The sequence below is a fragment of the Streptomyces sp. NPDC054834 genome, assembly GCF_053611185.1.
This window is the reverse complement of the sequence record NZ_JBSGZV010000005.1, coordinates 223,434-280,839: the sequence shown is the minus strand read 5'-3', so window position 1 is coordinate 280,839 and position 57,406 is coordinate 223,434. Positions and strand designations below refer to the sequence as shown.

Below are 57,406 nucleotides of genomic sequence, written 5' to 3'. Positions count from 1 at the left end.
ACTTGCAGTAGTTGCCGTAGTAGCCGTCGTCGATGATCACGTAGTGGCCGGTGTTCTTGCCGACGATGCTGTCGGCGTGGACGCCGTGCTTGCCCTGGTACCAGGCCACCCAGTCGGCGGTGCTCGTGCCGAACGCCGCGTCCTCGGCGAGCGGGCCGCTGCTCTTGCCGTAGTACGTCTTGTAGTAGTTGTTCACGGCGTGCTGGACGCACCAGACGCCGTGGCCGGTGTCTCCCTTGCCGATGGTGCTGGGCGGAGTGGCCGCCATGGCGGCCGGGGCGAGCAGGGAGCCCACGCCGAGGGCAGCGGTTGCAGCGAGCAGGCCGGCCCGCACGCCGACAGCCTTGATACGCATGTCATTTCCCTTCCTGAATGGTTGGGGCGGCGCGGGGTGGACCGCACCGCCCGGCTTGCATCACCGACTGTGCTGGACACCCCCGATCCCCCGACAGCGACCGCGGCCGACTGAGGCGTTCGTGGGACGTCCCATGCTCTGACCTGCTGGGATGTCGCTGGATACGAGGTGACGCCGGGACGCCCGCGGGCCGGGGCGGTGGCAAGAAGGTTGTCCGAAAGGCGCATGGCGGCGCGCGCGTCAAGAACCGCGGACCTTGCAGTGGCGTATAACACCACTCAGGGGGCGCCTGCACGAAGCCTCCGACGACTGAACGCATGGGGTGGAACGTGTCGCGTTGGAAGGCGTTACCGGATTCCCTTGACGACCGGGTGCAACAGTTGGTCGTCCAACTTCGGCGACTGAAGGACCGCAGCGGATTGAGCCTGTCGTCGATGGCGTCCAAGACCGGCTACAGCCGCTCCTCCTGGGAGCGCTACCTCAACGGAAAGGCACTGGTGCCGCGACAGGCCGTGGAGGAACTGGCGCGGGTGAGCGGCGTGGAGACGACACGGCTCCTGGTGCTCCATGAGCTTGCTGAAGAGGCGTGGCGGACGGAAGACGGAGCGACCGAAGCGGCGGACACCCCGACGCGGAGCGGTGCACGCCGGGCAGCGCTGATCGGTGTCCTCACGACTGCGCTGCTCGGCGTACTGGTCGTCGGCCTGCTGGTTGCGGTGCCTTGGAGAGACCACGAGAACAGCCGAAAGGACACGGCGGCCACGGCCCATGGGGCCTTCGCCTACAAGCCGGGAAGAACCTACCCCTGCGCGGTGAAGCGGAAGAACGGACAGCTGTACGCGGGGTACAGCACCACCCGCACCGCTGTGCTGAGCCAGCCGGGATGGGACGTCGTAGAGGCCCAGTGCTTGCTGCGTCACCTGGGTCTCGACCCAGGTGGCGTGGACGGCGTCTACGGGGAGATGACGACGCGGGCCGTCAAGCGGCTGCAGGAGAAAGCCGGGCTGGCGACGGACGGCCTGGTGGGTCCGCAGACCTGGAAGGTGCTTCGGCGATGAAGGGCGTCGCGTGCGACAACGCAGCGTTCGCATGTGCACGGCTTGCTCAGGAGTTGCGCCGGCTGAGAGCGAGTACGGGCCTGAGCATGGCCGCGTTGGCCAAGGAAACCGCGTACAGCAAGTCCTCCTGGGAGCGCTATCTCAATGGCCGGCAGCTCGCTCCGCGCCAGGCCGTCGAGTCGCTGTGCGCGATGGCGGGGGAGCCGCCCGAGCGCCTGGTGGCGCTGTGGGAACTGGCCGATCTGGAGTGGAGCGGGCGGGCCCGGAAGGCAGCGCGACCCGTAGCCGAAGGAGCGGTGGCGCAGCCCGACAGGGACCAGCTGGGTGAGGGCGATTTGCCCGCTGATCGTGCCGGACAGAGTCCGGACGGTGCCGTGCGCATCAAGCTGCGCATGTGGGCCGTCGTCGCTGCCGTTTGCGCGGTCGGCCTGGCGACGGCAGTTTGGGTGGCCGCGCCCTCCACCACCGGGGCCAGGGGGTCCGCAGGGCGGGTCTCACACCCCGCGGCACCCACTCCTGGATGTCGTGCACAGACGTGCACGGGCAAAAGCCCAGAGCTGATGGGCTGTGGCATGCCCGGGCGAGTTCGGACACTCGGCCCGCAGCGCAGCACCTCCACCGGTGCACGGTTCGAAATCAGGTACAGCGCGGACTGCAGCGCCGCATGGGCGCGGATGTGGCGCTCACACGCCGGTGACGCCTTGGAGGTGTCGGTCCGGAGCAGCTCGCCACAACGGGCCGAGGTCGCCGACAAATACGACGCGGAGAGCTTCCTCTTCACCCCCATGATCGGCGGCAGAGATCTCACCGGCCTCCGCGTGTGCTTCGAACCGGCGGACAACAGGCGCGAGGAGTGCTTCCGGCGCTGACCGACTGGAATCACCCGCTCCCGCCGGTACGCGGGAAGTCGGCCGACGCGAAGTGGTCGACCCGACCGCCGAGATGATCGCCGACCGCCTCACCGACGCAGCCGGACACCAAGGCGCCTTCGCTGGTCGGTGAGTGCGGCCCCTCATGGGCCGTCCCCTGATCTGCCGTTGCTCGCCTTTCGTCCGTGTCAGCCCCTCTGTTCCACCCGCACCCAGTCCACCTCCGCCTGCACTCCCCCGCCCGCGATCCGGTCCACGCTCGACTGCGGCAGGCCCCAGTAGGGGGTGGTGGCCTTGTTCCAGCCGGCCGGGTAGGCGCCGCCGAGGGCGAGGTTGAGGATCACGTACTGGTTGTGGTCGTAGACCCACTGGCCCCGCGTCGACTCCAGCACGTTGCGGGTCGTCTCCTGGACCAGGCGGTCGTCGACGTAGAAGCGCATCGCCGTCGGGGTCCATTCGACGGCGTAGGTGTGCCACTGGTCGGCGGTGCCGCCGCTGGGGTAGGTCTGGCGGGCGCCTATGTTGCCGTCGGCGGAGTAGCCGGGGCCGTGCAGGGCCGAGCTGGTCCAGTCGGGGTAGCCGATGTTCTCCATGATGTCGGTCTCGCCGGAGGCCGGCCAGGAGACGGAGGGGTCGTCGACGTTGCTGCCCAGCAGCCAGAAGGCGGGCCAGAAGCCGTCGCCCACGGGGAGTTTCATGCGGGCGCTGACCTTGCCGTACGTGAAGTCGAAGTGGGTGCTGGTGTCGATGCGGCCGGAGGTGAAGTCGTAGGTGCCGCCGCCCGCCTGGGTGCAGCCCTTGCAGTACTTCGCCTTAAGGATCAGGTTGCCGTTCTGCGTGCTGATGTTGTCCGGGGAGTCGACGTACGCCTGGGACTCGCCGTTGACCGGGCCCATCTCCGGTCCGGTGCGTACGACCCGCCACTTGGAGCGGTCGAGGCCCGTGCCGGTGAAGTCGTCGAAGAACGTGGTGCGGTAGGTGCCGGTCTGGTCGGCGGGCAGGGACGGGTAGGCGGCGGCCGCGGTGCCGCCGGTGCCCCAGACCTGGAACTCGTAGAGGGAGTAGCCGAACTGGGCGGTGGCGGGCGCCGGGTTGTAGAAGGAGCGGCGTTCCTTGCCCAGCATGCGGACGTAGCGGCCCGTCGCGGGGGTGGGCAGCTTGACCGTGTCGTGCAGGCCGGCCGCGTCGGAAGGGGACTTCACGTTCGCCCGGCGGGCGGCGATATCGGCGGCCGGCGGCTCGTAGACGGTGCGCCAGGTGCGGTTGTCGTCGGAGACCTGGAGGAGGTAGTCGACCGCGTACGCCGACTCCCAGTACAGATCCACCGTGTCGATCGTCGACTGTATACCGAGATCGACCGACACCCACCGGTCCGTGTTCCAGTCGCTGGACCAGCGGCTCGTGTCGCCCTTCAGGTCGGCCGGCCAGCCGCCGTCCGTCAGGGACGCCGGTGAGTGGCCCGCGTCCTGGTAGAAGTTCGAGTACGCCGGGTGGTTCAGGGCCAGGTTGGCGCGGGTCGTCGACGCGGGGGCCGGTTCGCCGCCGTAGACCTTGAAGCTCCACAGGGAGTAGCCGTAGGGCGTGGCCCTCTCCAGGCCGCGCAGGCGGATGTAGCGGCCGGTGACCTCCTGGGGGTAGGTGTGGGCCGTGACCGAGCCGCCCGTGCCGGAGGTCTCCGTGTAGAAGGGGGTCCAGTCCGTGCCGTTCTTCGAGACCTCCAGGACGTAGCGCTTGCCGTAGGCGGCCTCCCAGTCCAGGGTGACGTGGTCCACGCGGATCGTGGTGCCGAGGTCGACGCGGATCCAGGCGTCGTCGGCGAAGTTGCTGGACCAGCGGGTGGAGCCGTTGCCGTCGAAGGCGAGGCCCGGGGCGGCGCCGGCGTTCTCGCTGCCGGAGGCGGTGACGGCGGCCGGGTTCACGGCGTAGGCGGCGGCCGCGCGGTCGGTGTCCCAGCTGACGGCGGCCGCGGAGGCAGGGGCGGCGGCGGAGGCGGGGGTGGCCAGGAGCGGGCCGGAGGCCAGCAGGGCCGCGACGGACAGGGCGGCGAGCAGGGTGCGCGGGATTCGGGATGGCATGCGGCTCTCCTCGGAGGATGAGTGCTGACGCGTGCATGACAGTTCTGCGGGGAGTGGTGCCCCTTGCGTGTGAGCGGACCGGTGGGCGCGGGCTCCCGCACCCGCACCCACCGGTCGTCCAGGCCGGGCTCAGGCGGCCCGGCGTGCCTGGCCGCGGTGGACGCGGACGATGTCCGCGTACCGGTGGCCGGAACCCTTGATGGTGCGTACCTGGGTGCGGTAGTCGACGTGGACGAGGCCGAAACGCTTGTCGTAGCCGTACGCCCACTCGAAGTTGTCCAGCAGCGACCAGGCGAAGTAGCCGGCCAGCGGGGCACCCTTGCGGGCCGCGGAGGCGCAGGCGGCCAGGTGCCGCTCCAGGTAGTCCTGGCGCTCGGGGTCGTCGACGGTGCCGTCGGGGCGGACCAGGTCCGGGAAGGACGAGCCGTTCTCGGTGACGTAGATCTTCCGCGCGCCGTACTCCTCGGTGAGACGCAGCAGCAGTGTCTCGATGCCGCTCGCGTCGATCTCCCAGTCCATGCCGGTGCGCGGGACGTCCGGGCGGCGTACGGAGCGGACGCGCGGGGCGGGGCCGTCGGGGTCGTCGGCGACGTACGCCGGGAAGTAGTAGTTCAGGCCCAGCCAGTCCAGCGGGGCGGCGATGGTCTCCGAGTCGCCCGGTTTCTCGGGGAGTTCGACGCCGTACGTCTCGACCATGTCGGCCGGGAAGCCGCGGCCGTGCACCGGGTCCAGCCACCAGCGGTTGACGTGCCCGTCGTGGCGGCGGGCGGCCGCGACGTCCTCGGGACGGTCGGTGGCGGGGTGCACGGTGGAGAGGTTGTTGACGATGCCGATCCGCGCGTCGGGGGCGGCGGCGCGGATCGCCTGCGTGGCGAGGCCGTGGCCGAGGAGCAGGTGGTAGGAGGCGCGTACGGCGGCGGTCAGGTCGGTCAGGCCGGGCGCCATCGTGCCCTCGAGGTGGCCGATCCAGGCCGAGCAGGACGGTTCGTTGAGCGTGGCCCAGTGCTTGACGCGGTCGCCGAGGCGGGCGGCGACGACCGAGGCGTACTCGGCGAACAGGGAGGCGGTCTCCCGCTCCGGCCAGCCGCCGCGGTCCTGGAGCACCTGCGGCAGGTCCCAGTGGTAGAGGGTCACGGACGGGGTGATGCCCGCCTGAAGCAGCGCGTCCACCAACTCGTCGTAGAAGGCCAGCCCCTTGGCGTTCACGGGACCGTCGCCGCCGGGCCGGACGCGTGGCCAGGCCACGGACAACCGGTAGGCGTTGGTGCCGAGTTGCCGCATCAGGCCGATGTCCTCGCGCCAGCGGTGGTAGTGGTCGCAGGCGACGTCGCCGTTGTCGTCGTTCGCGATCTTCCCTGGGGTGTGGGAGAAGGTGTCCCAGATCGAGGGCGCCCGGCCGTCCTCGGCGACGGCTCCCTCGATCTGGTACGCCGCTGTGGCCGTGCCCCACAGGAAGTCGTGCGGGAGTGCGGCGAGGTCGATGCGTACGGACACTGAAGTCCCTTCGGAATTCATGGTGTTGGTCACTTGACGGCGCCCGCCGTCAGTCCGGCGACGAGGTAGCGCTGAAGCAGCAGGAAGCCCGCGACCACGGGCACGCTGACGACGAGCGAGGCGGCCATGATCTGGTTCCAGTAGACGTTGTTGAGCGTGGAGTAGCCCTGGAGGCCGACGGCCAGGGTGCGCGTGGTGTCGTTGGTCATCACCGACGCGAAGAGCACCTCTCCCCAGGCGGTCATGAACGCGTAGACGGCGACCGCGACGATGCCCGGGACCGCGGCCGGCACGACGATCCTCAGCAGCGCGCCGAGCGGCCCGCAGCCGTCCACCAGCGCCGCCTCGTCCAGGTCGCGCGGCACCGAGTCGAAGTACCCGATCAGCATCCAGATCGAGAACGGCAGGGAGAAGGTGAGATACGTGAGGATCAGCCCGCCGCGTGAGCCGAACAGGGCGATGCCGGTGGCGTTGCCGATGTTGACGTAGAGCAGGAACAGCGGGAGGAGGAAGAGGATGCCGGGGAGCATCTGCGTCGAGAGCACGGTGACCGTGAAGACGCGCTTGCCCCGGAATTCGTATCGGCTTACGGCGTAGGCGGCGAACACCGCGACGACCACCGAGCAGACGGTCGCCGCGCCCGCCACGATCAGCGAGTTCACGAAGTACCTGGCGAGCGGCACCGTCGACCAGATGTCGATGTACGGGCGGACGGTCAGGCCGCTGGGCAGCCAGCGGAACTTGCCCGTGACGTCCGCGAGGGGCTTCAGCGAGCTGGAGACCATCACGTACACGGGGAGCAGTACGAAGCCGGTGAGCAGGGTGAGGAAGATCCGCCGGGACCACAGGAACGAACGGGGCGGCGCCATGGGCGAGTCAGACATCGGCGGCCCTCCGTCCGCGCGAGGTGAGCAGCAGGTACACACCCGTCACGACCAGCAGGAACAGCAGCAGCAGCACGGACATGGCCGAGCCGGTGCCGAAGTTCCAGGTGACGAAGGAGGCTTGGTAGATGTGCACCGAGATCAGGTCCGCGGCCTCGGGGGCGGCCTCGCCGAACAGGACGTACGGCGTGTTGAAGTCGTTGAACGTCCACAGGAACAGCACCAGGACCAGCACCTGGTTGACCGGGCGCAGCGACGGCAGGGTGATGCGGCGGATCTGCTGCCACATCCCGGCGCCGTCCAGTGCTGCGGCCTCGTACAGCTCGTGTGGGATGTTCTGGAGTCCGGCCATGACGATGAGGAAGGCGAACGGCCAGCCCTTCCACACGTGCACGATCAGCAGGGCGTAGAAGCTGTTGTCGCCGATCAGCCAGAAGGACGGCTTGCCGGTGAGGTGCAGCTGGTCGTGCAGGACGTGGTTCACCAGGCCGTTGTCGTGCTGGAACATGAACACCCAGGTGATGACGGCCGCGTAGACGGGCAGCGCGTACGGCACCAGGAACAGGGCGCGCAGCAGGCCGCGGCCGCGGAAGGTGTCCTGCATGAAGATCGCGGCGGTCGTGCCGATCAGCCAGCACAGGGCCACCGACAGCAGGGTGAAGCCGACGGTGACGAAGAACGAGTGCAGCAGTGCCTCGCCGACGGGGGCGTCGAAGTCCACCGAGACGCGGTAGTTGCCGAAGCCGGACCAGGGGGCGGTGCCCCAGTCGCGGATGTAGAACTGCGTCAGTTCCTTGAAGCTCATCACGATGCCGATGACCATCGGCACCAGGTGGACGAGGAGTTCGAGGAGCAGGGCGGGCAGGAGCAGCAGGTACGGCAGTCCGATGCGGCGGATCCGCCCGGTGCGGCGGCGGGGTTCGCCTGCCGCCGCACCGGGCGAGTTGTCCCCGTGCACCGTCTCCCGGAGGGCGGTGGTGGTCATCGTGCTCACTTCGCGGGCATCTGCTGCTGGGCCTTGGCGAGCTGGGCCTTCACCGAGTCGGCGGTGACCGCGTGTGCGGCGGCCGCGTCGGCGAAGAGTTCCTTCACGGCCGTACCGACCGCCGTCTCGAACTGCGACTCGTTCGCGACCTGCGGCAGCGCGACGGCGCTCTTGGCCAGGGTGTCCTTCAGGACGGCGTTGGACGGGGTGGTGAACGCGGCGTCGGACTGGGCGGACTTGACCGGCGGGATGGTGCTGTAGGCCGTGTTGAGGATCTTCTGCTCGGCATCACCGGTCATGAACTTCACGAACTTCGTGGCACCGTCGAGGTTGTGGGTGTTCTTGAAGACGGCCAGGTTGATGCCCGCGACCATCGAGTTGACCTGGGCGCCGGAGCCGGGGGTGCCGGACTGGACCGGCACCGGCGCGATGCCGTACTGGTCCTCGCTCATGCCCTGCGACTTGAGGTTGGAGGACGCGGACTGCCACAGCAGCATCGCCTGCTTGCCCTTGGCGAAGTCGCTCACGGACTGGTTCTGCGCGTACTCGGCGTCGCCGGTGGGGATGACCTTGTCCTTCGCCATGAGGCCGACGTACTGCTGGACCGCGGCGACCACGCCGTCGTTGGTGAAGTCGGGCTTGCCGTCGGCGGTGAAGAAGTCGGCGCCGTGCTGCTTGGCGAAGACGAAGACGTGGTGGATGTTCTCCGCGAGGTTCGCGCCCTCGGCGCCGAGGGCCGACTTGCCCTTCGCCTGGATCTTCTTGCCGTCGGCGACGAGCTCGGCCCAGGTGGCCGGGGGCTTGGCTATGCCGGCGTCGGCGAAGATCTTCTTGTTGTAGTAGAGCGCGTACGCCATCGAGTACAGCGGCACCGCGGCCGGGTCCTTGCCGGCGGCGCCGGTCGAGCCGAGAGCCGAGTCGACGAAGCGGTCCTTGCCGCCGATCTTGCCGAAGTTCTTCGCGTCCCAGGGCAGCAGCGCACCGGTGGCCTGCAAGGAGGCGCTCCAGGTGTTGCCGATGTTCAGGACGTCGGGGCCCTGACCGGAGGTGGTCGCGGTGAGGATCCGGTTGAGCAGGTCGGACCAGGGAACGACCTCCAGCTTCACCTTGATCCCGGTCTGCTTCTCGAACTTGTCGAGTTCGGGCTGGAGGACCTTCTTGTCCACCGCGATGCTGGCGCCCTGGTTGGACGCCCAGTACGTCAGCGTCTTCGGCGAGTCGTTGGACCCGCCGCCCGTCGACGAACCACCTCCGCAGGCCGTGGCGGCCAGGGCCAGAGACAGGGTGACGGCCCCTACGGCCGCGACTCGGATTCTGCGCATGGCTCCCGGTGTCCCTTCAGGGATTGCAATCATGACTTAATTTAGGACGTGAGTTAAACCCTCGGAGATGCGCTCGTCAAGAGGTGCGGCAACCCTTGTGGAACTCCGGTCCCGCCTCTTGACGCGCCCGTTCGGGTAGTTGAAGCATTCACCGGCAAGAGAGCGCTCCCAAACCCCACCTCGTTCACTTCCTGAACAGGAGCCGCCCCATGCCCCTGCCCGCCATCGGCCGCAGAGCCGTCCTGGCCGCCGCGGCCGCCTCAGCCCCGGCCGCCGTGCTCGGCCTGTCCGCCCCAGCATCCGCCGCCCCGCCGGTCGGGAAGACCCCGGCCGGCACGACCCCGGCCGGCACGACCCCGGCCGGGAAGAGGCCGTCCCTGCTGCCCGGCGGCGGCGACCTCGGCCCGAACGTCCTCGTGTTCGAACCGTCGACGCCGAACATCCAGGCACGGCTTGACGAGGTCTTCCGGCAGCAGGAGTCGGCCCAGTTCGGCACCGGCCGGTACGCCCTGCTGTTCAAGCCCGGCACCTACCAGGGCCTCAACGCCCAACTTGGCTTCTACACCTCCATCGCGGGCCTCGGCCTCTCCCCCGACGACACGACCATCAACGGCGACGTGACGGTCGACGCGGGCTGGTTCAACGGCAACGCGACGCAGAACTTCTGGCGTTCGGCGGAGAACCTCGCCCTGGTCCCGGCGAACGGCACCAACCGGTGGGCGGTCGCGCAGGCGGCGCCCTTCAGGCGCATGCACGTGCGCGGCGGCCTCAACCTCTCACCCACCGGCTACGGCTGGGCGAGCGGCGGCTACATCGCGGACAGCCGCATCGACGGCCAGGTCGGACCGTACTCGCAGCAGCAGTGGTACACCCGCGACAGTGCGATCGGCAGCTGGCTCAACGGCGTCTGGAACATGGTCTTCTCGGGCGTCGAGGGCGCGCCCGCCCAGAGCTTCCCGAACCCGCCGTACACCACGCTCGACACCACCCCGGTCTCCCGGGAGAAGCCCTTCCTGTACGTCAGCGGCAGCGAGTTCCGCGTCTTCCTGCCCGAGAAACGCACCAACGCCCGCGGGGTCACCTGGGGCAACGGCACCCCCCGCGGCACGTCCCTGCCGCTGTCGCAGTTCTACGTCGCCAAACCCGGCGTCACCGCCGCGACCCTCAACCAGGCCCTCACACAAGGGCTTCACCTGCTGCTGACACCGGGGATCTACCACCTCGACCAGCCGATCCAGGTGAACCGCGCGGGCACCGTCGTCCTGGGCCTCGGTTACGCGACCCTGGTCCCCGACAACGGCGTCACGGCCCTGAAGACGGCCGACGTCGACGGCATACGCCTGGCCGGATTCCTCATCGACGCCGGGCCGGTAAACTCCGCCACCCTGCTGGAAGTCGGCCCGGGCGGCGCCACCCGGGACCACTCGGCCAACCCGACCACCGTCCAGGACGTGTTCGTCCGCATCGGCGGCGCGGGCGCCGGCCGGGCCACCACCAGCATGGTGATCAACAGCCGCCACACCATCGTCGACCACACCTGGGTCTGGCGTGCCGACCACGGCACCGGCGTCGGCTGGGAGACCAACCGCGCCGACTACGGGGTGGTCGTGGGCGGCGACGACGTGCTGTGCACGGGCCTGTTCGTCGAGCACTTCAACAAGTACGACGTCCAGTGGAACGGCCAGCGGGGCCGCACGATCTTCTTCCAGAACGAGAAGGCGTACGACGCCCCGAACCAGGCCGCGATCCAGAACGGCTCCGTGAAGGGCTACGCCGCCTACAAGGTCGGCGACGCCGTCACCACGCACGAGGGCTGGGGCCTGGGCAGCTACTGCTACTACAACGTCGACCCGGCCATCGTGCAGCACAGCGGCTTCGCCGCGCCGAACCGGCCCGGGGTGCGCTTCCACGACCTGCTCGTCGTCTCGCTCGGCGGCAACGGCCAGTACGAGCACGTGATCAACGACACTGGATCGCCGACGCAGGGCACATCGACGACGCCGTCCACCGTGGTGTCGTACCCCTGACGGGTCGCGACGGCGGCCCCGGCGGGTCGTGACGGTGGCCTCGGCGGGTCGCGACGGTGGCCCCGGCGGGTCGCGACGGTGGCCCCGGCGGGTCGCGACGGTGGCCCCGGCGGGTCGCGCCACGCCTTTCGGGGGACGTGACGCGGCCCGCCGGCGAGGCCGACAGGGCCGGCAGACGGCGGCAGGGGGCGGCAGGGCAAGGGACCGTCCTGCTACCGCGCCGGAGCCGCCGCCACAGTCGCGGCCGCGTCCGCCGCCGGGGCCGGCGCGTAACCGGTGGGCCTGGCCGTGAAGGTGCCCCGGCCCTGCGTCCGGCTGCGCAACCGGGTTGCGTAGCCGAACAGTTCGGCCAGCGGCACGGTGGCGGTGAGCACCGCGGCACCGCCGCGCGACTCGGAACCCGTGACCCGGCCGCGCCGCGCCGCCAGGTCGCCGAGCACACCGCCGACAGCGGCCTCGGGCACGGTGACCGTGACCTCGGCGACCGGCTCCAGCAGCACCATCGCGCACGCCCGCAGCGCGGCGCGCAGCCCGAGCCGGCCCGCCGTGCGGAACGCCGTCTCCGAGGAGTCCTTCACATGCGTCGCCCCGTCGGTCAGCGTCACCCTGAGCCCGGTCACCGGGTGACCGCCGAGGGGTCCCTCGGTCAGGGCGTCCCGGCAGCCGGCCTCCACCGCACGCACGTACTCCTGCGGCACCCGGCCGCCGACCACGGCCGACCGGAACTCGAAACCGCTGCCCCCGGGTTCGGCCGCGAATGGCTCCACGTCCAGGACGACATGGGCGAACTGCCCTGCCCCGCCGTCCTGTTTGACGTGCCTGAACACCAGCTGCGACACCCCGCGGACCACAGTCTCCCGATACGTCACCCTCGGACGGCCGACGGTGACGTCCGGCCCTGAATCGCGGCGTATCTTCTCCACCGCGACCTCCAGGTGCAGTTCGCCCATGCCCGACAGCACCGTCTGGCCGGTCTCGGGATCCGTCCGCACCACCAGCGACGGGTCCTCCTCGGCCAGCCGCGCCAGCGCCGACGCCAGCCGGCCGGTGTCGCAGCCGCGACGGGCCTCGACCGCCACCGACACCACCGGGTCGGCGACCGACGGCGGCTCAAGGACGAGCGGAGCCGCCGGATCGCACAAGGTGGAACCGGCCCGGGCGGACTTCAGCCCCACCACGGCGACGATGTCCCCGGCGACCGCCCGGTCCAGCTGGGCGTGCCGGTCGGCCGTCACCCGCAGGATCCGCGCGACCCGCTCGGTGCGCCGCGTGCCCGGGTCCCACACGGTGCCTCCCTTCTCGATCGTGCCCGAATAGACACGGACATACGTCAGCCGGCCGGTGGCGGTCGCGTTCACCTTGAACGCCAGCGCGGCGAACGGCGCCCCCGCGTCGGCGGGGCGAAGCTGCTCGGCGCCGTCGTGCGTCCCGCGTACGGGTGGGACGTCGAGCGGGGACGGCAGGTAGGCCACCACCGCGTCGAGGAGCGGCTCGGTACCGCGGTTGCGGTAGGCCGAGCCGCAGAGAACGACGAGGCCGTCTCCGGTGCGGGTCAGGTCGCGCAGGGCGGTGATGAGGGTGGGCGTGGATACTGCGGGCGGAGGTGTGCATACGATCGGCGGCGCAGTGGATGCAATCGGCACGGATGCCGTCGACATGTCGACGGTCGGCTGCATACAGAATTCCTCCATCGCCGCTGGATGCAGTTCGGCCACGGCCTCCTCCAGCGCCCGGCGCCGCCACCACGTCTCCTCCCGCAGCGCCTCGGGCACCGGCCGCTCCTCGACCGTCTCAGCGCCGTCGGCCCAGACCAGCGCACGCATGTGCACCAGGTCGACCACCCCGGTGAACGCGTCCTCCGCCCCGATCGGCAGCTGCACGACGAGAGGTGCCGGGTGCAGACGTTCCCGGATCGACGCCACGGCGGCGTCGAGATCGGCGCCCGCCCGGTCCATCTTGTTGACGAACGCGATACGCGGTACACCGTGCCGGTCGGCCTGTCGCCACACGGACTCGCTCTGCGGCTCGACCCCCGCGACGGCGTCGAACACCGCGACCGCGCCGTCGAGCACGCGCAGCGAGCGCTCGACGTCGTCGGCGAAGTCGACATGGCCCGGCGTGTCGATCAGGTTGATGCGGTGGCCGTCCCAGGCACAGCTCACCGCGGCGGCGAAGATGGTGATGCCGCGGTCGCGTTCCTGAGGGTCGAAGTCGGTGACGGTCGTGCCGTCATGGACCTCGCCGCGCCGGTGCGTGATGCCGGTCGCATACAGGATCCGTTCGGTGACGGTGGTCTTGCCGGCGTCGACGTGGGCGAGGATGCCCAGATTGCGGACGGCGGCCGACGGAGTGGTGGAGTACGGACGGGGTGCGGTGCGCATGGCCCGATGCCTTTCGCATGGATGCGGAATGGGCGGCGCGATTCCCGGGCAGACAAAAGCCGATCGACCGTCAACAGGGGGTCGTCGGTGGGCACCGAAGCGACGGATGTGGCATGCGAATGCGGAATACGTCAGCGGTGTGCCGCGGGGTTCCGGTGCCGGCCGCGCTGCGGGCACCGGGCGGACGAGGACACGAGGATCACCTCGTACCGGGAACGGGGAACGGCGACGGCGGCGTGGTCACACACGGCGCGGCTCCCCTCACTCGTCGGCTGGTCACGATCGGCGCACCGTGCTGTGGTGGCGGCGCGCGACGCATCGTGAGTGTAGGGAGGACGGCCGCCCCGGAGCACGGCATTTTTTTCGGCGCCCGGTATTGCCGAAGCTCCCGAACAGGCGGAGAAAACACGGAGATTCCCGTTCGGCACCGTTTCTCCGCGCTCTTCCGGGAATTCGTTCCACCGGCCCGACATTTTCCGGACATTTGCCCGACGGGCATCGGCCAACTTCGGGGCGGCGGCGACGCGTTGTCACGCCGGGACCGGCATCCCGGGGGCTGCACACAGCGAGGGCTCCTCCGTACCAGCGCTTGTCCGAAAATCGATGGTCCCGTGTCGCTGACAGAACACCGGTGGACGGTGACCGGAGCACCGGCCCGCCGATCGGAATGGCGGTGATCACACCCCTGGCACACGGCAGTTGCGCCGCAGCAGCCCGCGGACGGGCGGCCGGGACGGCCGTCGAAGCCCGGCATTCCGGGGTACCGGAACGCCGAGTGCCCATTTCCCCCCGGTACCGGACATGGCCGAGAAGCCGGGATACAGGTGTCCGGACCGGGGCTCCTTCGCAACCGCCCGGGCGGTGTCCCGGGGATGGCCGGTGGACGCCCTCCCGCTCCTGGAGCAGACCTAATCTGTTCCGCAGCAGCCTTGAAGTGATCACGGCAAGCAGATGGATGGGACTCGATTGGACACGCACAAAACGCGGAAGACGAGGTTCGCCACACTGCGCCGCGGTCTGCTGATCCCGGCCCCCGCTCTGGTACTGATCGCGGGAACGCTCTTCTCACGCGTGGGCGACTCCCTCGCCTCCCTCGGTATGGTGCTGGACGCGGCGGACCACGGCATCCGCTGGGGCGTCACCGAGGTCTTCCTCGCGGAACTGATCCCCACCGTCCTGGCCGCTCCCCTCGTCGGGGCACTGGTGGACCGGCTCAGCGCCCGGTCGGTGTGCCTGTCGGCGCTGGCTGTCCAGGCGCTGTCCCTGGGTGCCGCCGCCGCAGTGGACGGTTTCCACGTGCGGGTGGGGCTGATCGCGCTGTCGGGGCTGGCCGGTGTGGCGTCGGTGACGGCCGGCTTCAAGATGCTGCCGGTGGTCGCTGGTGGCGAGCACACCGGACGGGCCAACAGCCTGCTCACCGCGGGGCTGTCGACGGCCGGGCTGATCGGACCGCCGCTGGCCGGCTTCCTGCACTCCGGGCGGGGCACCGCGTTCCTCCTCGGCGCCGACGCCGTGTCGTTCCTCGTACTCGCCGGGTGCACAGCGCTGGCCGTCCCGCGCCGTACGGACGTGGCGGTCGGACGCCGGCCGTCCGCGAAGCTCTCGGACGGCTACCACGCCCTGCGCGAGGCCCCGGTGGTGGGCATGCTGCTGCCCACGCTCGCCGCGGCGATGCTGGCCACCAGCGTCGAGGGTGTCGCCGGCGTCTTCTATCTGCGGGACGTGGCCGACGGCAACGAAATCCTCTTCGGGTTCTTCCTGGCCACCTGGGCGCTGGGCAGCATTCCGGGTGCACTGCTGGCCGGCCGCGCGGGCTGGTCGGCGCGGCACTCCGCGCTGATCCTCGGCGGAGTGCTCGGCATCTCCGTCGCACTGCTGTCCGCCGGGCTGCTGCCGGTGGCCGCGGTGATCTTCCCGCTGTTCCTGCTGGGCGGGTTCGGCAATGGTGTATGCAATGTCGGTCTACGAAATGCCGTACACAGTCAGGTGCCGGCAGAGGTACACGGCAGCGCGTGGGCCTGCTACCAGGCACTGTCGCGGATCTGCATCGGCCTGGGCTTCGTCCTGGGCACTCCGAACGCCCTCGTCTCCAGCCGCGGCCAGGTGATCGTCTCCGGTGCCGTCCCGCTGGCCTTCTCCCTGTGGGCGCTGATCGGCCTGGGCCGCCGGGGGCAGTCGTTCCTCGGGGAGTCCCCGGCCGGGATGGGCAAGGTCTCGGGCTGAGCCGCCCCGAGCCGAGGGACCGGGCCTGCCGGCAGACGCGGGACGCGGACAACGCGGTAGCGGAAAGGGTGCCGACCGTCGAACCGGTCGGCACCCTTTCCGAGAAGAGAAGTGTCCGAGGGGGGACTTGAACCCCCACGCCCGATAAAGGGCACTAGCACCTCAAGCTAGCGCGTCTGCCATTCCGCCACCCGGACCAGGTGTCTGCCGCCTTGCCCGGGGGTCTTCCCCGCGGCGACATGGACAACAATACCAAGGTTTCGGAGTGCGTTTCACCTGCATATCCGCCGTGTGGGCGGGACCACGGGAGCCGATGCCCCCACGGCCCCGCACCCTCACAACGGGTGAACACCGTCTCACTCTCCGGTGGCGCAAGGTGTCCCGCGGCTGTTCGTCACGGCCGGAGCGGAGTCACGGCAGGAGCGGAGTCACGGCAGGAGCTGGTAGTCCGGGAAGTTCCCGGGCAGCCGTTCCCCGGCCGGGCCCTGCGTGACCGCGCGCACCAGGAGCTCTCCGCCGACGAAGGCGCCGCGCCAGGACGCGCCGAACCCGCCGAAGAGCTCGTCGCGGTCACCGCGCGAGCGCGGCTTGCCGTGGCCGACCTTGAACGCCCGGATCTGCGGTGCCAGCCGGTCGTAGGTCGCGCGGTCGTCCGTGGCGAGCGTGGCCACCAGGGCGCCGTTGGAGGCGTTCATCGCGGCCAGCAGTTCGGCCTCCGTGTCGACCAGGACGATGGTGTCGACCGGGCCGAACGGCTCAGCGTGGTGCAGCGGGGACGACGGCGGCGGGTTGAGCAGGGTGACCGGCTGTACGTACGCGGAGGTGTCCTGGCCCGGAAGGAGGCGGGCGTCGGCGAGCCTGCCCCGGTGCAGCGGGACGGCGCCGCGGTCGACGGCCTCGCTGACCTGGTCCGTGAGCTCCTTGGCCTTGGCAGCGTTGATCACGGGGCCGAAGTCCAGTTCGGGCAGGGCGTCGTCCGGGTTCTCGACGGCCAGCGGGTGGCCGACCTTGATCGTACGGACCGCCGGGAGATAGGCGGCGAGGAACTCGTCGAACAGCGCGCGCTGGACGACGAAGCGCGGGTAGGCGGTGCAGCGCTGCTTGCCGTAGTCGAAGAGTTTGGGGACGACCGCGGTGAGCGCGTCCCAGTCGGAGAAGTTCCAGATGCCCCAGGTGTTGAGTCCTTCCTGTTCGAGGACGTGCCGCTTGCCGAGGTCGGCGACGGCCGTGGCCACTGCGGCGCCGGTGTCGCGCCCGCCGACGAAGGAGATGCAGCCGATCTCGGGCGCCCGCACCAGCGCCTGGGACAGCTCTCCGCCGCTGCCGCTGACGAGGGTGACGGGAATGCCCTCGCGCGCGGCCAGTGCCGAGGCCAGGGTGAGGCAGGCGACACCGCCGTCGGTGGGAGTCTTGGCGATGACCGCGTTGCCCGCCAGGGCCTGGACCAGCATGGCGTGAACAAGCACGCTCATCGGATAGTTCCAGCTGGCGATGTTGGACACGGGGCCGTCCAGCGGGGTGCGGCCGTCGACCATCGGCTCGATGCCGTCGACGTACCAGCGCACGCCGTCGATCGCCCGGTCGACGTCCGCCCGCGCCAGCCGCCAGGGCTTGCCGATCTCCCAGACGAGCAGCAGGGCGAGCAGGTCACGGTGCTCGGTCAGCGCGTCCAGGGTGGCCGCGATCCGGGCCCGGCGTTCGGCGAGGGGAACGTGCCGCCAGGCGCGGTGCTGGTCGAGTGAGGCGCGTACGGCCTGGTGTGCGGTGTCCCGGTCGAGGCGCGGCGCGCCGGCGATCGGGCTGCCGTCGACCGGCGTGGTCGCGGGCAGCGGCCGCCCGTCCGGCTGCCAGGCGCCGCCGAAGAGGTTGAGGACACGGTCGTCACGGAAGGCCTCGGGAGCGACGGAGAGGCTTCGCTGCCAGGCGTCGTTCCAGGACGTGCCCGGTTTCAGGATGAGGGGGCGGTTCGTGGTCGGGGTGGATGCCATGGGTAGCTCCGCTCTCGGTGCAGGCTCGGGGCGGGGTGTGGCCAGGGTCGTCCTCGGCGCCTGAGCCCGCTTCGACGCGGACTCGGGCCGGGGTGTCCTACGTCGTCGGGCGCGGGCCCGTGGCCGTGGCCGTGGCCGGACGGCAGGCGGGGCCGCGCCCCGCTCCAACGCAGCCTTGACACGGGGTGGTTGGCCCGCATCGCGGCATCCGGCGATGCGGGCCGGCCCACGTCGTCCCTCTACGATCGGCTCACCGATCACCGGAGGGGGAACACCGAATGGACACCGCGACGGAGGAGACAGGGCGCCGGGTCACCACGCTGGAACTCTTCTTCGACCTGGTCTTCGTCTTCACGCTCACCCAGCTGACGGTGCTGCTCGCCGCCGACCTGTCGTTCGCGACAGCGGGCCGCGTGGCGCTGATCTTCGTGGTGCTGTACTGGATGTACGCCGCCTACGCCTACCTCACCAACCAGGTACCGCTCGACCGCCCGTCCCGGCGTCTGCTGCTGATGCTCGGCATGGCCGCGTTCCTGGTGTGCGCGCTGGCGATCCCGCGGGTCTTCGACGACACCGGCGTCGTGTTCGGGCTCGGCTTCCTCCTCGTCGTGATCGTGCACACGGCGCTGTACACGCGCAGCCACGGCTGGGACTCGATCTGGTACGGCGTGCCGAACGCGCTGGCCGCCCTCTCGGTCACCGCCGCCGGCCTGGTCGACGGCCTCCCGGCGGACGGCCTGTGGATGCTGGCGCTGTCGCTCCAGTTCGTGACGCCGTTCGTGGCCGAGCACGGCCCCGGCCGCCGGGACGGGCGTACGGCCGCGACCCTGCGGGTCCAGCTCGGCACACTGGACCCGGCGCACTTCGTGGAGCGGCACGGACTGCTGCTGATCGTCGCGTTCGGCGAGTCGGTGATCTCCATCGGCGCCGGCATCGGTGAACTGCCTCTCACACCCGGTCTGTTCGGCGGTGCGTTCCTGGCGCTCGCGCTCGCCGTCGCCCTGTGGTGGACGTACTTCATGCGCGACGAGGAGGGCGCCGAGGCCGCGTTCCGGGCGACGCCGCCGCCGTACCGCTGGCGGCTGGCGATGAACGCCTACTACTACGCCTTCCTGCCGATGCTGCTGGGCATCGCGTACCTCGCCGCCGGGGTGAAGAAGACGCTCGGGCATCTCACCGAGGAGCTCGCCACCGGCCCGGCGCTGGCGCTGGCCGGCGGGGTCGCGCTGTTCCTCGTCGGTGATGTGGCGTTCAGAAGGGCGATGCGGCTGCTTCCGGTGCGGCACCGCGCGGTCGCCGCACCGGTCGCGCTCGCCGCCGCGTTCCTCGGCGTCCGGTGGTCCGCGGCCGTCGAACTCGTCGCCCTCGTCACGGTGTTGGTGGCGATGCTGGCGATGGAGGCCCGTTGGTGTACCGCCGAGAGGCGTGGCCTGGACATGGCACGCGCCTGAGGCCCCGGCCTCCGCCTCCGTCAGGACTTGTCGCGCGCGTGGTACGACCGCCGGGTGTGTTCGGTGTGCTCGCGCATCAGCTGGGCGGCGCGCTCCTCGTCGTGGCCGGTGATGGCGGCGACCAGATGCTGGTGCTCCTCCCAGGACTGCTTGCCACGGGAACGGGCCACCGGCGTGTAGAACCAGCGCACCCGGCGCTCGACCTGCCGGCCCAGCTCGGCGAGGACCGCGTTGCCCGACAAATCCATGATCTTCGCGTGGAAAGCGGTGTTCAGCGCCACGGCGGTGGCGATGTCGTCAGGGTGGTTGGCGACGGCCGACATTCCCCGGATCAGCAGTTCCTCCAGGGCGTCGATGCCGTCGTCGTCCGCGTGCACGGCGGCGAGCCGGGCCGCCTCGGCCTCCATGAGCGTCCGGACCGTCAGGAGCTGGTCGGCCTCCTCCTCGGTCGGCTCGTGCACGAACGCGCCCTGGGCGGGCCGCAGATCGACCCAGCCCTCGGTGTTCAGCCGTTGCAGCGCCTCGCGCACCGGCTGCCGGGACACCCCGAGGTGCCCGGCGAGTTCGCTCTCGACGAGGTGCTGGCCGGGCTGCAGCGCGCGGGTGGTGATGAGTTCGAGCAGCGCCTCGTAGACGCGGTCGCGCAGTGGGCCGGGCCGTTCGAGTTTGGGCACTGCTCCCTGCGGCAGTCCGGTCGACAACATCGCGGGTCCCCCCTTCTCGGCACACCGTCCGCCGTGGACGGTGTGCGCGTATGCAGTGGACGCCCAGTATCGATTGTCTTTCGTCTACAGTCTACGGTGCACAATCGGCCGTAGACCGTGAACCGGGCGCGTGACTGGTGATCTCAAGGGCACCGTACGACCTGCCCGGCATAGGACAGATTGCCGCCGAAGCCGAACAGCAGGACGGGGTCACCGCTGGAGAGCGCGCCCCGCTCGACGAGCTTGGACAGGGCCAGCGGAATGCTGGCGGCGGAGGTGTTGCCCGATTCGGTGACATCGCGCGCGACCACCGCGTTGACAGCACCGATCTTCTCGGCCAGGGGTTCGACGATGCGCAGGTTCGCCTGGTGCAGGACGACTCCGGCGAGGTCCTCGGGGGCGGTTCCGGCGCGCTCGCACGCCTTGCGGGCGAGCGCCGGCAGCCGGGTCGTGGCCCAGCGGTAGACGCTCTGCCCCTCCTGCGCGAATCGCGGCGGTGTGCCCTCGATCCGCACCGCGTGCCCCATCTCCGGCACCGAACCCCACAGCACCGGCCCGATCCCGGGCTCCTCCCCCGCACCGGACGCCTCGACGACGACGGCCCCCGCCCCGTCCCCGACCAGGACACAGGTGCTGCGGTCGGCCCAGTCGGTCACCGCGGACATCTTGTCGGCACCGATGACCAGGGCGCGGGTCGCGGCACCGGCGCGGACCGTGTGATCGGCGGTGGCCAGGGCGTGGGTGAATCCCGCGCACACCACGTTGACGTCTATCGCGGCGGGCTCCGGAATACCGAGCCGGGCCGCGACCCGGGCCGCGTTGTTCGGGGAGCGGTCGATCGCCGTGGAGGTGGCGACGAGGACCAGGTCGATGTCGGCGGGGGCCAGGCCCGCCGCGGCGAGGGCCTTGGCGGCCGCGTGCGCGGCGAGTTCGTCGACCGGCTCGTCGGGGCCGGCGAGGTGCCGGGTGCGGATGCCCACCCGGCTGCGGATCCACTCGTCACTGGTGTCGACCATGCCCGCCAGGTCCTCGTTGGTGAGCACCTTGGCGGGCTGGTGGTGGCCGATGGCGATGATGCGCGAGCCGTTCAACTGGGGTCCCCTCGTTCAGCGTAAGCAGCGGGATCCACCAGTCTGGGCAGTGACTCACGGGTACGACGGCAGGTGAAGCCACAGGAATCGGGCGCCGGTGTTGTCGGCTTCTGTCAGACCCTCGGACGCCCGAGCATTCACCCGGTGAACAGCTGGGTCGCCTTGTGCACGAGTTCGTAGAGCCCGTACCCGAGCGGCGCGGCCACCCACAGCCAGGCGAACGCGATCAGTCCCCGTCGGCTAGGCGGACTGGTGTCGCTGGACATCGGCGGCCTCCCTCGGCGCGGGGACGTGGTGACGGGCGTGGACGGGGCGTACGAGCTCGTTGGCGACGAACCCGACGACGAGCAGGCCGATCATGATCGCGAACGACAGCCCGTACAGCGCGGATCCGTGCTTGCCGGCCGCTTCCTGGCGGTCGGCGATCCAGTTCACGATCAGCGGCCCGAGCACGCCCGCGGTCGACCAGGCGGTGAGCAGCCGTCCGTGGATCGCGCCGACCTGGTAGGTGCCGAACAGGTCCTTCAGATAGGCGGGGATCGTCGCGAAGCCGCCGCCGTAGAAGGAGAGGATCACCAGTGCGCACAGGACGAACAGCGGCTTGGCCGAGTCGCCGGCCAGGGCGAGGAGCAGGTATGTCAGCGCTCCGACGCCGAGGTAGACCCGGTAGATGTTCTTGCGCCCGATCAGGTCGGAGGCCGACGACCAGCCGATCCGGCCGGCCATGTTGGCCGCCGACAGCAGGGCCACGAAGCCGGCGGCCGCGGAGGCCGACACCGGCGTGGAGCTGTCGGCGAAGAAGTCCGTGATCATCGGCGCGGCCTTCTCCAGGATGCCGATGCCGGCGGTGACGTTGGTGCAGAGCACGACCCACAGGCACCAGAACTGAGGGGTGCGCACCGCGCTGCGGGCCGACACCTGAACGCCCTCGAGGGAACTCACACCGCGGTCCTCGTGCCTGTCGGCGCGCGGGACCCGGACGAGGAGGACGCCCAGCGACATGAAGACCGCATACGAAAGACCGTGGACGAGGAACGCGAGCGCGATCCCGGAGTGGTCCGTGCCGAACGAGTCGAGCATCTGCGCCGACCAGGGCGAGGCGATCAGCGCACCGCCGCCGAAGCCCATGATGGCGATGCCGGTGGCCATGCCGGGCCGGTCCGGAAACCACTTGATCAGGGTGGAGACGGGTGAGATGTAGCCGATGCCGAGACCGATACCGCCCACGAAGCCGTAGCCGAGGACGATGAGCCAGTACTGCTCCGTCTGCGCGCCGAGCGCGGAGAGCAGGAAGCCCGAGGAGAAGCAGACGAGGGCCACGGTCATCGCCCAGCGCGGGCCGTTGCGTTCGACGAGTGTGCCGCCGAACGCGGCCGACAGGCCGAGCATCACGATGGCGAGCTGGAACGGCAGGGCGCTCTCGGTGCCGTCGAGGTGGAGCGCGGCTTCGAGGGACGGTTTGAAGACGCTCCAGGCGTAGGCCTGGCCGATGGAGAGGTGGACGGAGAGAGCGGCGGGCGGGACGAGCCAGCGGCTCCATCCCGGGGGCGCGACAGGGGGGCTGCTCATGAGGCCGAACGGTAGGGGCCGGGCAGGGACGTTGAAAACCGGGCACGTCGACCGTATGCGATGAACGGTATTCAGAATGCGGTGAACGGTCGGCATGCAACCCTTGGCGTGCTGTCCTCCACGCTGCACGTGCAGGACAATGAGATGGCTACCAGCACGTACAGAACCGGGGCTGATCAGGACATGGGACGAGTCACCGAACGACGCAGGGTGATCCGCATCCGCGACGGGGCGGTCTCCGCCCGCCCGGACACGCTCGTCGCCGAGGAGCCCCTGGAGATCAGACTCAACGGCAAACCGCTCGCGATCACCATGCGCACGCCGGGCGACGACTTCGCGCTGGCCGCGGGGTTCCTGGTGAGCGAGGGTGTCCTGGCGACCACATCCGATCTGCTGAACATCGTCTACTGCGCGGGGGCGACGGTCGACGGCTCCAACACCTACAACGTGGTGGACGTGAAGACCGCGCCCGGCGTCGCGCTCCCCGACTTCACGCTGGAGCGGAACGTGTACACCAGCTCCTCGTGCGGGCTGTGCGGCAAGGCCAGCCTGGACGCGGTCCGTACGACGGCCCGCTGGCCCATCGCCGACAGGCCCCCGATACGTGTCGCGCCCGAACTGCTCGCGGCCCTCCCCGACCGGCTGCGAGCGGCCCAGCGGGTGTTCGACCGGACCGGCGGTCTGCACGCGGCGGCCCTGTTCGACGAGGACGGGGAGCTGCTGGACGTCCGCGAGGACGTGGGCCGGCACAACGCGGTCGACAAGCTGGTCGGGCGCGCGTTGCAGAACGGGGACCTGCCGCTGTCCCGCACCATCCTGCTGGTTTCCGGCCGGGCCTCCTTCGAGCTGGCGCAGAAGGCCGTGATGGCGGGCATTCCGGTGCTGGCGGCGGTCTCGGCACCGTCCTCGCTGGCGGTGGACCTGGCCGCCGAGACCGGGCTGACCCTGGTGGGCTTCCTGCGTGGCAGCTCCATGAACGTGTACGCGGGCGAGGACCGCATCGCTCTGCGGGCCGCGGCCGCCCAGGGCTGACCCGCCTCGGTCGTGGGTCTGCCGGCCTGCCGTCGGCCGGTCAGGATTCCAGCCGCAGGTCCTGCGCGCGCACCACCGTACCCAGCCGGGGAAAGTCCAGCGTGACCGAGGCCTCGTGCTCGGCGGCGGTGAAGGCGGCCATGGCGTTCTCGACGAAGACGAGGTCGTAGCCGAGGTCGGCGGCGGCGCGGGCGGTGGACTCGACGCCGAGGTTGGTGGCGATGCCGCCGAACACGAGCGTGGTGACTCCTCGCTCCCGCAGCCGGGGGGCGAGGTCCGTGCCCTGGAAGGCACCGATCGTACGCTTCACGATCTCCAGGTCGCCGTCCCGCGGAAGGCCTGCCACCAGTCCGCTGCCGGACGGCTGCTCGGCGACGCCGGGACGTTCGACGCGGACGAGCACGACGGGCGCGCCGGCCGACCGGAAGACGGTCGCCAACTGCTCGGCGACGATGAGGACTTCGGATCCCTTGCGGGGTTCCAGGGGCAGCGCGACGATGCGGTCCATCAGGTCGACGAGGACGAGGGCGGTGCGCGCCGGATCGAGAGTGAGAGGTGCGGTCATGACGGAACGTTAGCCGTCATACGCCGTCCGTACCGGAAATCCGGGTCAGCAGGTCCATGAACTGGTCGCGCTCGGCCGCCGACAGCGGGGCGAGCAGCGCGTCGTTCGCCTCCCGGGCCGCCTTCTCGCAGCGGGTGAGCAGCCGGGCGCCCTCGTCGGTCAGGGAGACCGCGTTCTTGCGGCGGTCGCGGGGGTCCGGTGCGCGGACGACGAGGCCCGCGGCTTGCAGGTCGTTGAGTACGCCCACCAGGTCCTTGGGGTCGAGTCCGATGCTGCGGCCGAGGTCGGCCTGGGCGACGGGGGCGAGATCGCGGACGGCGGAGAGTACGACGTGGTGCCACATCTTCATGTCCTGCGCCGCCAGCGCCTCGGCGACCAGCGCCCGGCCGCGCGCGGCCGCCCGGCCGAGGATCCAGCTGGGGAGGGAACGGATCGCGGAAAGGGGGGCTTCGGCCATGCGGACAGCCTACCGGCCAACCGTTGGACTTCCCAACGAATACCCTCTAACGTTGGGGCTCCCAACGATTGCGGACGGTTCAAGAGGGTACTCCCGCGCTCCGTCCGCTTCTTCAGGAGGTGCGATGCGTCGCGTCCGGTACGAGTCCCCCGGCGGCCCACTGCTTCTGGAGGACGCCCCGGTGCCCGAGCCCGGCCGCGGCGAGCTGCTCGTGCGCACCGAGGCCGTCGGCCTCACCCTCCCGGTCGTACGCAAGGTCACCGAGGTCGCCGAACCGGTCCCGCTGGGCGGTGAGATCGCCGGGGAGGTCGTGGCGGTCGGCGACGGGGTCACCCGGTTCGAGGCCGGCCGGCGTGTGACGGGACTGTGCTTCGGGCACGGGTACGCCGACTTCGCGATTCTCCAGGAGGCGATGGCCTCCCCCGTGCCCGAGGCCGCCTCCGCCGTCGACGCTGTGGCACTGGTCCGCAGCGGACTGGTCGCACTCGGCGCCCTGGAGGCGGCGCGGCCGGAGCGCGGCGAGGCGGTTCTGGTCACGGCGGCCGCGAGTGGCGTCGGCCACCTCGCCGTCCAGCTGGCGCGCCTGCGCGGCGCCGCCCGGGTGGTGGGCGCCGTGTCCGACCCGGCCAAGGCGGACTTCGTCCGCTCTCTCGGCGCCGACGACGTCATCTCGTACACGGACGACAACTGGGGGGATCCCGTCGACTGCATATTGGATGCGGTCGGCGGCGACCTGCTCACGCCCGCGATCGCCGCACTCGCCCCGGACGGCCGACTGGTGGCGTACAGCTCGGGCGGCGGGACGATCCAGGCGTACGACCTCCTGGTGGGCGCCAAGTCGGTGATCGGGTTCCAGATGGCCCGGATCGCCCGAGGCCGGCCGGAGCTGTACGAGCGGTGGCGGGTAGAGCTGTGGCGGCTGTTCAGCGAGGGCGCGCTGCGGCCCGCCGTGCACGGGGAATTCGCGCTGGAGGACGCGGCCCGCGCCCATGAGGTCATCGAGTCGCGGAGCAACCTCGGCAAGGTGGTGCTGCGCCCCTGACCCGTCCCGCCGCTCCCGGGAAGTGGCCGCACGCTTCTTGTGGGGCGCCCGAGGAGCCAACTACCGTCGTGGGAAAGCACGTTGGACGTGGAATGTCCCGATGTCCCAATGTCCAGAGATCCGGATGTCCGGATGCCGGATCAGGTGGATGAAGGGCAGGTCGCACCATGCCGTCAGGTTTTCGTGCACGCCCGAGACACATCCTGGCCGCCGTTCTCACGGCGGCCGCGGTGCTCCTTCCGTTCCTGCTGCCGCACCCGGCACAGGCCGGACCGGCCGCTTCCGCAGCCGACTCGGCCGACTTCGAACAGCAGGTCCTCTTCAAGGCCTCGCAGGACCCCGGTTACGCCTGCTTCCGCATCCCCGCGATCGTGCGGACGGCAAAGGGCACACTGCTGGCGTTCGCCGAGGGACGGGTCCTCAACTGCGGGGACGCGGCCGACATCGACATCGTGGTGAAGCGCTCCGCCGACGGCGGCCGCACCTGGAGCCCGTTGCGGGTCGTCACCGAGGGCGCCGGTGACACGCACGGCAACCCTGCACCGATCGTGGACCGCGCGACGGGCCGCGTCCTGCTGGCGGAGACCTACAACACCGGCCGTACGGACAGCGGGAGTTGCCAGGTCCCCTGCGACCGTACACCGCACCTCCAGTACAGCGACGACGACGGCCTGACCTGGTCCGAGCCGCGCGACCTGAGCCCGGAGATCCTGCCTCCCGACTGGAACTCCTGGTACGCGACCGGACCGGTGCACGGCATCCAGCTCACCCGGGGCCGGCACGCCGGGCGGCTGGTGTTCGGCGTCAACACCGAGACCTGGAACGGCAGCAGGGTCACCGCCAACCACGCGGCGCTGATCGTCAGCGACGACGACGGCGACCACTGGAGGGCCGGGGCCACCGACACCTGGCCGATCGCCGCCGACGGCACCTTCCGGCAGAAGCCGTCCGAACTGACCCTCACCGAGCGCGCCGACGGCTCCGTCCTCGTCAGCGGCCGTGAACAGGACGGCACCGACCTCGGCCACCGCACTCAGACGGTCAGCCGCGACGGCGGCGACAGCTTCGCCACCCCGTTCCGCGACCTCCCGGACCTCTACGCCCCTCAGGTGCAGGGCTCGACGCTGCGCCTGGGCGACCGCATCCTGCTGGCCTGCCCGGGCGACCCGGACCGCCGCCGGACGATGATGATCCGCTCCTCCTACGACGGCGGACGCACCTGGGACAGCGTGGACCGCGGAACGGTCGTCACCACGGACTGGTCCGGCTACTCCGACCTGGTGCGTGTCGACCACGACACGGTGGGCCTGATGTACGAGGGCGGTGCGGTCGACGCCCGCGACGAGATCCGGTTCGCCCGCTTCACCGAGGACTGGCTCACCCCGCGCCGCGGCCCCGACCCGACCACCGCCGACCTCGCCCCGCACGCCCCGCACGCGGCCGTGCTCGGCGGCGCGGAGGAGACGGACGGTGTGTCGGGCGGCGCGCTGGAGCTCGACGGCGTCGACGACGCCGTACGACTGCCGTACCGGGCCCGGCTGCCGCTGGGCACCAAGGACTTCACGGCGTCGCTGTGGTTCCGCTACACCGCCACGACCGGCGAGCAGCCACTGCTGTGGATGGGCGGCATCGGTACCACCCAGCCCCAGGTCTGGCTGCGCGGCGAGCCGGACAGTGACCGCGTGCGCGGGCTGATCACCGTACGGGACGGCGCGACCGCTGTGCGTACGGCGACCGTGAGCACCGTCGGCGCCTACAACGACGGCCGGTGGCATCATCTGGCGCTGCGCCGCGGCGGCGGCCGGTTGACGATTTTCGTAGACGATATGCAATCCTCCGTAGCCGATGTCCCGGGTTCCGTGAGCCGCAACTCCCCGTTCGGCGTGCACATCGGCCAGCGCATGGACAGCCGGGCCTTCTTCACCGGCGCCATCGACGACGTGCACGTCTGGGACCGGGCGCTGAACGACGACGAACTGGCCGGCCCTCCGGAGCCGGAGCCCACCGAGGACACCGTGCTGTGGCTGCCCCTGGACCACATCGGCAAAGGCCACGGAGCAAGCTGAACAACCGGGGAGAGCGACGGTCCCGGCAGCCGTCAGCGGGTACGTGGCCCGCTGCCGGCGGCGGTCCGTGACGCCGCGGCCGACGCCGTCGGCGTCACGGGCGTCTCCGGATCGCGTGCCCGGCGCCGGGCGATGACCGCGCACACCATGAGCTGCATCTGATGGAAGAGCATCAACGGCAGGACCGCCAGCGCGGCGTGCGCGCCGAACAGCACGCTCGCCATCGGCAGCCCGGAGGCAAGGGACTTCTTCGACCCGGCGAACTGGATGGCGATCCGGTCCTCACGGCCGAAGCGCAGCGCGCGGGCGCCGTACCAGGTCAGGGCGAGCATCACGGCGAGCAGTACGGCCTCCACGGCCAGCAGCCCGGCCAGCCGGACCGCGCTCACCTGGTGCCATATCCCCCGCACCATGCCCTCGCTGAACGCGGTGTAGACGACCAGCAGAATGGAGCCGCGGTCGACCAGCCCGAGGACCTTCTTGTGCCGGGCGACGAAGTCCCCCACCCGGGGCCGCAGCACCTGCCCGGCGAGGAACGGCACGAGCAACTGCAACACGATCTTCGCGAGCGAGTCGGCGGAGAACCCGCCGCCGGCACTGCCGAGCAGGCCGGCCGCCAGCAGCGGGGTGAGCACGATCCCGACCAGCGAGGAGAAGGAACCCGCGCAGATGGCCGCGGGCACGTTTCCGCGGGCGATCGAGGTGAACGCGATCGACGACTGGATCGTCGACGGAACGAGCGTGAGAAACAGCAGGCCCTGGTACAGCGGCTGGGTCAACAGCACCGGCACCAGCCCTCGCGCTGCCAGGCCGAGCAGCGGGAAGACGACGAAGGTGCAGGCCAGGACGGTGACGTGGAGCCGCCAGTGCTTCAGTCCGTCCACCGCCTCACGGGTGGACAGCCGGGCGCCGTAGAGGAAGAAGAGGAAGGCGATCGCGGCCGTGGAAGCGCCGGAGGCGACATCCGCGGCCGTGCCCCGGGCCGGCAGCAGCGCTGCGAGGCCCACCGTGCCGAGCAGCAGCAGGATGTACGGGTCGATCGGCATCCGACTCGGCCGGTGCAGGCGTTTCACAGTGCTCCATCTACGTTCGTACGCTGCGCTTGAGAGGTGCCCCACAGCCGGAGGACCTCCCTCCATGGTCCTCCTCGGCAACCCGATCGGGAATGCCGCACACCACTCTGACTGTCATCACATTCCGCGATATACCCTCGGCGTGTGTACGACCCCGCGCAGCTGCGCACCTTCCTCGCGGTGGCCCAGACGCTCAGCTTCACGCGGGCCGCCCGGCGGCTCGGGCTGCGCCAGTCGACCGTCAGCCAGCACGTGCGCCGGCTCGAGGACGCCGTCGGACGCCAGCTGTTCCTGCGGGACACGCATTCCGTGGAGCTGACCGAGGACGGCGAGGCCATGCTCGGCTTCGCCCGCCGGATCCTGGCGGCGCACGAGCAGGCGGCGGCGTTCTTCACCGGCACCCGTGTGCGCGGCCGGCTGCGGTTCGGCGCGTCGGAGGACTTCGTCCTCACCCGGCTGCCGGAGATCCTCGAGGGCTTCCGGTACGACCATCCCGAGGTCGATCTCGAGCTGACGGTGGAGCTGTCGGGCACCCTGCACGAACAGCTGGCCACCGGAAAACTGGACCTCGTCCTGGCCAAGCGCCGCCCTCAGGACCCGCACGGCGAGCTGGTCTGGCACGACGACCTGGTCTGGATCGGCGCCGAACGGCTCCGCCTGGATCCCGACCGGCCGGTGCCGCTGATCGTGTATCCGCCACCGGGGATCACCCGGACGCTGGCGCTGGAGGCCCTGGAACGGCAGGGCCGGTCGTGGCGGATCGTCTGCACCAGCGGCAGTCTCAACGGGCTCGTCGCGGCGGCGCGGGCCGGCCTCGGTGTGATGGCGCATTCCCGGGGCATGATCCCGCCCGGCCTGTTCCGGGTACCGGAGCGGGCGGGGCTTCCGGCACTCGGAAGGGTCGACTTCGTCCTGGTGCACGGACGTGTCCGCGCTTCGGCGCGGGACGCGGCGGACGCGCTCGCGGCGGCGATCCTGGCGGGCGGGGAGCGGCTGCATCGGCGGAGCTGACATCACACACCGTCTGCATACAAAATACAACACCTGCATACAGAACGCCGTGCGCGAGGCCCGGCCAGGGTCACAGGGGGCTCTGCGCACCGCGTTCTCCGAGCACGCCCCGCCGCGTCATGGCCGTTGCTCCGGGACGCGGGTGGCGCATGGTCCGGGACGCCGAGTGGCACAAAACGCACGGTCCGAGTGGACGTTCGCGTGCTGCGGGCGCCGTAATCGCGGCGTACAGATTCGGTGGAGATTACGGCGGCGAAACTTACTGAACCGTAAGGATTCTGTCCGACCCTTCCCCATGTGCGGGCATTTTCCGGTCGTTGGCCTACACAAACGTGAGCTTTGCTCGGTTTCCGCCCCCCTCCCGCCCGGGTGTGCGGGTGGGGTAGCTTTCACGGCGCTGGGCGAGCGTCACAAGGAGCGGGGAGCGGGTTTGCGCGAGTTCACGAACCCTCCGTTGGCGTCGGCGCCACCGGTGGGGGGTCTGGCCGACGTCGTCTTCGAGCATGCCCTCGCGGACCCGCTGCACGTCGCGCTCGGCCGCAAGGATGAACTCGGCCGGTGGCGCGATGTGACCGCCGCCGAGTTCCGCGACGAGGTCCTCGCCCTGGCCAAGGGACTCCTGGCCCGTGGCGTCCGCTTCGGCGACCGGGTCGCGATCGTCTCCCGGACCCGCTACGAGTGGACCCTCTTCGACTTCGCGCTGTGGACGATCGGCGCCCAGGTGGTGCCGGTCTACCCCACCTCCTCGGCCGAGCAGTGTTTCTGGATGCTGTACGACGCCGAGGTGTCCGCGGCGGTGGTGGAGCACGAGGACCACGCGATGACCATCGCCACCGTCATCGACCGGCTGCCGCACCTGCGCCAGCTGTGGCAGCTGGACGCGGGCGCGTTGCAGGAGCTGTACGACGCGGGTGCTCACCTCGACGACGAGACGGTGCACCGGCACCGGCAGGCGGTCACCCCCGACTCGATCGCCACCATCATCTACACCTCCGGCACCACGGGCCGGCCCAAGGGCTGTGTCATCTCGCACGGCAACTTCATGTTCGAGGCGGACACCGTCATCGACCGCTGGGAGCCGGTGTTCCATTCCAAGAAGGGCGACGAGGCGGCGACGCTGCTGTTCCTGCCGCTCGCGCATGTCTTCGGGCGGATGGTCGAGGTGGCCGCGATCCGCGGAAAGGTCCGGTTCGGCCACCAGCCCCAGCTCAACGCCGCCGCCCTGCTGCCCGACCTTCAGGCGTTCAAGCCGACGTTCATCCTCGCGGTGCCGTACATCTTCGAGAAGGTCTTCAATTCCGCCCGCCGCAGGGCGGAGAAGGAGGGCAAGGCCGGCCCGTTCGAGAAGGCCGTCGAGATCGCCGTGAAGTACGCGGACGCGGTCGAGGCGAAGGCCTGGGGTATCGGCCCCGGGCCCTCGGCGGCTCTGCGTATGCAGCACCAGCTGTTCGACAAACTCGTGTATACAAAGGTGCGCGCGGCGATGGGCGGTCGCATACGGAATGCGATGTCCGGCGGTTCGGCGATGGACCGCAGACTCGGACTGTTCTTCGCGGGCGCGGGCGTGCAGATCTACGAGGGGTACGGGCTGACGGAGTCGACCGCCGCCGCCACCGCGAATCCGCCCGAGCGTACCCGCTACGGCACGGTCGGTCAGGCCATCCCCGGCGTCACGGTGCACATCGCCGACGACGGCGAGGTCTGGCTGCACGGCGCCAACGTCTTCCAGTGCTACCTCAACAACCAGAAGGCCACCGACGAGACCCTGCACGACGGCTGGCTCGCCACCGGCGACCTGGGTAGCCTCGACGAGGACGGCTACCTCACCATCACCGGCCGCAAGAAGGAGATCCTGGTGACCTCCGGCGGCAAGAGTGTGTCGCCGGGCGTGCTGGAGGAGCGCGTCCGCGACCATCCGCTGGTCAACCAGTGCATCGTGGTGGGCAATGACCGCCCGTATGTCGCGGCCCTCGTCACCCTCGACCAGGACGCCGTCGAGCACTGGCTGCAGATGCGGGGCAAACCGAAGATGTCGCCCGCCGAACTGGTACGGGACGCCGACCTGGAGACGGAGGTGCGGCGGGCGGTGGTCGCCGCCAACACCCTCGTCTCGCAGGCCGAGTCGATCCGTACGTTCCGTATCCTCGCTCAGCCCTTCACCGAGGAGCACGGGCTGCTGACGCCTTCGCTGAAGCTCAAGCGGAAGGCGATCGAGAACGCCTACGCCAATGAGGTGGACGCCCTCTACCGGGCCTGACGGCCAGTCAACTGATGGTCAGGCGGAACAACTTGTCCGACCCGTCCGCCGCCCCTCCGTTGTTGTCGCAGTTGGTCGTCGACAGCCACAGCTGATCGGCACCCGGCACCTTGGTGACTGTACGCAATCGACCATAGGTGCCGACGTAGTACGCGGTCGGCGTGCCGACGCTCTCGTTGTCGCCGTTGATCGGGATGCGCCACAGCCGTTCGCCGCGCAGGGACGCCATGTAGACGACGTTGCGGACGATGGCGATGCCGCTCGGGGAGGCCTCCGCGACGTTCCAGGTGGCCTTGGGGTTGGTCATTCCGGCGACGCTGCAACTGCCTTCGCAGGCCGGCCAGCCGTAGTTGGCACCGGCCTTGATCAGGTTGAGTTCGTCCTTGGAGCTGTTGCCGAACTCCGCCTCCCACAGACGTCCGTTGCGGTCGAAGGCGAGGCCCTGCGGATTACGGTGGCCGTAGGAGTAGACGTAGTTGCCGAAGGGGTTGCCGGGGGCCGGCTTGCCGTCCGTCGTCATGCGCAGGATCTTGCCGTTCAGGGAGTTCTTGTCCTGCGCGAGGTCGGGTGTCTGGGCCTCGCCGGTGGAGACGTACAGGTAGCCGTCGGGGCCGAAGGCGAGGCGGCCGCCGTTGTGGTAGCGGTTCTTCTTGATGCCCTGCAACAGGACCGTGTAGCCGCTGAGTTTCGTGCCGTCGTAGGTCATGCGGACGACCCGGTTGCCCTCGGTGGCCGTGTGCATGAAGTAGACGTAGTGGTTGCTGTCCCACTCGGGGTCGACGGCGACGCCGAGCAGGCCGCCCTCGCCGTTGGTGGTGACGGCGTTCGGGACGGTTCCGACCTGGGTCCTCGTGCCGTCCTTGGTCACCTTCCAGACCCGGAAGTCGTCCCGCTCGGTGACCAGCGCGGACTTTCCGTCGGGCATCCAGTAGGTGCCCCAGGGGATCGTCCAGCCGGTGGAGAGGGTGCTGATGGAGGACGGGACGCCGCCGTCCGTCGCGCAGGCCCTGGTGGTGAGGTTCACCGTGTTGCTCTGCGGGGACACGTTGCCGGCCGCGTCGCGGGCGACGACGTTCAGTGCGTACGGGCTGTCGCAGGCCAGACCGGTGAGTGTGGTCGTCGTACCGCTCGTGACGGTCTTGTAGACGGTGGTGCCGCTGCGCACGTCGTACGCGGCGACCGCGCGGTCGTCCGTGGCGGCGCCCCAGCTCAGGTCGGCGCTGTTCGCGGTGACAGCGGAGACGGAGAGCGTGCCGGGAGCGGTGGGCGGGGTGGTGTCGGAACTGGGCTTGGTGGTGCAGTCGACGACGGGGCTGGCGGAGGAGGTGTTGCCGGCGGCGTCGCGGGCGATGACGGTCAGGTCGTAGGTGGTGTTCGGTGTGAGGCCGGTCAGGGCCTTGGAGGTGGAACTCCCCGGCACCTCACCGATCTTGTTGCCGTGTTCGTAGAGGTCGTATGCCGTCACGCCCACGTTGTCCGTCGAGGCGCCCCAGGCGAGGGTGAGGCCGTCCTCGCCGATGTCCGGGCAACTGGGTTGGCCGGGGCGGGTCGGGGCCTGGGTGTCGGCCGCCGCGCCGATGCCGACGCGGTCGAGGTTGGGGCCGCCGTCGGCCGTGGTGGCGGTGGCGCGGATCTTGTTGGAGCCGGCGTTCAGCGGGACGTTCACGCTCTTGGTCGCCCAGGTGTTCCAGTCGGTGGTGGCCGGGAAGGAGACGGCGGGGGCGACCACTGTGCCGTTGACGGAGATGTCCATCGGGCGGTCCGTGGACGTCCCGTTGGCGAACCGGAGCGTCGCCGACGTGGTGCCCGCGGTGGCAGCGTTCACCGTGAACTCCACGTAGGAGCCCTTGACGTTGGTGTAGTCGACGAAGCCGGTGCCCGTGTAACCGGTGTGGTTGGTGGCCACGGTGCCCTGGGAGATGACCGCGTCCTCGGCCTGGTAGTCGGTGGCCGCGTGGGCGGGGCCGGAGGTCAGGCCGACGAGCGGTGCGGCGAGTGCCAGGGAGAGGCCCCACGGCAGTGCTCTGGTGGGATTCATGGTTGTCCTCTCAGCCCGTGTACTGGGTGAAGACCTTGAGGTAGTCGTACGGCTGCTGCGTCACGCCGCTGCAGGAGTCGCCGTCGGTGCCGGTGCCGCACGACCGGTCGCGGTTGACGGACCAGTAGGTCAGGCGGCCGATGTGGTGCTGCTGCGCGTAGGCGAGCATCGTCTTGAAGTCGGCGGTGCGGACGCGCTCACCGGAGTCGTCGGTGCGGCCGTTCATCGACGACAGGCCGATGTGGGCGTAGGCGGTGGCGTCGCCGTAGCCGTAGGCGGACTTGACCCGGCTCTTGAGCCCTTCCATGGCCTGCGTGGTGAGGGTGCCCATGTTGGTGGTGCCGCCGCCGAAGTCGAACGGCATGATGCACCAGACGTCGTTCGCCAGACCGGAGTTCGCGGCCCGCCGGATCATGTCGACTCCGGTGGAGTCGGGGCCGCTGGTGGTCGTACCGAAGGTGATGACGGTCTTCAGACCGGGGTTGCCGGCCTTCACCGACTTCAGGGCGTCCACGACGCGTTGGCGCACGGTGGCGTTGGACCACTCGGTGTTCTCGATGTCGATGTCGATCGCCCGTAGTTTGTATGCAGTGATCACCTTTTGGTATGCGGCGGCCAATGCCGAGGTGCTGGAGCACTTCTCCCCGAGTTTGGCCCCGCTCCAGCCTCCGACGGAGACCATCACGTCACCGCCGGCGGCCCGGATCGCGTTGATCTTCGACTGGTCGGTGCCGCCGGTCAGCGGACGGCTGCCGTCCCACTTGGGGTTGCAGGTGCCGTCGGAGAGGATGAACGCGAGCGTGAACCACTTGACCCCGGTCGCCGCCATCACGGAGGTGGGCTCGGGCGGGCTGCCCCAGCCGAGGTATTCGTACGGGGCGACGGCCATGCCCGGTGAAGCGGCCAGGCCCGGTGGAACGGCCGCCGGCCTCGCGGGGGCGGTGGGCCTCACCCGGATCAGCCGGGTCTCGCCGGGCCGCAGGGTCGCGCTGTAGGAGTCGGCGATCAGGCCCTTGTGCGAGCCGGACCACAGATCGGTGACGTCACCGGAGCCGGTGAAGCCCACCTGGGACCACTTCACGCTCACCGTGGCACTGCCTGACGTATTGGTGTTGAACAGGGCCACGACGTACTGGCCGTCGCTCTCCTTCTTGCTCCAGACCTGCCGCCCCCCGCCGTTCACGATCCGCTCGGCCGCCACGCCGTCCTGGTCGACGCCGATGAGACGGTCGTTGGTGAGCATGGCCTTGTCGACGGAGTCGAGGTGGGTGAGGTCGGTGCCGAGCAGCAGCGGCGACGCCGCCATGGCCCAGAGCGTGAAATGGGAGCGGCGCTGGTCGGCCGTGAGGCCCACCTGGTCTCCGTTGCCGATCTCGAGGGAGTCCAGGTCGTTCCAGCCGCCGGGTCCGGCGTACCGCTGCCAGGACGCGGCTGTGTTGAAGCGGGCGGAGACGTGCGACCAGTCGGTCAGCGGGTAGCCGCTGCCGTTGGGGTCCGGGCCGCAGTAGCACTCGACGTCACCCTGAGTGCGCCAACTGTTGGCGAGCCCCCGCCAGGTGGGAGCGTCGGAAAGGGAAAGGTTGTTGGAGAGCGCGAAGTTGATGGGGCGTCCGGTGGATCGCAGCGCCTTGTCCCAGGCCTGGACGTCGGGGATGTCCTGGCTGCCCACTCCGTCGATCTTCAGGTAGTCGACTCCCCAGGAGGCGAACTGCCGTGCCCAGGAGTTCACGAACTCCTGGGCGCCCGGCTTCCCGTAGTCGATGTAGTACATGTTCTTGCAGTTGTAGTTCTTCTCCGTCTTCGAGGTGTCCGCGATGTCCTTCGCGTGGTACGACGTGCCCTCGATCGGCGTGTTCTTGGTGACCGCGTTCTTGGCGATGCCGGGGGTGACGTAGAAGCCGAACTTCAGGCCCTTGGAGTGGACGTAGTCGGCGAGGGCCTTGATGCCGCCCGGGAACTTGGCCGTGTCGACGGTCCAGCGGCCGTAGGAGTCGACGACGAAGCCGTTGTCGTCGCACTTCTGCCAGAAGTCGTCGAGGTTGACGTTGACGAAGCCGTGGTCCTTCAGGCCGCTCGCCACCAGCGCGTCGGCCTGCGCCTTGATCTTGGCCTCGGTCGGCCGGCGGCGCACGAAGCTCCAGCTGCTCCAGCCCATGGCGGGGCGGGCCGACTGGCCGTTGTCGGAGGCGACCGCCGGGTGGGTGGCGGTGAGCAGCGGGACGGCCGGGGCGATCAGCAGGCCGGCGACAGCGGCCACCAGTGTTCTGATGCGGGTCATGACCGTCCCCCGTTCGCGGGTGTGGCGTATGCGGTGCCGATCCACGCCTCGTCGATCCGCAGCCGCTTGTAGCGGGTGGTGTCGGTCGACGAGGCCCAGGTGGTGTCGACCTCGAGGCGTACGTAGCGGGCGTTGGCGGCGGTCAGGTCGATGCCCTGGATGCCGCGGCGGCTGGGGAGCTGTCCTGTCTTCACCGCGCTGCCCCAGCTGGTGCCGTCGTCGCTGAGGAAGACCTTGTAGTCCTTGATGCGGGCGGACTGCTCGGTGTCGGAGCGGGCGTAGGCGACGGAGTCCTCGCGCTGGTTGAGTCCGATGTACCGCACCTTCTTCGCGCTGCCGAGGTCGAAGGTGAGGTCGACGGGCAGGGTCTTGCTGTTGTCCCAGTACGTGAGGTGGTCGCCGTCGCCGGCGGCGGGGCCCGCGTGGCCGCTCGCGGAGGCACTGGCGCTGACGGTGACCCCGGAGAGGATGCCCTGCCGTCCGGCGGTCGTGACCTTGAAGACCGTGTCGTACGGGTCCCAGGCGCCCAGACCGTTCAGCGTCAGCACACCGCCCGACTGCGACCAGGAGACCGCGGCGCCGGTGCGGAGGTCGGTGACGGAGGCGATCCGGTAGCCGTTGTCGCGGATGCGCAGGGTGCTGGTGCTGGGCGGTGTCAGTACGTGGATGTACTGGCGGTCGGGGTCGGTCCTGCTGACGGTGGTGACACCGTGCGCGCCGTCGTTCCAGAAACCGGGTTTGAGGCCGCCGTACATGTAGCCGCCGCCCTCGGTGCCGTGCAGGGACTCCCAGATGGGGTCGAGATAGGTGTTCGCGAAGTTGTTGAAGGCGGCCTGGTTGGTGGGGAATGTGCCGTTGACCTGGGCGGTCTCCGCCATCAGTGCCTTGACGGAGGAGCCGGCGTTGGTGATCAGCCGACCGAGGGTGAGCATCCGGTCCACGGTGGGGTTGGAGCCGTCGTACCACCAGGCGCCGGTCGAGGGCAGTTTGAAGTCGGCCTCGGTCAGGCGGGGTTGCGCGGTGTATACAGCCTGCGGGTAATCGTATGCAGGCGACATCCCCGTCTTCTGCTCATTGCTGATCATATCCATGATCGGCGTGTCTTCGTTGTTGTTGCTGAGCGTGTAGTTCGGGCGCTTCTGATAGATCTGCTTGTAGAGGTCGTGGTTCTCCCAGTAGGCGTTGTCGTTGTCGATCCAGAAGCCGCCGAGGTCGGGGTAGCGGTCCATGACCTCGAAGAAGTTGTCGTAGCTGAACTGGCCGAAGCCGTCGCGGGTGGTGAGGTCGACGTCCTTGCCCTTGTAGGCGGAGTAGGCGGCCGAGTCGAGCCACTCGTGGCCGCCCTCGTCGTGCCACTGGGGGTCGTCGGTCATGTAGAGGATGACCTTCATGCCCTTGGCCTTCGCGGCGGTGATCAGTTCACCGAGGAAGTCCCGTTGGGTGGAGCAGGAGCCCGGGATCTTCGACGGCCAGGGGCGGGCGTAGCCGAGACGGCTGTGGAATGTCGCCAGTACGAGGTATTGCGTATGCAGTTTCCGGGCTTCGTTCACCCAGTAGTCCGGTGTCCATCCGCCATTGGTGACGTCGTTCTCCCAGGCGGTGCAACTGGTGTGGGCGGGGGCGGTGCGCAGGCCCCAGTGCAGGAAGAGTCCGCCGACGGAGGCGCGCAGGAAGTCCTGGCGGGGGTTCTGCACGTCGAGGGGGCGTGCGATGGCCGTGGATTTGCAGCTCTGCGTGGATCCACTGCCGGAGACATGGAGCGCCGATCCGGAGGTGGTGTGGCTGTCCGTCAGACAGTAGCCGGTGACGTTCTGGAAGCCCATGTCGTAGGGTGCGTCGCTGCCGTGCTGAGCGGTGAAGCGGGTGAGGTGCAGGCCGCTCGCCGCGTTGGCGATGACCGCCGGGCGTCCGTCGCCGGCGGCGAACCGTACGGAGCTGTCGGTCAATCGCACATTGTCTACGTTGTGCAGGTACCAGCCGTACGCCGGCCGTGTCCCGATGCTCTTCGGGTTGTAGTCGCCCGCGTCGTTGCTCGGTACGCCGGTGGACATGGTGCCGTTTCCGCCGGGCACGGTGATGTCGACGTTGGTGAAGGTGATGTCGCTGATGCGGTGGCCGCTCTCCCCCCACAGGGTCGGGCTGAAGGAGGGGCTGTTACCGGTCGCGGTGATGTTCTCGTAGGTGACGTCGCTGATGGATCCCACGCCCGGGCTGTTGCCGCACCGCTTCCGCGTGCCGATCTTCTCCATGATCGGCGAGTGGACGTCGGTCATGCTGATGTCGCGGTAGTGGACGTCGGAGATCTTCGCGCCGTCCATGGAGACCATGCCCAGGCCGGACTTGTCGGCGCCCTCGATACGGATCTTCTCGAACTGGTAGTCGGAGAAGTCCCCGCAGGTCTCGGAGCCGAACATCAGGGCGTTGCAGCACCTCGCCGACAGGTACGAATCGCTCACCCGGACATGGCCGTTGGGGAGCTTGGCGCCGAGGGCGTAGTCGCTCTTGAAGACCAGGGCGTCGTCGTTGGCCTTGATGTGCGCGTTGGTGATGGTGACGTCGGTGGTGGAGATGACGTTCCAGCCGTCGCGGTCGCTCGCGGTGTCGATGGTCAGCCGGTCGGAGGTGACCTTCGTGCAGCCGTTGACGAGGGCGGCGAAGTGGCCGCCGCGGCGCAGGGTGAGGCCGTCCCCGATCCTGAGTCCGTTGCAGCGGGTGAGGGAGATGATCTTGTCTGCTTCGCCGGTGCGGGGGTTGCCGGTGATGAGGTTGCCGAGGCCGTCGATGACGCCGTCGCCGACGAAACCGATGTTGCTCAGCCTGTCGCCGTAGATCATCGCGTCGTGGAAGTGGCTGTGCCCGTAGTCCTGGTAGTCGTCGTACGGGTTGGTCTCGGCCTTGTCGTAGGTGTCCGCGCTCGAGCCCTGGATCGTGGCGCCCTTGTCGACCTGGAGCGTCACGTTGCTCTTCATGTGGATGGTGTTCTTGGCCTTGTAGGCGCCGGAGGGGAAGCGGACCGTGCCGCCGCCCGCCGAGTTCGCGGCCGTGATGGCCTTGTCGATGGCAGGGGAGTCGTTGGTGGATCCGTCGCCCTTGGCGCCGTAGTCGCGCACGTCGAACACGGCGGCCGGCTGTGGGCCGGGCGGGCGGGCGGCGAGGGCCGACGGTTGGGTGAGGCCGAGGACGACGGCGAGCACGAAGAACACGATCGCCGCCGCCCCCTTCCGGTGAACTGTGGGGGGTCGCATGGGACGGCTCCTCAGACGAGTTGGTAGCCGCGGAGGTCGGTCAGCAGGAGGTAGGTGTTCTGCAGGGATCCGGAGGTGTCGCCGAGGGAGCGGTAGATGCCCCACTTGGGGCGCACGCGGTCGGCGAGGAAGGTGTCGACGCCGGTCTTCGACTTGTCGATGACCGTTGAGGAACCGGACTTGAGGATCCAGCGCACCGAGCCGGACGAGCCGTTGCCGACCTTGATCTGGAAGTCGACGTCCGTCCACTTGTCGTGCAGCGGCTCGAGGTCCGTGCGGCCGACCAGGATGTCGTCGATCGCCAGCTTCAGTTCGATGGTCTGCACACCGTTCACGCGGCGCAGCGACTGGACGACGATCGGCGAGGTGCCGCTGCCGGGCTGCTTCATCTGCATGATGTGGGTGAAGGTCGTCGTGGCCTTGAGCGAGCCGGGAATGTACATCGAGTACGTGATTCGCCAGGTCTGACCCTCGGTCCACTTCAGGTAGCTGCTGCTGCCGGTCCGCAGACCGGTGACCTCCTGTCGCTGGCGGTCGGTCGACGTGTCGCGGTCGACCGTATGCATGTTGAAGCGCCAGTTGTCGCCGGTGGCGAAGATGTGCGGCTGCCCGGCCGGGTCCGAGTCGGCTCGGTCGTCCTCGACGGTCTCGAAGGCGGCAAGTCCGTCGCGGCTCGCCGACGGTGCCCATTGCTGCTGCCAGGAGGCTGCGTGTGCGGTGCCCGCGGCGGGGAGGCCGACGGCCGCGCCGGCCGCGCCCCCGATGGCGGCGCCGAGCAGCGCCCTTCTGGATGTGTTCATGACATTATTCACCTCGCAGTTGCTCGTTCATGATCAGAAAGGCCCCGAGGCCGTGGAAGTCGTTCACGGCCCGGGTGCGGGCGACGTAGTACGCGTAGTCGCCCACGTTCGTGCCGATGGAGATGTCGGCGAGTTCGGTCCGGCCGTCCGTTCCGACCGAGAGCTTCGCCAGCACACCCTCGTAGCCGCGGCGCGCCACGGCCGCGTAGTGCGGATCGATGTATCCGCGCTGGGCACCGCGCGAGAGGGCGTAGGTGAACATGCTGGAGCACGACGTCTCGGTCCAGTTGTCGCCGCGGCCGCCCTTGTCGATCACCTGGTACCAGCGTCCGGTCGCCGGATCCTGGTACTTCTCCAGACCCGCAGCCAGGCGGCGGAAGATTCCGAGGAGTTGAGCGCGACGCGGATGGTTCGCGGGGATCGCGTCCAGCACGTCGACGATCGCCATCGAGTACCAGCCGACCGCGCGGCACCAGTGCTCGGGAGCGAGCCCGGACTGCGGGTCCGCCCAGCTCGCGCTCTTCGACTCGTCGTAGGCGTGCCTGAGCAGCCCGTTCCCCACTTGCAGATGACTGCCGTAGACGTACAGCTGCCTGGCGGCCTCGTCGTTCGTATACACGCTGTCCCCGAACTCCCTGCCGTACTCGACGAGGAACGGGTTCACCATGTAGACGCCGTCCGCCCACAGCTGGTGCGCACGGGAGGAGTTGTCGGCGTGCCAGAAGCCGCCGTCGCTCGTGCGCGGGTAGGTGTTCAGGCGGTCGCGGATCTTGCGGGCGGCCTTGCGGTAGCGGTCCTGGCCCGTCTCGTGGTGCAGGATCACCAGCAGGCGGCCGGCCTGCATGCTGTCCAGGCTGTTGAACGACTGGCTGATCGAGCCGTCGCTCTTCACGAACCGGTCGACGTAGTCCTTGATGTAGGTGAGGTAGCGGGCGTCGTGCGTCCTGATGTAGGTGAGGTACTGGCCGTAGAGGTACAGGCCGACCGGGTATGACCAGCCGCCGATCGTGCTCGGCGTGTAGCGGGCCATGGTGGAGTCGACGACGGCCGTGGACCAGTCGCGCGCGGCGGCCGGGCGGCTCACGGCCGCCGCCGGGGTCGGGGCGGTCGCGGGCAGTGCGGCCAGGGTGGCGGTGGCGACCGCGACGGCGGTGATCGCCGCCCGCAGACGTCGGCGTCTCATGTTCCTCCCTCTTGGTGCGTGCTCTTCCTGTATGCGACCTGGCTTGTATGCAATCTCCCTGTACGCGATCTTCCGGCGTGCGTTCGCTCTGTCTGCGTGTGCGGAGTCAGCGCGCGGCCCGTGCACGACGTCGCGTACGAGGTGGTGGCCGGGGGCTTGCCGGCAGGCGGGGGGCGGTGCGGGCGGCGGCACGGCGGCGTCACCGGTGAGCGCGTAGGTCTGGCAGCGGCCGCCGCCATGGTCGATGGCGCGCAGGGCGCAGCCGCGGCAGGGTCACGTCGGCCATCAACTCGGCTGGCGGACCGACCAGTTCGACGCGGTTGGAGCAGTAGCCGCAGCGCAGCGGACAGGCGTGTGTGAGCTCGGCGAGCAGGGCCCACAGCATCTCGCACTTGAAGGTCAGCGCGGCCACCGCTGCTTCCGCACCCGCGTCGACGAGGGAGCCCGCGACACCGACCAGGACGGTACGGCCGACGGCGAGGGTGGCATCGGACGCCGACTGAGACTCGGCGAGGCGGCCGGCCTCACCCGCGAGGAACCGTGGAACACCTCCCGGCTGGTCGAGTGCCTGGGCGCGCTGCCGGGAGGGATGGCGGTCGTGGTGGCGCTCCGCGGTGACGGCCCGCGGCCGCTCGGTGAACTCCGCGGGCGTCCAGGGGGCGGCGGTGCGGTCGGCGCGTACGGGTGTCGTGGTCACGGTGCGCGTCGGGCGGTGGTCCAGCGGTCGCCGAGTGCGCGGGCGGTTACTTCGAGAGCGGTCTCCACGAGGTGGTAACCAGGGCTTTGCCAGAGCTTTTCATCCGATGTATGCAGAACCAGCGGTTCCGCCTGGCAGGGCTCCGGCCAGGTTTCGTTCATGGCTGCGTACCCGCCTTCCCGAGAGTGGGGGTTCAGGGTGAGGGTTCTTCAGGCGCAGATCAGCCCGTGTGCGGAACGGCCGTTCACATAGATGCACCGAGTTCATCAACGCGTTTGGCGGTGCGATCCAGATTCCCGGGATGGCAGGGCGCGGTCAATGGTCCGGACCGATGAGGTCGGATGCATTTCCGGCCATTCTCCGTCCGCCGCGGTGGCTCGCCGGTCAGTTCCAGCGGATTCGGCGGTGAGGAATGCATCGCGGCCCGTGATCGTTGACGATGGGAGTACCACTTGTCGACAACCGAAGGATCAAGAGCTCGTGAGCAGCAAGGTCCCCCCGATCATCCTGAACAATGGCGTCGAGATGCCCCAACTGGGTTTCGGCGTCTGGCAGGTGCCGGACGACGAGGCCGAGCAGGCCGTCGCCGCGGCGCTCGAGGCCGGGTACCGCAGCATCGACACAGCGGCGATCTACGGCAACGAAGAGGGCACCGGCAAGGCCATCGCCGCCGCCGGCCTCCCCCGCGAGGACGTCTTCGTCACCACCAAGCTCTGGAACAGCGACCAGGGGTACGACTCCGCCCTCCGCGCGTTCGACACTTCCCTGGCCAAGCTCGGCCTCGAGTACATCGACCTGTACCTGATCCACTGGCCGCTGCCGGCCCGCGGCAAGTACGTGGACACGTACAAGGCATTCGAGAAGCTGCTCTCCGACGGGCGGGTGCGCGCCATCGGCGTCTCCAACTTCCTGCCGGAGCACCTCGAGCACCTGCTCGCCGAGACCTCGGTCGTGCCGGCCGTCAACCAGATCGAGCTCCACCCGCACCTGCAGCAGCACGAGGCCCGTGAGTACCACGCCGAGCACGGCATCGCCGTCGAGGCCTGGTCGCCGCTGGGTTCGGGCAAGGGCCTGCTGGAGGTCCCGGCGGTCGTGGCCATCGCCCAGAAGCACAACCGCACCCCGGCCCAGGTCGTGCTGCGCTGGCACCTCCAGCTCGGCAACATCGTGATCCCCAAGTCCGTGACGCCGTCCCGGATCAGGGAGAACATCGACGTGTTCGACTTCAGCCTGGACACCGAGGACCTCGCGGCGATCAGCGCGCTGAACGAGGACCGGCGCCTGGGCCCCGACCCGGCCACCTTCGACATGGGCTGACACCCGCCCCCCGTACGACCGTCCGCCCCGCCATGCTGCGGGGCGGACGTGCGCCGGGCTGCGTGACGGGGCCTCAGTAGTCCTGCGCGTCCGCGTGGATGACCTCGAGCTCCTCCAGCCCGGTCACGGTCACGTGCGCCTTGGCCGCCCCTTCATGCCAGGCCGCGGCCTGGACCGCGCGGGAGGCGGCGAGGGAATCGCGGTCGGTGAACAGGGCCCAGACCAGGCCTCGTCCGCGCTCCCGGTCGATGAACAGGGCGGCCCTGGCCAGCCCCGCCATGGCCTCCAGCCGGGGCACGACCGACGCCCGGAACGTGTCGGCCAGCAGGTCGGCGTCGGCGGGCTCGAACTCCAGCCTGGTGATGCGCAGTCCGCCACCTACCCGCGGCTGCCTGATCTCGTGCAGGACCGCCACCTCGGCGTTGTCGACCGCGAGCGTTCCGGCGAACGGCCCCAGCAGCGCACCGCGCCGCTCACGCATCACCTCGTCGCTGTTGCGCCGGGCCTCCTCTGACTCCCACCAGCTCACGGCCAGCAGCTTGCCCAGCGTCCGGTCCACGAAGACGCCCGCCCCGCGGTATCCGGGGCGCTCTTCCAGCAGGTCCCGGCCCTCCGAGTTCAGCGCCCTGATCGCCGTGTCGATCTTCGCGGGATCGCCGGTCGCGTAGATGCTGCGTACGAACATGGCTCGTCGCCTCCGGGATGTCGTACACGTGTCCGGAATTCCGGACACTGCCAGTCTTCCCCCCGGCCCGGACGACCGCCAATCAGGGCACGGCGACCGACTTCACACCCCAGGGGTTGACGGGGACATGCAGCCGGGTCCACTTTGTACGACACCCGAGTAAGGAAACTTTCCTAACAGAAGGGTCCCCCACAGTGCGCCTTCGAACACTGACCCTCGCCGCGGCCTCCGGGGCCGCTCTGCTCGCCGCCGGAGTGCTCCCCGCGAGCGCCTCCGGCAACCCCACCAGCCCGACCTCCGCCCAGGAGGGCTCGGTCAGCGCGGCCGACCTGCTCGCCAAGGTGAAGTCCTGTTCGCAGATCTCCAACGGCAAGTACAAGACCGACGACGAGACGTCGGCCACGATCCCCGTGTGCGGCAAGAACGGCGCGGTGTTCTGGAAGGCCGACATGGACATCGACTGCGACGGCCAGCGCACCACCAACTGCAACGAGGACCGCGACCCCTGGTACCAGGACGACACCGCCTTCCACCAGTCCGACGGCAAGCCGCTCAAGGCCGAGTCGTTGCCGTATGTCGTCGTCCCCAGTTCCAGCAGCATCTGGAACTACGCCGGCGCCGGCATCAAGGGCGGCGGCGTGGTCGCCGTCATCTACAACAACAAGGTCGAGTACGCGGTCGTCGGTGACACCGGCCCCACGAAGATCATCGGCGAAGCCTCGTACGCCACCGCCAAGGCCCTCGGCATCGACCCGGACCCGGCAACCGGCGGCACCGACTCCGGCGTGACGTACATCCTGTTCAAGAACTCGAAGGTCTCACCCATAGAGAGCCACAGCGCGGCGGTGTCTCTCGGGGACCAGTTGGCGAAACAGTTCCTCGCCGACAACTGAGCCCGGGCGGGGAGGCGGGCCCGGTGCCGCGGCCTGAGCGCGGCACCGGACCTCGCGGTACGTCAGTTGGGCTGCCCGATCGGCCGCACGACCACGGTGTTGACGTCGACGCCGGCAGGCTGCCGGATCGCCCAGACCACGGAGTCGGCGATCTGGTCGGCGGTGAGCAGGTGGCCCGGCGGCAGACTGCCGTTGCCGTCCCAGAAGGGGGTCTCCACCCGGCCGGGGGCGATCAGCGTGACGCCGACACCGAACTCCGTTACCTGGCGCCGGGTGTTCTCGGCGAGGCCGGTCACGGCCCACTTGGTCGCGCCGTAGATGTTGCCGGGCGTGTTCACGAATCCGGCGACGCTGCCGACGAGGACGATCCGGCCGCGGGTCTCCTTCAGAGCGTCGATGGAGGCGCGGATGAGGAGGGCGGGACCGAGGACGTTGGTGAGCACCATCTCCGTCCAGCCGGCGGGGTCGCCGTCGGCGATGGAGTCGTGAGTGGCATGGCCTGCGTTGGCGATGACCGTATCCAGTCGGCCATACGCTTTCAGTGTACGGTCGACCGCCGACTGTATGTCTTCGTACACGCCCGCGTTGCCGGTGAACGTCAGCAGACCGTCCGGGTTGCCGAGGCTCTCGGCGAACTCCCGCAGCCTCTTCTCACCGCGCCCGGTGACGGCGACCCGGTGCCCGGCATCCAGCAGCTGCCGGGCGACAGCGGCGCCGATACCGCTGCCGCCGCCGGTGATGAGCGCGACCGGAGAATCTGTCATGGTTACCCCCTGCGTTTCGGACGGACGCGGGCGAGTTCATCACTTGGAGGGGACTCGAAGTCAAGTTCCCTCACTGGTACGAGGGTTGGGCACCGCGGGACACCCAGTCGACCGCGGATCGCATACACGGCGACATCCGCCGTGCGCCGTATGCAATCGCTGTACGCGATCGGTGTATGCGATCGGTGTATGCGATCGACTAGACGGGCCGTACAGCCGTGTGCACCGTGTATGCCCCCAGCAGGAACACATCCGGCCGCCGGTGCACGCTCGCCGGGTCGGCCGGGTCGAGGAGGCGGTCCACTGTGGCGCGGTCCTCGGCGTCGAGGCCGTCGGTGATCGCGTCGCGGAGTCGGGCAAGGGACTCGGCGACGTAGGCGCGGGCCCGGTCGGACGCGGGTGCGGGGAGGTCGAGCAGGAAGCTGCGGGTGCGGGTGTGCTTGAGGCCCGCCGCGGTCAGCAGGGCCTGCCAGTCCTCGGTCTCGTCGACGGAGCCGGGCAGGTCGGCCCGCATACGCGTGAACCATTCCTCCTGCACGACGTCGAGGCGCGCCTGGAGTCCGGGCCGGCCGATGCCGATGTCGCGGGGCAGGAAGCGGGAGGGCAGGCCACCCTCGAGCAGGGCCAGGGTGCCGCCGGGGGCCAGCCGGTCCCCGAAGGCGGTGAGGGCGGCTCGCTGGTCGCCCAGGTGGTGCAGGCTTCGGCCGGCCCACAGCAGGTCGGCGGGGTATTCCAACTCGTCGAGTACACCCGGGAGTTCACCGGCGAGGGTGGCGAAGCGGTCGGCGACGCCCTGCCGGGCCGCCCGGGCGCTGGCCCGTTCCAGAAGGGGCTCGGCGACATCCACGGCCATGACCCTCGCGCCCGGGAACGCCTCGGCGAACAGGCACGACACGACGCCGGGACCGCTGCCCGCGTCGACGATCAGACCGGGTTCGGTCACTTCCCGCGCCAGCCAGGCCATGGCCCGCTCGTAGACGGGGGTGAACAGTTCCGCCTGGTTCTCCAGCTGCGGGCCCATCTCGGCCCAGTCGATGTCTGTGTGCCCGTGACCATGCCCCTGGCCGTGCTGATGGCCGTGCGGGGGGCCCTGCTCGTGGTGGTGCGCCATGGTGGTCAGCCTCTCTTCCGGATGCCGCCAGACTGCGCCGACGCACCGCCGGCTGGCCAGCGGTGTTGCCATGACGGCAAAAACGGGATGCGGCGGGAACCGGGATCACCGAGGATCCAGCGATGGGTGACGAACTGGTGGAGCGTTTCCTCGAAGACGGATTCGTGAAGATCGAGGGCGCCTTCCCGGCCCGTGTCGCCGAGGACGGCGCACGGCTGCTGTGGAAGGAGACGGGGTACGACCCGGAGGATCCCAGCACCTGGAAGGACCCGGTGCACTGGGTGCTCGCCATGGCGCAGGGCCCGTTCGCGGCCGCGGCCAACTCTCCGGCGCTGCATGAGGCCTTCGACCTGCTGGTCGGTGAGGGCCGCTGGGAGCCCCGCTACCACCTGGGTGCCTTCCCGTTGCGCTTCCCGCACGACGACGAGCCGGACGACGCGGGCTGGCACATCGACGGGAGCTACGTCCCGGAGGGCGAGACCTGGCCCTACGCCAACCTGCGGTCCCGGCGCCGGGCGCTGCTGATGCTGTTCCTGTTCTCCGAGGTGACCGAGGACAACGCGCCGACCCGCATCCGGGTCGGCTCGCACCTCGATGTGCCCCGGCTGCTGGAGCCCTACCGTGAGGAGGGGGTGTCGAGCCTGGAGATCGCTCCGCGTCTGGTCGAGGCCTCCGCACACCGCCGCCTCGCTTACGCCACCGGCCGCCCCGGAGACGTCTGGCTCTGCCATCCGTTCCTCGTCCACGCCGCCCAGCCGCATCACGGTACGAAGCCCCGTTTCATGGCACAACCGTCACTGGACCCGGCGGTGCCGTACGAGCTGGAGCGGGCGGACGGGAACTACTCCGCCGTGGAGTTCGCGATCCGCCGGGGCCTGGCCCGGGAGGGCTGAACCCGGCGGATCACCTGGGCGTCACCGCGTCACGACAGCGGCGGGTAGGCGTTCTGCATCAGCTGCTGGAACTGGGCGGAGAACCAGTGGCCGGACAGCGGGGCGTTCGGCAGGGCGCCCGACATGCTGTTGCCGTTGCGGGCGTTGCCCGTGTACGTCGGGTCGCACATGCGGTCGAAGCCCTTGCCCTCGTCGTTGGCGATGGCGCTGCTGGAGCCGTCGGACTCGCCCGGGGGCTTCATCCACACGTAGGCGTCGATCCCGGTCGCCGGGCTGGCCTGGGGGCGTTCGCCGAGGCCGGCGCCGGACTGGTTGCACCAGTTGCCGACGTGGATGCGGCGGTCGTAACGGCCCCCATCGACGTAGGTGTCGACGCTGGTCAGCGGGCCGGGGCCGGTCGGGCGGGCGGTGCCACCCCAGCCGTTGCGGGAGGTGTCGATGAGCATGCCGATCCCGGAGTCGAAGCCGACGGAGACCAACTGGTTGCGGAAGGCCTGGGCATAGGACAGCTCGTCGACGTAGCGGTTCCAGTCGACCCACTTGGACTGGCGTACGGAGGTGCCGTTCACCGTGTCGTTGATGGTGAAGTTGTTCTCCTTCAGAGCGCTGTAGTTGGCCGTGTTGGTGATGAAGCCCTGTACATCGTCTACAGTCGCCCCCTCACTGGTGGCCGCCTGCTTGAACAGGGTCGCGGTCGGGCCGAAGTTGTCGTCCCAGCCGAGCCAGCCGTGGTGGCCGGCGTCGAGGTAGTTGTAGACGTTGGGGATGGCGCCGAGCTTGTGCAGGGCGTAGCCGACGCCCTTCACGTAGTTGCCGTTGGCGAGCATGGTGTCGCACGCGGGTGTGGCGGTGGCCTTGCTGCCGGTGTTGGTGATGAGGTTGGGCAGCGAGTCGAGCTCCACGGTGGTGACGATCCTGAGCGAGGCGTACTTGGGGTCGCCGAGGATCGTGGCGATCGGGTCGATGAACTGCGTCTTGTACTTGTCGATCTCGGTCGGGCCGAGTTCGCCGTTGGAGGCGAGGGCGGAGCAGTCCCGGCCGGGCAGGTCGTAGATGACGAGCTGGACGACCTCTTCGCTGCTGCCCTTCTGGGCGAGGGCGGCGTCCAGGTGGGCGCGCAGGCCCATGCCGCCGTTCACGCCGTTGATCGCGGCGATACGGTCCAGCCAGACGCCCGTGGGCTGGTTGGAGACGCGGCTGCCGCCCGGTTCGGCGGCGGCATTGGCCGACCATTCGGGGTTCACGTACACCTTGGCACCCGCGTACGGGTTGTCGACACGGCTGCCGGTGCCGCCACCGCCGCCCCCGCCCCCGCCCCCGCCGCCCCCGCTGCCGCCGTCGTCGACGTTGCAGGTGACACCGTCGAGGGTGAAGGTGGCCGGGGTCGCGTTGGTGCCGCTGTAGGAGGCGTTGAAGCCGAAGCTGACCGAACCGCCGGTCGCCAGGGTGCCGTTGTACGTCTCGTTGTTCGCGGTGACGGCGGTGCCGCTCTGGGTGATCTTGGTGTTCCAGCCGCTGGTGACCTTCTGGTTGCCGGCGTAGGACCACTTGACGGACCAGGCGGACTTGGCGGCGCCGTTGTTGGTGACCGTCACGGCGGCGGTGAAGCCGGTGTCCCACTGGTTCTGCACTTTGTAGTCGACGGTGCAGGGGATGGCGGAGATGCCGGCGTCCGTGGACGGGACGGACGCGTACGCCGTCCCTGAGGCCCCGGCGAGCAGCGCCAGGGCGGCGAGCATCGCTGATCTGGTACGACTCATGAGTGCGGGTTCCTTCTCCGTTGCGGGAGTTGCGGGTGTCGTTCCTTCTGTGGGCTTGCGGTGCGGACTTACGGGTTGACGGCGCGCAGGTGGTCGCGCAGGCCGATGCCGTAGGCGGTGGGCGTGCCGTCGTAGCTGGAGATCAGGGACGGGCCGGAGGAGCAGTCCCAGGTGTTCCAGGTCCAGCCCAGGTAGGAGAGGTTCCGGTCGTCGAACCACTTCATGACCTGGTCGACGAAGCCGTGCGAGCAGGTGTTCTCGCCGATCTCTCCTGCCACCAGCGGCACTTGGGCCGCCACCGGGGCCAGGGTCGAGTTCCAGCAGCTCTCACTGGCGCAGGTGTTGAAGTTGTAGACGTGGTAGGCGGCGGCGAGATTGCCGGTGGGGTCGGTGGGCTTGTACGTCAGCCACTGGCTGAGGTCGTTGGAGTAGGCGAGCCCGCCGGCCAGGATGACGTTCTTGGCGCCGGCGGATCGTATGGAATCGACGAGGTCCTGCATACCGGCGACCTCGTACGAGATGCCGGGGCAGGTGCCGCCGTCCTTCCAGCACTGCCACGCCTGGGTGGTGGATGTCGCCCGGTCCGGATACGGCTCGTTGAACAGGTCGAAGGCGACCGCCGGGTCGTCCTTGAAGGTGCCGGCCACGGAGGACCAGAACGACGGGGTGTACTGCATGTCGGGCATCGGTTTCTGGCAGGTGGCGTGCACGTCGGAGCAGCCGGCCGAGTTGCCGGTGTACTGGCCGTAGGACCAGTGCAGTTCGACGATCGGCGTCATGCCGTGCGCCTCGACGCGGGCCACCAGGTCCTTGACCGCGTTGATGTAGTTGGCGCCCGCGTACTCCGGCTTGACGTTGGAGAGGCCCAGCCAGCACTCCTCGTTGAGCGGGATGCGGACCGCGTTGGCCTTCCAGTCGGCGATCGCCGCGACGGCCGCGTCGTCGACGGGGCCGTCCCAGATGCCGTAGCCCTGGACGCACATGAACTCGCCGCCGGAGCGGTTCACGCCGAGCAGCCGGCGTGTCTTTCCGTCGGCGTCGACGAGCTTGTTGCCGGAGACGTGCAGGGCGGGTGCCTTGCCGGTCGTCGGGGGCGGGTCGGTGGGTGTGGGGGTCGGGTCCGTGTCGACGTTGCAGGTCGTCCCGTTGAGCTTGAACGTCGTCGGTACGGCGTTGCTGCCCGACCAGGAGCCGAGGAACCCGGCGCTGATGGTGGCGCCGGTGCCGAGCGAGCCGTTCCAGCTCTCGTTGGCCGCGGTCACGGTGGTGCCGGACTGGGACCATTTGGCGTTCCAGCCCTGGGTGACCTTCTGGCCGTTCGCGAAGTCGAAGGTGAGGGTCCAACTGCTCAGCGCGGCCTTGTTGTTGGTGATCTTCACGGCGCCCTGGAAGCCGGTGTCCCACTGGCTGGTGACGGAGTACTCCACCGTGCACGCGGGTGTGGCTCCCTGTGCCGTGACCACCGGGACGGCCACGCTCGCGAGGAGCGTGACCGCACCGGCGACGGCTAAAAGTACTGAACGCGGGGGGTGTCGCATGAGCGAGTCCTTACAGCTCGGGCGCGTCGTGACGGACGCGTCGACTGAACGGAATCGCTCCCACTGGTGCGAAGGAAGGTAGCGCCAAGTACCGGCAAAGGACAGAGGAGCCGCTTGACTTTTCCTCAACCGGATCCGTCGAATCTTTTCGACTCTTCAAGCACCTTGACCGTTCACACCCCCGTCCCCACTATGGGAGCGCTCCCACTGGTTCAAGCCTTGACTTCTTCCGAGCCGCAAGGAGGAACCAGCACATGCATCTTGGACGGAGGCGCAGAGCCGCGCGACGGTTGTGGACGGCCGTCGGCGCGGCGCTCGCCCTTCCCCTGTCGATGCTCGCCACGGGAACGGCACCCGCGCACGCGGCGGCTCTTCAGTGCAGCGTCGACTACAAGACCAATGACTGGGGCTCCGGCTTCACCGCCGACCTCACCCTCACCAACCGCGGCACGGACGCCATCGACGGCTGGACCCTGACGTACGGGTACACGGGCAACCAGAAGCTCGTCAGCGGCTGGAACGGCACCTGGTCCCAGTCCGGCCAGTCCGTCACCGTGCAGAACGCCTCGTACAACGGGACGATCGCCGCCGGCGCCGCCGTGAGCACCGGCGCACAGTTCACCTACAGCGGTACCAACACCGCTCCCGCCGGCTTCGCGGTCAACGGCACCACCTGTGCCGGCGCGCACCAGCCGCCCCTCGCCGTGCTGACCAGCCCCGTCGCGGGCGCGGTCTACACGCAGGGTGACGCGGTGCCGCTGGCGGCGACCGCGGCGGCCGCGGACAACGCGACGATCAGCAAGGTGGAGTTCTACGACGACACCACGCTGCTGGGCACGGACACCAGCGCGCCGTACTCGCTCTCGGTCTCAAGTTTGACCGTGGGCAGTCATTCTCTGGTGGCGAAGGCCTACGACAGCCTGGGCGCCGCCGCCGAGTCCACGCCGGTGGGCATCACGGTCGCCTCGGGTCCCGCCGTGGTGGCCTCGCCCACCCAACTGGGCGTCCAGCAGGGCAAGACGGGGACGTTCTCGGTGAAGCTGTCGACGCAGCCGAGCGCCAACGTCTCGGTGAGCGTGGCCCGTACGGACGGCAACACGGGTCTCAGCGTGACCGGCGGATCGTCACTGACGTTCACTCCGTCCAACTGGAACACCGCGCAGACGGTGACCATCACGGCCGATTCCTCGGGCACGGGCGCGGCGACCTTCACCGCTTCGGCGACCGGCCACACCAAGGCGACGGTGACCGTGACGGAGCTGGCGGCGTCGAAGGCGTACGACGCCCGCTTCCTGGATCTGTACGGGAAGATCACCAACCCGGCGAACGGCTACTTCTCCCCCGAGGGCATCCCCTACCACTCGGTCGAGACGCTGATCGTCGAGGCCCCGGACCAGGGGCACGAGACCACGTCGGAGGCCTACAGCTACCTTCTGTGGCTCCAGGCGATGTACGGCAAGGTCACCGGTGACTGGTCGAAGTTCAACGGCGCCTGGGATCTGATGGACAAGTACATGATCCCGACCCACGCCGACCAGCCGACCAACTCCTTCTACAACGCCTCGAAGCCGGCGACGTACGCGCCCGAACTGGACACGCCGAACGAGTATCCGGCGAAGCTGGACACGTCGGTGCCGGTCGGATCGGATCCGATCGCCGGTGAACTGAAGACCGCATACGGTACGGACGACGTCTACGGTATGCACTGGCTTCAGGACGTCGACAACGTCTACGGCTACGGCAACGAGCCCGGCAAGTGCGAGGCCGGCCCGACGGCCACCGGACCGTCGTACATCAACACCTTCCAGCGCGGCCCGCAGGAGTCGGTCTGGGAGACGGTGCCGCAGCCGACCTGCGACGCCTTCAAGTACGGCGGCACGAACGGGTACCTGGACCTGTTCACCGGCGACTCCTCCTACGCCAAGCAGTGGAAGTACACGGACGCCCCGGACGCCGACGCGCGCGCGGTGCAGGCCGCGTACTGGGCGGACGTCTGGGCGAAGGCGCAGGGCAAGGGCAGTGATGTGTCGGCCACCGTCGCCAAGGCGGCGAAGATGGGCGACTACCTGCGGTATGCGATGTACGACAAGTACTTCAAGAAAATCGGCAACTGTGCCGGGACCTCCTCCTGCCCGGCCGGCACCGGCAAGGACGCCTCGGACTACCTGCTGTCCTGGTACTACGCGTGGGGCGGCGCGACGGACACCAGCGCGGGCTGGGCCTGGCGCATCGGCTCCAGCCACGTGCACGGCGGCTACCAGAACCCCCTTGCGGCGTACGCGCTCAGCTCCTACGCCGACCTGAAGCCGAAGTCGGCGACGGGTGCGACGGACTGGAGCAAGTCGCTCCAGCGGCAGCTGGAGTTCTACCAGTGGCTGCAGTCCTCCGAGGGCGCCATCGCGGGCGGCGCCACCAACAGCTGGCAGGGCCGGTACGCGACCCCGCCGTCGGGAACGTCGACCTTCTACGGCATGTACTACGACTGGGAGCCCGTCTACCACGACCCGCCGTCCAACCAGTGGTTCGGCTTCCAGGCGTGGTCGATGGAGCGGGTCGCCGAGTACTACCAGCAGACGGGGAACGCCAACGCCAAGACGGTCCTCGACAAGTGGGTCAAGTGGGCGCTGTCCAAGACCACGATCAACCCGGACGGCACCTATCTGATCCCGTCGACGCTCCAGTGGTCGGGCCAGCCCGACACCTGGAACGCTTCCTCCCCCGGCGCCAACAGCGGGCTGCACGTCACCGTCGCCGACTACACCAACGACGTCGGCGTGGCGGCCGCCTACGCCAAGACGCTGACGTACTACGCCGCCAAGTCCGGTGACGCGACGGCGAAGTCGACGGCCAAGGCGCTGCTGGACGGCATGTGGAACAACTACCAGGACAGCCTGGGCATCGCCGTCCCGGAGACCCGCACCGACTACAACCGCTTCGACGACAGCGTGTACGTGCCGAGCGGCTGGAGCGGCAAGATGCCGAACGGTGACGCGATCAGCTCGTCCTCGACCTTCATCTCGCTGAGGTCCTTCTACAAGAACGACCCGGCCTGGTCGAAGATCTCGAGCTACCTCGCGGGCGGTGCCGCGCCCGTCTTCACGTACCACCGGTTCTGGGCCCAGGCGGACATCGCCATGGCCATGGGTTCGTACGCGGAGCTCCTCGAATAGGTCCCCGCTACCGCTCCGTGTACGCCGGACCGGGCGGTCCCCACCCGCACGGGGGGCCGCCCGGTCGTCACGCCCTCCTCCCCGAAGGAAGGACCCCCACCGTGCGAAGAACCCGTATTCTCACGGCAGTTCTGGCCCTGGCCGCCGGCCTGCTGGCGGGCAGCCCGCCCGCGCTGGCCGCGAGCACACCGAAGGTGACGCTCGCGGCCGACACCTACACCTGGAAGAACGCCCGGATCGACGGCGGCGGCTTCGTCCCCGGCATCGTGTTCAACCGCTCCGAGAAGAACCTGGTCTACGCCCGCACGGACATCGGCGGCGCCTACCGCTGGCAGGAGTCGACGAAGACCTGGACCCCGCTGCTGGACTCGGTCGGCTGGAACGACTGGGGCCACACGGGCGTCGTCAGCCTCGCCTCGGACGCGGTGGATCCGAACAAGGTGTACGCGGCCGTCGGTACGTACACCAACAGCTGGGACCCCGGGAACGGCGCGGTGCTGCGCTCCGCCGACCGGGGCGCGAGCTGGCAGAAGACCGACCTGCCGTTCAAGCTGGGCGGCAACATGCCCGGCCGGGGCATGGGCGAGCGCCTGGCGATCGACCCCAACAAGGACAGCGTCCTGTATCTGGGCGCGCCCAGCGGCAGGGGACTGTGGCGGTCGACGGACTCCGGGGTGACCTGGTCGCAGGTGACGGCGTTCCCCAACCCCGGCAACTACCAGCAGGATCCGAGCGACACGACCGGGTACGCCAGTGACAACCAGGGGATCGTCTGGGTCACCTTCGACGAGTCCACGGGTACGTCGGGGAGCGCGACGAAGACGATCTACGTCGGGGTGGCGGACAAGGACAACGCGGTGTACCGGTCGACGGACGCCGGAGCGACGTGGTCGCGGCTGGCGGGGCAGCCGACCGGATATCTGGCGCACAAGGGTGTACTGGATACGAAGAACGGCTACCTGTACATCGCATACAGCGACAAGGGCGGTCCGTACGACGGCGACAAGGGCCAGCTGTGGCGGTACGCGACGGCGACCGGCACCTGGACCAACGTCAGCCCGGTCGCCGAGGCCGACACCTACTACGGCTTCAGCGGGCTGACGGTCGACCGGCAGCATCCGGGCACGGTGATGGCGACCGCATACAGTTCCTGGTGGCCGGACACCCAGATCTTCCGCTCCACGGACAGCGGCGGCACCTGGACGAAGGCCTGGGACTACACGTCGTACCCCAACCGCTCGAACCGCTACACCATCGACGTGTCGTCGTCCCCGTGGCTGACCTTCGGCGCGAACCCGTCGCCGCCCGAACAGACCCCGAAGCTGGGCTGGATGACGGAGTCGCTGGAGATCGATCCCTTCAACTCCGCGCGGATGATGTACGGAACGGGTGCGACGCTGTACGGGACCGAGAACCTGACGAACTGGGACAGCGGCGGGCAGTTCACCATCAAGCCGATGGTGCAGGGCCTGGAGGAGACGGCCGTCAACGACCTCGCCTCTCCCCCGTCCGGTGGCGCCCAGCTCTTCAGTGCCCTGGGTGACGTCGGCGGCTTCCGGCACACGGATCTGACGAAGGTGCCGTCGATGATGTTCACCTCGCCCACCTTCACCACGACCACCAGCCTGGACTTCGCGGAGACCAACCCGAACACGGTTGTGCGCGTCGGCAATCTGGACTCCGGTCCGCACGTGGCGTTCTCGACCGACAACGGCGCCAACTGGTTCGCGGGCACGGATCCTTCGGGGGTCAGCGGCGGCGGCACGGTGGCGGCGAGCGCCGACGGCAGCCGGTTCGTGTGGAGTCCGGTGGGTACGGGCGTGCAGTACACGACGGGCTTCGGTTCGTCCTGGTCGGCGTCGAGCGGGATTCCGTCCGGGGCGGTCGTCGAGTCCGACCGGGTGGATCCGAAGACGTTCTACGGCTTCAAGTCGGGGAAGTTCTACGTGAGTTCGGACGGCGGTGCGAGCTTCACCGCTTCCTCGGCGACCGGGCTGCCCAGCGGTGACAGCGTGCGCTTCAAGGCGTTGCCCGGTGTCCAGGGCGACGTGTGGCTGGCGGGCGGCGCGAGCGACGGAGCGTACGGGCTGTGGCACTCGACGGACGGCGGCGCGAGCTTCACCAAGCTGTCGAACGTCGAGCAGGCCGACACGATCGGCTTCGGCAAGGCGGCGACGGGGGCCTCGTACCAGACGCTGTACACCAGCGCGAAGATCGGCGGGGTGCGGGGCATCTTCCGGTCGACCGACAAGGGGGTGAGCTGGACCCGTATCAACGACGACACCCATCAGTGGGGCTGGACGGGTGCGGCGATCACGGGTGACCCGCGGGTGTACGGGCGGGTGTACGTGTCGACGAACGGGCGTGGGGTCGTCTACGGCGACACCTCCGACACGAGCGGAGGCGGGGGTGACGGCGGTGGCGGTGGCGGTTCGGATCCGACGCCGGCCGGTGCCTGTGCGGTGACGTACAAGATCACGAACCAGTGGTCGGGCGGCTTCCAGGCCGATGTCCAGCTGACCAACACCGGTTCGACCGCTTGGACCGGCTGGTCACTCGGCTGGTCCTTCGCCGAGGGGCAGAAGGTCACCCAGCTGTGGAACGCCGACTACACGCAGTCGGGCGCGGCGGTGACCGCGAAGAACGTGAGCTGGAACGGCACGGTGGCGGCGGGTTCCTCGGTGGGCTTCGGCTTCACCGGGAGCTGGTCGGGCGCCAATACGAAACCGACGTCGTTCAAGCTGGGCGACCAGAGCTGCACGGTCACCTGACGACCGGGGGCGCGTGCCACGGCGGGCACGCGCCCCGTCCGCTACTTGACGGAGCCGGTGAAGATCGCGGCCTCGGAGTCGAAGTCGGGGGTGACTTCGATCTGGATGAGCTTCTGGTTCTTGGGAAGTTCGCAACCCCAGGGCACATTGATGGACCGGCCGGCGAGGAGTTTGGTGTCCGGTCCGCCGTTCAGACCCGCGTCGGAATCGTAGACTTCTTCGCTGCTGTGCCCGTCCTTGCCGTAGGAGCAGTTGACGGTGAGCATCGTGGCGTCGAAGGTTTT

Annotated in this window: 43 protein-coding genes and 1 tRNA gene (2 of these 44 only partly in view); 15 read left to right on the top strand and 29 right to left on the bottom strand. The window is 69.5% G+C overall.

Annotation, left to right across the window (positions count from 1 at the left end; all coding sequences use genetic code 11):
• On the bottom strand, positions 1-355 hold the 5' portion of the coding sequence (locus ACWGJM_RS10140; RefSeq protein ID WP_453411191.1) for a peptidoglycan-binding domain-containing protein. The gene continues 20 nt to the left of window position 1, outside the view; 355 of the gene's 375 nt are visible here — the first part of the coding sequence; it begins with the start codon at positions 353-355; the stop codon falls past the left edge of the window.
• 317 nt (positions 356-672) lie between these two features.
• Here ACWGJM_RS10140 and ACWGJM_RS10135 point away from each other — a divergent pair, with 317 nt between their 5' ends.
• Complete coding sequence (locus ACWGJM_RS10135; protein ID WP_453411190.1) at positions 673-1,413, top strand: peptidoglycan-binding protein; 741 nt, start codon at positions 673-675, stop codon at positions 1,411-1,413.
• Positions 1,410-2,282: a helix-turn-helix domain-containing protein gene (locus ACWGJM_RS10130; RefSeq protein WP_453411189.1), complete on the top strand. Its 873-nt coding sequence runs from the start codon at positions 1,410-1,412 to the stop codon at positions 2,280-2,282. The genes ACWGJM_RS10135 and ACWGJM_RS10130 overlap by 4 nt, the downstream gene beginning before the upstream one ends.
• Before the next feature lie 188 nt (positions 2,283-2,470).
• Here ACWGJM_RS10130 and ACWGJM_RS10125 read toward each other — a convergent pair whose 3' ends face one another.
• From ACWGJM_RS10125 to ACWGJM_RS10105, 5 genes are all read right to left on the bottom strand, one after another.
• Positions 2,471-4,357, bottom strand: coding sequence for a discoidin domain-containing protein (locus ACWGJM_RS10125; RefSeq protein WP_453411188.1), 1,887 nt, complete (start codon positions 4,355-4,357; stop codon positions 2,471-2,473).
• A gap of 129 nt (positions 4,358-4,486) precedes the next feature.
• On the bottom strand, positions 4,487-5,872 hold the full coding sequence (locus ACWGJM_RS10120) for a GH1 family beta-glucosidase (protein ID WP_453411187.1): 1,386 nt from the start codon (positions 5,870-5,872) through the stop codon (positions 4,487-4,489).
• Positions 5,873-5,880: 8 nt separating this feature from the next.
• Entirely contained in the window at positions 5,881-6,720 is an 840-nt protein-coding gene (locus ACWGJM_RS10115; RefSeq protein ID WP_453411243.1) for a carbohydrate ABC transporter permease, read from the bottom strand.
• Between the two features lie 7 nt (positions 6,721-6,727).
• Positions 6,728-7,720, bottom strand: a complete 993-nt coding sequence (locus tag ACWGJM_RS10110) for a carbohydrate ABC transporter permease (protein ID WP_453411186.1) — start codon at positions 7,718-7,720, stop codon at positions 6,728-6,730.
• Positions 7,721-7,725: 5 nt separating this feature from the next.
• Positions 7,726-9,042 (bottom strand): ABC transporter substrate-binding protein, encoded by a 1,317-nt coding sequence (locus ACWGJM_RS10105; RefSeq protein ID WP_453411185.1) that lies wholly within the window; start codon positions 9,040-9,042, stop codon positions 7,726-7,728.
• Positions 9,043-9,251: 209 nt separating this feature from the next.
• Here ACWGJM_RS10105 and ACWGJM_RS10100 point away from each other — a divergent pair, with 209 nt between their 5' ends.
• On the top strand, positions 9,252-11,069 hold the full coding sequence (locus ACWGJM_RS10100) for a coagulation factor 5/8 type domain-containing protein (protein WP_453411184.1): 1,818 nt from the start codon (positions 9,252-9,254) through the stop codon (positions 11,067-11,069).
• Between the two features lie 212 nt (positions 11,070-11,281).
• Here ACWGJM_RS10100 and ACWGJM_RS10095 read toward each other — a convergent pair whose 3' ends face one another.
• Positions 11,282-13,450, bottom strand: coding sequence for an elongation factor G (locus ACWGJM_RS10095; RefSeq protein ID WP_453411183.1), 2,169 nt, complete (start codon positions 13,448-13,450; stop codon positions 11,282-11,284).
• A gap of 966 nt (positions 13,451-14,416) precedes the next feature.
• Between ACWGJM_RS10095 and ACWGJM_RS10090 the strand changes: the two genes are divergently transcribed.
• Positions 14,417-15,673: an MFS transporter gene (locus ACWGJM_RS10090; protein WP_453411182.1), complete on the top strand. Its 1,257-nt coding sequence runs from the start codon at positions 14,417-14,419 to the stop codon at positions 15,671-15,673.
• A gap of 112 nt (positions 15,674-15,785) precedes the next feature.
• On the opposite strand, the gene ACWGJM_RS10085 is transcribed toward ACWGJM_RS10090, so the two are convergent.
• Positions 15,786-15,870: transfer RNA gene (locus tag ACWGJM_RS10085), tRNA-Leu, on the bottom strand.
• A gap of 231 nt (positions 15,871-16,101) precedes the next feature.
• On the bottom strand, positions 16,102-17,661 hold the full coding sequence (locus ACWGJM_RS10080) for an aldehyde dehydrogenase family protein (protein ID WP_453411181.1): 1,560 nt from the start codon (positions 17,659-17,661) through the stop codon (positions 16,102-16,104).
• 278 nt (positions 17,662-17,939) lie between these two features.
• Here ACWGJM_RS10080 and ACWGJM_RS10075 point away from each other — a divergent pair, with 278 nt between their 5' ends.
• The gene (locus ACWGJM_RS10075) at positions 17,940-19,112 is read left to right on the top strand and encodes a low temperature requirement protein A (RefSeq protein WP_453411180.1); all 1,173 of its coding nucleotides are present in this window, start codon (positions 17,940-17,942) and stop codon (positions 19,110-19,112) included.
• A gap of 20 nt (positions 19,113-19,132) precedes the next feature.
• On the opposite strand, the gene ACWGJM_RS10070 is transcribed toward ACWGJM_RS10075, so the two are convergent.
• The 4 genes from ACWGJM_RS10070 to ACWGJM_RS10055 all read right to left on the bottom strand — a co-directional run bounded on the left by ACWGJM_RS10070 (position 19,133) and on the right by ACWGJM_RS10055 (position 22,476).
• Positions 19,133-19,816, bottom strand: a complete 684-nt coding sequence (locus tag ACWGJM_RS10070) for a GntR family transcriptional regulator (RefSeq protein WP_453411179.1) — start codon at positions 19,814-19,816, stop codon at positions 19,133-19,135.
• Positions 19,817-19,959: 143 nt separating this feature from the next.
• Complete coding sequence (locus ACWGJM_RS10065; RefSeq protein WP_453411178.1) at positions 19,960-20,907, bottom strand: beta-ketoacyl-ACP synthase III; 948 nt, start codon at positions 20,905-20,907, stop codon at positions 19,960-19,962.
• Between the two features lie 137 nt (positions 20,908-21,044).
• Positions 21,045-21,173 carry an MFS transporter small subunit gene (locus ACWGJM_RS10060; protein ID WP_453411177.1) on the bottom strand — a complete coding sequence of 43 codons (129 nt, stop codon included), beginning with the start codon at positions 21,171-21,173 and terminating at the stop codon, positions 21,045-21,047.
• Entirely contained in the window at positions 21,148-22,476 is a 1,329-nt protein-coding gene (locus ACWGJM_RS10055; protein WP_453411176.1) for an OFA family MFS transporter, read from the bottom strand. The genes ACWGJM_RS10060 and ACWGJM_RS10055 overlap by 26 nt, the downstream gene beginning before the upstream one ends.
• A gap of 183 nt (positions 22,477-22,659) precedes the next feature.
• Here ACWGJM_RS10055 and fdhD point away from each other — a divergent pair, with 183 nt between their 5' ends.
• The gene (gene fdhD, locus ACWGJM_RS10050; protein WP_453411175.1) at positions 22,660-23,508 is read left to right on the top strand and encodes a formate dehydrogenase accessory sulfurtransferase FdhD; all 849 of its coding nucleotides are present in this window, start codon (positions 22,660-22,662) and stop codon (positions 23,506-23,508) included.
• A gap of 40 nt (positions 23,509-23,548) precedes the next feature.
• Here the strand turns inward: fdhD and ACWGJM_RS10045 are convergent, their stop codons facing one another.
• On the bottom strand, positions 23,549-24,073 hold the full coding sequence (locus ACWGJM_RS10045) for an isochorismatase family protein (protein ID WP_453411174.1): 525 nt from the start codon (positions 24,071-24,073) through the stop codon (positions 23,549-23,551).
• 16 nt (positions 24,074-24,089) lie between these two features.
• A complete protein-coding gene (locus ACWGJM_RS10040; protein WP_453411173.1) occupies positions 24,090-24,530 on the bottom strand; it encodes a MarR family winged helix-turn-helix transcriptional regulator in 441 nt (146 codons plus the stop codon).
• 124 nt (positions 24,531-24,654) lie between these two features.
• Between ACWGJM_RS10040 and ACWGJM_RS10035 the strand changes: the two genes are divergently transcribed.
• Both ACWGJM_RS10035 and ACWGJM_RS10030 read left to right on the top strand, forming a co-directional pair.
• Positions 24,655-25,572, top strand: a complete 918-nt coding sequence (locus tag ACWGJM_RS10035) for a quinone oxidoreductase family protein (protein WP_453411172.1) — start codon at positions 24,655-24,657, stop codon at positions 25,570-25,572.
• 167 nt (positions 25,573-25,739) lie between these two features.
• Positions 25,740-27,638: an exo-alpha-sialidase gene (locus ACWGJM_RS10030; protein ID WP_453411171.1), complete on the top strand. Its 1,899-nt coding sequence runs from the start codon at positions 25,740-25,742 to the stop codon at positions 27,636-27,638.
• Positions 27,639-27,670: 32 nt separating this feature from the next.
• On the opposite strand, the gene ACWGJM_RS10025 is transcribed toward ACWGJM_RS10030, so the two are convergent.
• Entirely contained in the window at positions 27,671-28,684 is a 1,014-nt protein-coding gene (locus tag ACWGJM_RS10025; RefSeq protein ID WP_453411170.1) for a bile acid:sodium symporter family protein, read from the bottom strand.
• Between the two features lie 171 nt (positions 28,685-28,855).
• Here ACWGJM_RS10025 and ACWGJM_RS10020 point away from each other — a divergent pair, with 171 nt between their 5' ends.
• Together ACWGJM_RS10020 and ACWGJM_RS10015 are read left to right on the top strand one after the other, a co-directional pair.
• A complete protein-coding gene (locus ACWGJM_RS10020) occupies positions 28,856-29,722 on the top strand; it encodes a LysR substrate-binding domain-containing protein (RefSeq protein WP_453411169.1) in 867 nt (288 codons plus the stop codon).
• A gap of 430 nt (positions 29,723-30,152) precedes the next feature.
• Positions 30,153-31,979 (top strand): AMP-dependent synthetase/ligase, encoded by a 1,827-nt coding sequence (locus tag ACWGJM_RS10015; RefSeq protein WP_453411168.1) that lies wholly within the window; start codon positions 30,153-30,155, stop codon positions 31,977-31,979.
• 7 nt (positions 31,980-31,986) lie between these two features.
• On the opposite strand, the gene ACWGJM_RS10010 is transcribed toward ACWGJM_RS10015, so the two are convergent.
• The 7 genes from ACWGJM_RS10010 to pqqA form a co-directional block, all read right to left on the bottom strand.
• Positions 31,987-34,017 carry a PQQ-dependent sugar dehydrogenase gene (locus ACWGJM_RS10010; RefSeq protein WP_453411167.1) on the bottom strand — a complete coding sequence of 677 codons (2,031 nt, stop codon included), beginning with the start codon at positions 34,015-34,017 and terminating at the stop codon, positions 31,987-31,989.
• A 10-nt stretch (positions 34,018-34,027) separates the two neighbouring features.
• Positions 34,028-36,295 (bottom strand): alpha-galactosidase, encoded by a 2,268-nt coding sequence (locus ACWGJM_RS10005; RefSeq protein WP_453411166.1) that lies wholly within the window; start codon positions 36,293-36,295, stop codon positions 34,028-34,030.
• Positions 36,292-39,540, bottom strand: a complete 3,249-nt coding sequence (locus tag ACWGJM_RS10000) for a glycosyl hydrolase family 28 protein (RefSeq protein WP_453411165.1) — start codon at positions 39,538-39,540, stop codon at positions 36,292-36,294. The genes ACWGJM_RS10005 and ACWGJM_RS10000 overlap by 4 nt, the downstream gene beginning before the upstream one ends.
• Before the next feature lie 11 nt (positions 39,541-39,551).
• Positions 39,552-40,340, bottom strand: coding sequence for a Tat pathway signal sequence domain protein (locus tag ACWGJM_RS09995; protein WP_453411164.1), 789 nt, complete (start codon positions 40,338-40,340; stop codon positions 39,552-39,554).
• 4 nt (positions 40,341-40,344) lie between these two features.
• Positions 40,345-41,523, bottom strand: a complete 1,179-nt coding sequence (locus ACWGJM_RS09990) for a glycoside hydrolase family 88/105 protein (protein ID WP_453411163.1) — start codon at positions 41,521-41,523, stop codon at positions 40,345-40,347.
• A gap of 199 nt (positions 41,524-41,722) precedes the next feature.
• Positions 41,723-42,220 (bottom strand): hypothetical protein, encoded by a 498-nt coding sequence (locus ACWGJM_RS09985; RefSeq protein WP_453411162.1) that lies wholly within the window; start codon positions 42,218-42,220, stop codon positions 41,723-41,725.
• Positions 42,217-42,381 carry a pyrroloquinoline quinone precursor peptide PqqA gene (gene pqqA, locus ACWGJM_RS09980; protein ID WP_453411161.1) on the bottom strand — a complete coding sequence of 55 codons (165 nt, stop codon included), beginning with the start codon at positions 42,379-42,381 and terminating at the stop codon, positions 42,217-42,219. Before pqqA ends, ACWGJM_RS09985 begins: the two co-directional genes overlap by 4 nt.
• Before the next feature lie 319 nt (positions 42,382-42,700).
• Between pqqA and ACWGJM_RS09975 the strand changes: the two genes are divergently transcribed.
• Positions 42,701-43,537 carry an aldo/keto reductase gene (locus tag ACWGJM_RS09975; protein ID WP_453411160.1) on the top strand — a complete coding sequence of 279 codons (837 nt, stop codon included), beginning with the start codon at positions 42,701-42,703 and terminating at the stop codon, positions 43,535-43,537.
• Positions 43,538-43,610: 73 nt separating this feature from the next.
• Here the strand turns inward: ACWGJM_RS09975 and ACWGJM_RS09970 are convergent, their stop codons facing one another.
• Positions 43,611-44,222: a hypothetical protein gene (locus ACWGJM_RS09970; protein WP_453411159.1), complete on the bottom strand. Its 612-nt coding sequence runs from the start codon at positions 44,220-44,222 to the stop codon at positions 43,611-43,613.
• 194 nt (positions 44,223-44,416) lie between these two features.
• Between ACWGJM_RS09970 and ACWGJM_RS09965 the strand changes: the two genes are divergently transcribed.
• Complete coding sequence (locus ACWGJM_RS09965; RefSeq protein ID WP_453411158.1) at positions 44,417-45,115, top strand: glycoside hydrolase family 75 protein; 699 nt, start codon at positions 44,417-44,419, stop codon at positions 45,113-45,115.
• Positions 45,116-45,177: 62 nt separating this feature from the next.
• Here ACWGJM_RS09965 and ACWGJM_RS09960 read toward each other — a convergent pair whose 3' ends face one another.
• Both ACWGJM_RS09960 and ACWGJM_RS09955 read right to left on the bottom strand, forming a co-directional pair.
• Entirely contained in the window at positions 45,178-45,879 is a 702-nt protein-coding gene (locus ACWGJM_RS09960) for an SDR family oxidoreductase (protein WP_453411157.1), read from the bottom strand.
• Between the two features lie 199 nt (positions 45,880-46,078).
• Positions 46,079-46,990, bottom strand: coding sequence for a class I SAM-dependent methyltransferase (locus ACWGJM_RS09955; protein WP_453411156.1), 912 nt, complete (start codon positions 46,988-46,990; stop codon positions 46,079-46,081).
• 122 nt (positions 46,991-47,112) lie between these two features.
• On the opposite strand from ACWGJM_RS09955, the gene ACWGJM_RS09950 reads away from it, so the two are divergent.
• Positions 47,113-47,883 carry a phytanoyl-CoA dioxygenase family protein gene (locus tag ACWGJM_RS09950; protein WP_453411155.1) on the top strand — a complete coding sequence of 257 codons (771 nt, stop codon included), beginning with the start codon at positions 47,113-47,115 and terminating at the stop codon, positions 47,881-47,883.
• Between the two features lie 29 nt (positions 47,884-47,912).
• On the opposite strand, the gene ACWGJM_RS09945 is transcribed toward ACWGJM_RS09950, so the two are convergent.
• A complete protein-coding gene (locus ACWGJM_RS09945) occupies positions 47,913-49,643 on the bottom strand; it encodes a glycoside hydrolase family 6 protein (RefSeq protein ID WP_453411154.1) in 1,731 nt (576 codons plus the stop codon).
• A gap of 68 nt (positions 49,644-49,711) precedes the next feature.
• Positions 49,712-51,181 (bottom strand): cellulase family glycosylhydrolase, encoded by a 1,470-nt coding sequence (locus tag ACWGJM_RS09940; protein ID WP_453411153.1) that lies wholly within the window; start codon positions 51,179-51,181, stop codon positions 49,712-49,714.
• A gap of 254 nt (positions 51,182-51,435) precedes the next feature.
• Between ACWGJM_RS09940 and ACWGJM_RS09935 the strand changes: the two genes are divergently transcribed.
• Together ACWGJM_RS09935 and ACWGJM_RS09930 are read left to right on the top strand one after the other, a co-directional pair.
• Positions 51,436-54,351: a glycoside hydrolase family 48 protein gene (locus ACWGJM_RS09935; RefSeq protein ID WP_453411152.1), complete on the top strand. Its 2,916-nt coding sequence runs from the start codon at positions 51,436-51,438 to the stop codon at positions 54,349-54,351.
• Between the two features lie 101 nt (positions 54,352-54,452).
• Entirely contained in the window at positions 54,453-57,122 is a 2,670-nt protein-coding gene (locus ACWGJM_RS09930) for a cellulose binding domain-containing protein (RefSeq protein WP_453411151.1), read from the top strand.
• A gap of 41 nt (positions 57,123-57,163) precedes the next feature.
• Here the strand turns inward: ACWGJM_RS09930 and ACWGJM_RS09925 are convergent, their stop codons facing one another.
• A protein-coding gene (locus tag ACWGJM_RS09925) for a hypothetical protein (RefSeq protein ID WP_453411150.1) crosses the window boundary here: on the bottom strand, positions 57,164-57,406 show its end. Its footprint extends 303 nt past the window's final position; only the last 243 of its 546 coding nucleotides appear in the window; the start codon falls outside the window, past its right edge — the gene reads right to left on this strand; it ends in the stop codon at positions 57,164-57,166.

What these genes read in the sequence shown, in the direction of transcription:
- ACWGJM_RS10135 (WP_453411190.1), top strand. Translation starts at nt 673, where the DNA reads ATGGGGTGGAACGTGTCGCGTTGGAAGGCGTTACCGGATTCCCTTGAC.
- ACWGJM_RS10130 (WP_453411189.1), top strand. Translation starts at nt 1,410, where the DNA reads ATGAAGGGCGTCGCGTGCGACAACGCAGCGTTCGCATGTGCACGGCTT.
- ACWGJM_RS10125 (WP_453411188.1), bottom strand. Translation starts at nt 4,357, where the DNA reads ATGCCATCCCGAATCCCGCGCACCCTGCTCGCCGCCCTGTCCGTCGCG.
- ACWGJM_RS10120 (WP_453411187.1), bottom strand. Translation starts at nt 5,872, where the DNA reads ATGAATTCCGAAGGGACTTCAGTGTCCGTACGCATCGACCTCGCCGCA.
- ACWGJM_RS10115 (WP_453411243.1), bottom strand. Translation starts at nt 6,720, where the DNA reads ATGGCGCCGCCCCGTTCGTTCCTGTGGTCCCGGCGGATCTTCCTCACC.
- ACWGJM_RS10110 (WP_453411186.1), bottom strand. Translation starts at nt 7,720, where the DNA reads ATGACCACCACCGCCCTCCGGGAGACGGTGCACGGGGACAACTCGCCC.
- ACWGJM_RS10105 (WP_453411185.1), bottom strand. Translation starts at nt 9,042, where the DNA reads ATGCGCAGAATCCGAGTCGCGGCCGTAGGGGCCGTCACCCTGTCTCTG.
- ACWGJM_RS10100 (WP_453411184.1), top strand. Translation starts at nt 9,252, where the DNA reads ATGCCCCTGCCCGCCATCGGCCGCAGAGCCGTCCTGGCCGCCGCGGCC.
- ACWGJM_RS10095 (WP_453411183.1), bottom strand. Translation starts at nt 13,450, where the DNA reads ATGCGCACCGCACCCCGTCCGTACTCCACCACTCCGTCGGCCGCCGTC.
- ACWGJM_RS10080 (WP_453411181.1), bottom strand. Translation starts at nt 17,661, where the DNA reads ATGGCATCCACCCCGACCACGAACCGCCCCCTCATCCTGAAACCGGGC.
- ACWGJM_RS10075 (WP_453411180.1), top strand. Translation starts at nt 17,940, where the DNA reads ATGGACACCGCGACGGAGGAGACAGGGCGCCGGGTCACCACGCTGGAA.
- ACWGJM_RS10070 (WP_453411179.1), bottom strand. Translation starts at nt 19,816, where the DNA reads ATGTTGTCGACCGGACTGCCGCAGGGAGCAGTGCCCAAACTCGAACGG.
- ACWGJM_RS10060 (WP_453411177.1), bottom strand. Translation starts at nt 21,173, where the DNA reads ATGTCCAGCGACACCAGTCCGCCTAGCCGACGGGGACTGATCGCGTTC.
- ACWGJM_RS10055 (WP_453411176.1), bottom strand. Translation starts at nt 22,476, where the DNA reads ATGAGCAGCCCCCCTGTCGCGCCCCCGGGATGGAGCCGCTGGCTCGTC.
- fdhD (WP_453411175.1), top strand. Translation starts at nt 22,660, where the DNA reads ATGGGACGAGTCACCGAACGACGCAGGGTGATCCGCATCCGCGACGGG.
- ACWGJM_RS10045 (WP_453411174.1), bottom strand. Translation starts at nt 24,073, where the DNA reads ATGACCGCACCTCTCACTCTCGATCCGGCGCGCACCGCCCTCGTCCTC.
- ACWGJM_RS10040 (WP_453411173.1), bottom strand. Translation starts at nt 24,530, where the DNA reads ATGGCCGAAGCCCCCCTTTCCGCGATCCGTTCCCTCCCCAGCTGGATC.
- ACWGJM_RS10035 (WP_453411172.1), top strand. Translation starts at nt 24,655, where the DNA reads ATGCGTCGCGTCCGGTACGAGTCCCCCGGCGGCCCACTGCTTCTGGAG.
- ACWGJM_RS10030 (WP_453411171.1), top strand. Translation starts at nt 25,740, where the DNA reads ATGCCGTCAGGTTTTCGTGCACGCCCGAGACACATCCTGGCCGCCGTT.
- ACWGJM_RS10025 (WP_453411170.1), bottom strand. Translation starts at nt 28,684, where the DNA reads ATGCCGATCGACCCGTACATCCTGCTGCTGCTCGGCACGGTGGGCCTC.
- ACWGJM_RS10010 (WP_453411167.1), bottom strand. Translation starts at nt 34,017, where the DNA reads ATGAATCCCACCAGAGCACTGCCGTGGGGCCTCTCCCTGGCACTCGCC.
- ACWGJM_RS10005 (WP_453411166.1), bottom strand. Translation starts at nt 36,295, where the DNA reads ATGACCCGCATCAGAACACTGGTGGCCGCTGTCGCCGGCCTGCTGATC.
- ACWGJM_RS10000 (WP_453411165.1), bottom strand. Translation starts at nt 39,540, where the DNA reads ATGCGACCCCCCACAGTTCACCGGAAGGGGGCGGCGGCGATCGTGTTC.
- ACWGJM_RS09995 (WP_453411164.1), bottom strand. Translation starts at nt 40,340, where the DNA reads ATGAACACATCCAGAAGGGCGCTGCTCGGCGCCGCCATCGGGGGCGCG.
- ACWGJM_RS09990 (WP_453411163.1), bottom strand. Translation starts at nt 41,523, where the DNA reads ATGAGACGCCGACGTCTGCGGGCGGCGATCACCGCCGTCGCGGTCGCC.
- pqqA (WP_453411161.1), bottom strand. Translation starts at nt 42,381, where the DNA reads ATGAACGAAACCTGGCCGGAGCCCTGCCAGGCGGAACCGCTGGTTCTG.
- ACWGJM_RS09970 (WP_453411159.1), bottom strand. Translation starts at nt 44,222, where the DNA reads ATGTTCGTACGCAGCATCTACGCGACCGGCGATCCCGCGAAGATCGAC.
- ACWGJM_RS09960 (WP_453411157.1), bottom strand. Translation starts at nt 45,879, where the DNA reads ATGACAGATTCTCCGGTCGCGCTCATCACCGGCGGCGGCAGCGGTATC.
- ACWGJM_RS09955 (WP_453411156.1), bottom strand. Translation starts at nt 46,990, where the DNA reads ATGGCGCACCACCACGAGCAGGGCCCCCCGCACGGCCATCAGCACGGC.
- ACWGJM_RS09950 (WP_453411155.1), top strand. Translation starts at nt 47,113, where the DNA reads ATGGGTGACGAACTGGTGGAGCGTTTCCTCGAAGACGGATTCGTGAAG.
- ACWGJM_RS09945 (WP_453411154.1), bottom strand. Translation starts at nt 49,643, where the DNA reads ATGAGTCGTACCAGATCAGCGATGCTCGCCGCCCTGGCGCTGCTCGCC.
- ACWGJM_RS09940 (WP_453411153.1), bottom strand. Translation starts at nt 51,181, where the DNA reads ATGCGACACCCCCCGCGTTCAGTACTTTTAGCCGTCGCCGGTGCGGTC.
- ACWGJM_RS09935 (WP_453411152.1), top strand. Translation starts at nt 51,436, where the DNA reads ATGCATCTTGGACGGAGGCGCAGAGCCGCGCGACGGTTGTGGACGGCC.